Here is a 55,846-nt window from a genome sequence, read left to right as displayed (position 1 = left end):
CGCGTTGGCGCGGCGCTGCCCCCATCCAGCGCGCCATCATGGCCGGCGACGCCGAGACGGGCATGATGGTGATGCGCATGGACGAAGGCCTCGACACCGGCCCTGTGGCAATGGTTGAAAAATGTGCCATTGGACCCGACATGACGTCCGGCGATCTGCAACACCGGCTGATGGTCGCGGGTGCTGCGCTGATCGTGGAAGCACTCGAACGGCTGGAACGGAATACGTTGACATTTACCACACAGGCAGAGGTGGGGGTGACCTACGCCAAGAAAATCGATAAATCGGAGACTCGCATAGATTGGCTGCGGCCTGCCGGCGACGTGCACAACCAGATTCGCGGCCTGTCGCCCTTTCCCGGTACATGGTGCGAGGCCGAAATCGGCAGCCGCATGGAACGGCTGAAACTGCTTCGCTCGACGCTCTCGCAAGGCGCCGGCGAACCGGGAGGAATTCTCGACGATCGGCTGACGGTTGCCTGCGGGTCAGGCGCGATCAGGCTGGTCGAAGTTCAACGTGCGGGCGGAAAGCCCATTGCCGCGCAGGAGCTTCTGCGCGGGGCCAAGCTCGAAAAAGGAATGAAATTGTCATGAGCATGATGTCCATACGCGCGGCGACGCCGCGGGACCGCGAGGCGATCCGCCTTGTCGAAGAACACGCATTCGGCCAGCAGGCGGAGGCCGGACTGGTCGACGCGCTGGTCACCGGTGGTGATGCCGTCGTCGAACTGGTGGCGGACGAAGACGGGCAAGTGGTCGGCCATATCCTCTTTTCACGGCTCTTCGTGCAGAATGGCGGCAAGAGCTTCCCGGCGGTGGCGCTGGCGCCTCTGGCGGTCGAGCCGTCGTTCCACGGCACGGGCATCGGCGGTGCGCTGGTCCGCGAGGCGCATATCCGCCTGAGGGCTGCCGGCGAGACGCTCGCCGTGGTGCTCGGCGATCCGGCCTATTATGGCCGTTTCGGCTACGGCCGTGCCCGTGCCGCCAAATTCGACAGCGACTATCAGGGCGAAGCCCTGCAGGCGCTTGCCTGGGGCGAGGCGCCGGAGACCGGCAGGCTGGTCTACGCCTCGGCCTTCGGCTCAGCCCTCGCCGCCTGATTTCGTCTTGATCCGGGAATGCCGCGTTTTCGCCTCGACATCGAATATGACGGCAGTCTTTATGCCGGCTGGCAACGACAGGCCAACCAGCCTTCGGTGCAGCAGGCAATCGAGCAGGCGATCGAGAAATTCTGCGGCGAGCAGGTTTCGCTTCGCGCCGCCGGCCGCACCGATGCCGGCGTCCACGCGACCGCTCAGGTCGCGCATGTCGATCTGATCAAGGCATGGCCCGGCGACAAGGTGCGCGATGCGGTCAACGCCCATCTGCAGGCGGCCAAGGCGCGCATCGCCATTCTCGAGGCGGCCGTTGTGCCGGATGGGTTCGATGCGCGTTTCTCGGCGATCGGCCGCCACTACCGCTACCGCATCGTCAACCGGCGCGCGCCGGCGGCGCTCGACAAGGGCAAGATCTGGTGGGTACCGAAGCAGCTGGATGCCGGGGCCATGCACGAAGCGGCAAAGGTGCTACTTGGCCGGCATGATTTCACCACCTTCCGCTCGACCCAATGCCAGGCCGCCAGCCCGGTCCGCACGCTCGACCGGCTGGACGTCAGCCGCACCGGCGATTTGATCGAAGTTCACGCTTCGGCGCGGTCCTTCCTGCACAATCAGGTGCGCTCGATGGTCGGTTCGCTCAAGCGCGTCGGCGAAGGCGGCTGGACTATTGCCGACCTGAAGGCGGCGCTCGAGGCGCGCGACCGTGCCGCCTGCGGCCAGGTGGCGCCGCCCGACGGGCTTTTTCTCGTGCGCGTGGATTATCCGGCTGCCGGAAATATCTAGACACCGTCAGGCATGCTGATCCCGAGCAGCGCCTGCAGGCCGAACAGCACGATCAGCGACGCCACGAACATGCCGGCAAAAACAGCGGTGCCGGCAGCCGCACCCTTGCCGATGGCAACGTTGGTCATCCGCCAGGTCAGCACCATCGACAGCGCGAACAACAGCAGCGACACCAGCCCGGAGACTTCGTCGGCGGACGACAGAAAAAGCCGGATCAACGCTGACGGCAGCATCATCCAGGCGATAATCGCCGAGGCCCAGTTGCTGGCCACTACATAATGCACATAACGGCCGCCCACACCGACCCGAGGCGCGACCAGAGCGAGGGCGATGAGCGGCAGCACCCAGGCACCGATGTCAACGGCGGCCAGGCGGATTAATATGCTGAAACGTCCGGCGAACGCATCGGGATCGCCGATCTCGTTGGCAAGGCCCACCCAGCCGACGATCATTGCCGGCGCCGCGACGACGATGGCAAAAAAGGAATTCCAGAAACCGTCTGCCGAAAGGTCGAGCTGGCGAAATCCGTCGGCCTTGCCGAGCATCAGCCGCCAGGCGCCGGCAAGCGAAGCATAGGTTTCGTCCGCTGAAAGCATCACTAGGATATGTCCTGCGCAAACCAATCTTCAACGAAGCGCAGGTAAATCTGCGTCAGCGTCTCAAGGTCGGCAATCGCCACGCGTTCGTCGACCATGTGCATGGTCTTGCCGACCAGGCCGAATTCGACCACCGGACAATAATCCTTGATGAAGCGGGCATCGGAGGTGCCGCCGGAGGTGGAGAGCGCAGGCTTCCTGCCGGTCACCGCCTTGACCGAACCGCCAAGCGTCTCGATCAACCTGTCGTCGCGTGTCAGGAAAACATGGCTCGGCCCGTCGCGCCAGACGATCTCGTAGTCGACCGGTGTCTTCTTGCCGGCGCGGTATTTCTTGCGTTTCGCCGCCCGGTCGAGGCGGTTGTGGATCTCAGCCTGGATCGTCTCGGCAGTCCATGTGTCGTTGAAGCGGATATTGAAGGTAGCCGCCGCCTTCGCCGGGATGACGTTGGTGGCAGGATTGCCGACATCGATGGAGGTCACTTCAAGATTGGTCGGCTGGAAATCCCTTGTTCCGTTGTCGAAGACGGGGTGCAGCAAGGCGTCGACCAGCGTCATCAGGCCGCGCACCGGGTTGTCGGCTAGCTGCGGATAGGCGGCGTGGCCCTGACGGCCGTTGACGACGACCGTGCCCGACAGCGAGCCGCGCCGACCGATCTTGATCATATCGCCAAGCGCGTCGGGATTGGTTGGCTCGCCGACGATCGAGGCATCCCATTTCTCGCCCTTGGCAGCCGCCCATTCGAGCAGCTTCGTCGTGCCGTTGATCGCCGGCCCTTCCTCATCACCGGTTATCAGCAGCGAGACCGATCCCCTCGGGCCGCCCTTCTGCTCAACATGTCGCGCCACCGCCGCCACGAAACAGGCGATGCCGCCCTTCATGTCGACGGCGCCGCGGCCGAACATCTCGCCATTGGCGATCTCTGCGGCAAAGGGCGGGTGCGTCCAGGCTGCTTCGTCGCCCGCCGGTACCACATCGGTATGGCCGGCAAACATCAGGTGCGGGCCATTGCCGGAACGCCGCGCATAAAGGTTCTCGATGTCCGGAGTGCCGGCTTCGGAAAACACCGGGCGCTCGACCGCAAAGCCGAGCGGCTTCAGCATCGCCTCCAGCGCGCTCAGCGCACCGCCTTCGGCGGGCGTCACCGAAGCGCAGCGGATGAGAGCAGCGACGTTTCTGGCCGGATCGGTAGGCAGCGTCATGGCAAAAGCGATAGTCGAAAGCGCAAGGCCTGTCACGGCCAGACGTGAGGGCCAGCCATGCCGCCGACATTATGGTTTTCATGTCGTATAATTGCGGCAAGGCCTCTCGATCAGGACAGGGCTATCGCATGGTCACGCGTGGCAAGACGATCGTAATCGCCGGTGCCGGCAGTATCGGCTGCTATGCCGGCGGCTGCCTGATACTTGCCGGGCGAAAGGTGGTTCTGCTGGCGCGACCGCGCATCGAGAAGGCCCTGCAAAAAGGTGGATTGCGCATCACCGACCCTGACGGCCGCGACCGCTCGATCAAGCCCGACGCATTGTCGGTCACGGCGGACCCGGCAGCCGCATTCTCCGTTGCCGATATCATCGTGGTGACGGTCAAGAGCGGCGCGACGCAAGACATGGCCGGGCTGATTGCCGCCCATGCCCGACCGGACGCGGTGATACTCAGCCTGCAGAACGGCGTCGACAATGCCGATAAATTGCGAGCCCATCTCGCCCCCCGGCCGGTGCTCGCGGGCATGGTGCCGTTCAATGTGGTCCAATCGCCGGAGGGCGAATTGCCGCTTCGCCTGCATCGCGCCAGCGGCGGCAAAGTGATGATCGACGAGAGTCCGACAGGCCTCGATGAACTGCTTGACGTCGAGGGGTTTGCCGTCACCACGCATGGCGACATCAAAGCGGTGTTGTGGGGCAAGCTGCTGCTCAACCTCAACAACGCGCTGGTGGCGCTTTCCGGCCTGCCGCTGGCGGCAGAGCTTGCCGATCGCCGCTGGCGGCTGGTCCTGGCCGGCCAGATCGACGAAGCATTGGCGGCAATGACGGCGACAGGCACCGAACCCGCTCGCATCTGCGGCCTGCGTCCCGCACTGTTGCCGAAAATGCTTCGCCTGCCCGACTGGCTGTTCAAGCTCTTGGCGCGGCGGATGCTTGCGATCGATCCGGACGCGCGTTCGTCGATGTGGGATGACCTGCAGCGCCGCCGGCCGACGGAGATCGGCGAACTGCAAGGCGCGGTCCTGCGCCTGGCCGAAAAGGCCGGCACGCCGGCGGCTTTGCTGAAGCGTGTCACGGCACTGGTCCGCGCGGCCGAGCAGGAGAGGCGCGGATCGCCCTGCTTGACGCCGGAAGCCGTCGCGGCGACTGTCAGATCGTAGCCCGCAGAGGCGCCCAGTAACGGCCCTTGCCGGTGCGCTTGGCTTCGTAGAGCGCATGGTCGGAACAGGTGAGCAGGATTTCCGGATCGCCCCCGTCGGCGGGTGCGAAGGCACTGCCGACGCTCAAGCCGACATGGATGGCAGAACCGACCCCGAGGTCGAAAGGCACCGAAACCTTTTCGATGGCCCGCTTTGCCAGATAGGTGGCCTCGATCTCCGAGGTTGCGGGCAAAAGGATGACAAATTCGTCGCCGCCGATACGGAAGACCACGTCGCCCGGCCGGAAGCCGCGCTTCAATCGTTCGGCGACCTTGCGCAGCAGCACGTCGCCGACCGCGTGGCCAAAACGGTCGTTGACCTGTTTGAAGCCGTCGAGATCCATGCTGAGCACTGCAAACGGCTTGCCACCATTGGCGGCCGGCGCCGCAAGGTCGCGGCACATGTCGCGCAATTTCTCCTGCAGGAAGATGCGGTTTGGCAGGCCGGTCAGCGCGTCCTTGATGGCCAGGTCGCGATTGTCCAGCTCGGCGCGGATCATGCGGGCATTGATCGCGTGGTTCTGAAGCAGCACGATGATGACGCCGGCCACATAGAACGGCGTTTGAATTCCGACGATCGACATTCCGGGCGCCGCAGAAAACAGTGCGCCAACCACGTAAGGCAGGCTTACGGCCAACATGACGAATATGGCGAAGCGCGGGGTCGCCGCGTTGCGTGACGACACCACGCCAACGACACCGGCGACATTCAAGGCGGCCAGTACGGAAAGCGCCATATTCCCACTGGCAACACAGCCATAGCAGCCAAGGCCGAAAACAACCGACCATACGCCACTGGCTGCCATCAGGCCCGCCAGCGGCCCCTTCGAGCCGCGCCTGCGGGCCTGCTCGCATTCCCGCATCAGCAAAACGCGGACGGCGAAAAGCATCAGGTCGGCTGCGATCCAGGCGTAGGGCCACCAATCCCCGGTGGCAAGTGCGGTGCTGACCGCAACCAACAGAACGCTGACGGTACCGAACAGGACTGCGAATTTGCGATCGAAGGTGGTGTCGAGAAGCCGTGCACGGACAGCTTCCGGTTCCAATTTCATCGGCGAAGAGAACCAGGCAAACAGGCGAGCGCCGACGCTCCACGTTTTGCGTGGCTCCGTGGTCGTCAGGGATAGGTCGCTTGCCAGTCGAGCGCTCCGTGCCGGTCGACACAGTCTTCGCCGGCATGCTGGGCCAGGGTGATTAACATTCGCTTAGAGCATCCGGCCCAAACCGGGCTTTCGGAAAATCCGCGGCTCCGCCGCTCTAGAGGACCTGCCGCCGGGTCGCGGGTTTTAACTTGCCGGCCCCGGTCGTTTGCGGACCGCAGGCCGACGCGGCGGACCTGGCTCGGGATCGGTCTTCCCCGCACGTGCCGGCTGCCCATGAGGGGTTTCGATCAGCGTGATCTTCTGCCAGATCTTTCGCGACAGGTTCGAAGCCAGGTTCTCGATGTCGTTGACGCCGTCGATGACCACGGTGTCATTGACCGACTGCGCAAACAGCGCGGCGATCTTGCCGGTGATCGACAGCATTTCGGAGCAGTAGTCGAGATAGCGGGCAAGGTCGGCGGCATTGGTGATGCGGGCTGGCGAATGCGGCGTCGGCTTGAAACTGGCTGAAAGCGCTGCCGGATCCTTGGTCAGCTGGTGCATGTCGATGACATGGATCAGCGAACGCAACCCGTGGAGCTGGCGAAACACCCGCTTGCGCTTGATCCGCTCCTCGGAGCGGATCAGGGCCAGGAAGCCCAGCACGGCGAGGATGATCATGTTGAGTGAGGCTTCGATGCCTTGCACCGACTGGAAGGCGTCGTGGTTTCCCGAAATGCGGCCGAGCGGCAGGATCGTGCCGACGAACAGGAACATCAGCGCTCCGACGGCGAAGGCGGCGATGATGAGGCCGCGCAGCCACCAGATCGGCGCCTCTAGCGCCTTGGCGGCTTTTGCCAGATCGCGCGACAGCGACACGAGCTCGGCGGCGACGCCGTGCAAGCCTGCATCGGGAAAGCGCTCGGCGATGCGCTCTTCCAGCCGTTCGGCGGTTTCGAGGATCAGTTTCGAATCAAGCGAGCGGTAGCGCATGACGAAATGTCCGATCGGCGCTCAGGGTTCGGCCGGTGCATTGGTGCGCTTGCCGTAGCGGTTGGGGCCCGGCTGCCCGGGAAATAGGCAAAGCACGAGAAAAGCGATGATCGAGACAACCGGCACGAACAACACCAGTGCCGCAACACCCGGCTTGTCGAGGTCATGCAACCGCTTCACCGCCAGCACCACGTTCGACCAAAGCGAGGCAATGAAGGCGATGAAGAAAATGAACGACCACATGTTGCTCTCGGTAGTGCCTTCCGGCACCAGCGTGAAACGATAGAGCGGGAAGGCCTGTATGATGGCCACCAGCAGTCCTCCCAGAAAATAGACCGCGCGGCTGACGCGGCCCGAAGTTCTAAAGAAAAGCCAGATGAGGTCTGATCTGTCAGGCAAGCGAATCCCGTTCGTATTCGTGGGGAAAGATCAATCGCGAAGCAATTCGTTGATCGAGGTCTTGGACCGGGTCCTGGCGTCGACCCGCTTGACGATGACGGCGCAGTAGAGGCTGGGGCCGGGCTCGCCGTTCGGCAAGGGCTTGCCCGGCAGGGAGCCGGCGACGACGACGGAATTGGCCGGCACTTCGCCGTAGAAGATCTCGCCGGTGGCACGGTCGACGATTTTGGTCGACTGGCCGATGAAGACGCCCATGCCGAGCACGGAGCCTTCGCGCACGATGCAGCCCTCGACCACTTCCGAGCGCGCGCCGATGAAGCAATTGTCCTCGATGATGGTGGGGCCGGCCTGCATCGGCTCCAGCACGCCGCCGATGCCGACGCCGCCCGACAGATGGACGTTCTTGCCGATCTGGGCGCAGGAGCCGACCGACGCCCAGGTGTCGACCATGGTGCCGCTGTCGACATAGGCGCCGACATTGACGAAGGACGGCATCAGCACGACGCCCGGCGCGACATAGGCGGAGCGGCGCACGATCGACGACGGCACGGCGCGGAAGCCGGCCTTCTCGAAATCGACGGCGCTCCAGCCGTCGAACTTCGAGGGCACCTTGTCCCACCATACCGCCTGACCGGGACCACCCTTGATGATCTCCATCGGATTGAGCCGGAAGGACAGCAGCACCGCTTTCTTCAGCCACTGGTTGACGTGCCATTTGCCGTCGGCCTGGTGCTCGGCGACGCGGGCGACACCCCGGTCGAGCAGGTCGAGCGCCGACTGGATGGCCTCACGCGTCTCGCCGCGGGTTGCGGTCGAAATCGTGTCGCGTTCCTCGAAGGCGTTCTCGATGATCTTCTCGAGACTCGCGAGATCGGGCTTCGACATGAATTCGCTCCATTACCAAGCTGTTAAGGGCCGGCGCCTTAACCTGTTTGAAAGTCGCGCGGACCCTATGTGAAGGCTTGGGGAGGGTCAATCGCGGCAGCGTCACGGGACGGCGCAAGTGAATGATTGGACGGGTAAAGCTGAAATGACTCCTATGGAAAAGGCGGGGTGGACGCCGCTGCCGCATTCGGACGAGGACCTGGAGCGGTCGAAAAGCGTGCCGGACACGCCGCAAACGCGCGCGGAGACGTATCGGCTGGCCTGGAACGACCCCGATTTCATGACGCGGCGCGAGTTGCGCGCGGTCAGGCTGCAGCTCGAACTGCTGAAGCCGGAGATGATCCTGGCCGAGCGCGGCATTCAATCGACCGTCATCCTGTTCGGCGGCGCCCGCATCCCCGAACCCGGCGGTGAGGCCTGGGCGGCCAAGAACGAGACGCAGAAGAAGAACCTCGAGCAAAACAGCAAATATTATGAGGAGGCGCGCAAATTCGCCCGCCTCTGCTCGCAGCAGTCGGCCACCTCGTACTATCGCGAATTCGTCGTGGTGACTGGCGGCGGGCCTGGTGTCATGGAGGCCGGCAATCGCGGCGCCGATGATGTCGGCGCGCCATCGATCGGGCTCAACATCGTGCTGCCGCACGAACAGGCGCCAAACGCTTACGTGACGCCGGAGCTCTGCTTCAATTTCCACTATTTCGCGGTCCGCAAGATGCATTTCGTCATGCGTGCCAAGGCCGTTGCGGTGTTTCCCGGCGGCTTCGGCACGATGGACGAATTCTTCGAGACGCTGACCCTGATCCAGACCGGCCGCATGGAACGCGTGCCGGTCATCCTGTTCGGCAAGGCTTTCTGGGCAAGGGCGATCGACCTCGATTTCCTCGCCGAGCAAGGCACGATCACGCCCGGCGACCAGGACATCATCGATTTCGTCGACACCGCCGACGAGGCCTGGGGGATCGTCAGCCGCTTCTACAAGCTCTGATGCATAGGAAACAAAGGTTTGAACCGCGCCGCCGCGATCAAGCGGTGACTTCGACGATCGCCGTGAGAAAGCTGGCGAGGTCGTCGGTGACGAAGTCCACGTCGTCCTCATTGGCCGGGTCGCGCTCCCAGATTTCCGAGAAGGTCGGCTCGAAATTGCGCGGCACCACCAGCACCGTGGTCATGCCCAGCGATTTCGGCACCGACAGGTTGCGGGCGAGATCTTCGAACATCACCGCATTTTGCCCGGTAACAGCGTGGAGTTCGGCAAATTTCTCGTAGGACTGCCGTGCCGGCTTGGGATTGAGCCCGGCTGCGACAATGTCGAAAATGTCGTCGAAATGCTCGAGGATACCGAGCTGCCGCGCGGTGCGTTCGGCATGCCGGCGATCGCCATTGGTGAAGATGAATTTACGGCCGGGAAGCTGGCGTATGGCCGTGCCAAGGACAGGATCGGGCACCAGCCAGGAATAATCGATGTCGTGCACTTTCTCGAGAAAATCGTCGGGGTCGATGCCGTGGCGCGTCATCAATCCGTTCAGTGTCGTGCCGTATTCCCGGTAGAGCTCCTTTTGCAGCTTGCGTGCTTCCTCGCGCGGCAGCGTCAGCAACTCTCCGACATAGGCGGTCATCTTCACATCGATCTGCGAGAACAGATTCGAATGGTGCGGATAGAGCGTGTTGTCGAGATCGAACACCCAGTCGGTGACATGGGCAAAGCGGGCGGGATCGGGAAGCGCGGTCATACCGTCCTTATGGCACGAAACGATCTTTCTAGCAGGGGGTTTATCCACAACCTATGCGCGCTAAGAGTGGTAAAAAACGCGACACGATTAAAATCTTACGCATCGCCGAAAGGTGACATTCAGCGCTTGCTGACACGAAGACGGACCAGTGGGAGCAAGCGATGAATCGCATATTTCTAAAGTCTGCCGCCATCGCTTTCGCCTCCGTCGCCGCCTCACTTCTGTTGACGCTGATCGTTGTTCCGGCAATGGGGTTTTCGATCAATCGCACCATCTGGCTGACGTCGACCCTATGCCCGCTCGCTCTGGCCTGGGGCGCCGGCGCCTATTCGTTCTGGCAGAGCGAAAGGTTGAAAAACGCGCACCGCGACCTTGCTCGCAATCATGCCCAGCTTGCCGCCGCGCATCGGCGCCTGGCGGAAAAGGCGAGCCGCGACGACATGACCGGCATGCTCAACCGCGAAAGTTTCTTTGGCGCCCTCGACGGCTCCCGGCGCAAATCCGATCGCGGCGCATTGCTGATCATCGATGCCGACCATTTCAAGACCATCAACGACAGTTACGGCCATCTGATCGGCGACGACGCGCTGCTTCTGATCGCAAATGCAATAGAGCGCGGCGTGCGTAGCGGCGACATGCTTGGCCGCATCGGCGGCGAGGAATTCTGCGCCTTCCTGATCGGCGCCACCGAACACGAAGCCAGGCGCGTCGCCGAGCGCATCCGCCGTGAAGTCGAGTGTATCCGTTTCCGCCCCGTCGACGAACGAACGGTTCCGCTGACCGTCAGTATTGGCGGCATCACCTGCGGCGAGGAAATCGACGTGTCGGATCTGATGCGAGCCGCCGATCGGCGGCTCTACGAGGCCAAGCATCGCGGCCGCAATCTGTCGGTCCTCGACAGGGACATTTCCGAAGCGGCGTGAGCCTTGGCGGTCGTTAAGAAGAACTAACCTTTTAGATCTTTGCCGGGTCGAGCGCCGGCTCGCCTTTGCGGCGCGCGACGATCGCCGCAAGATCGGCAGTCTCGAAAGCATCACGCAGGACGTCGAAGGATGGCAGTACGAAATAGGCGCGCTGGAACTTGTCGATCTCGTAGCCGGTGCGCATTACGGTTTCCAGGTCGAAGGGGACATGGTGCGCCTCGCCGCCTTCAACGGCGAACTGAAGCTCCGTGAAGGATGACATCAGCCCGGCGCCGAAAGCCTTCAGCGGCTGGCCCGCCTCGCGCATCAGCCCGTATTCGACGGTGTACCAGTAAAGCCGGGTGATCATCTCGTCGCCGCCGAGCGCAATCACGCTGTCGGCCTTCTTGCCATACATCTGCATGAAGTCGGCAAAGACCGGCTGCGTCAGGATCGGCACGTGACCGAAGAAATCGTGGAACATGTCGGGCTCGACAATGTAGTCGAGCTCCTTTTGGGTTCGCAGCCAGTTGGTGACCGGGAACCGGCGGTTGGCGAGGTGGTCGAAGAACGGCGTGGCGGGAATGAGCCCCGGCACAGCGACGATCTCCCAGCCGGTGAGCTTGCGCAGCTTCTCGCTGACCGCACCGAAGTCCGGGATCTTGTCGAGAAGGCCGAGCGCCGCGACGCCATCGAGGTAGGAGTGGTGGGCCAGCTTCCTGGTCAGCTTCGTCTGGCGGTCGCACAGCGTGCGCCACACCGCCTGTTCTTCGTCGGTATAGTTATAGCCCTGCGCCACGGTGAAATCGGCACGGCAGACCGAATAATCGCCGCGAAGGCCTCGCGCCGCGCATTCGCGGGCATAGTCGGCAACGTTCATCGTCATTGGTTTGCTCTCCCTACAAATCATGATTAGCGGATTGCCGGAAATTCTAGCCGGAGGGCGCGAGGCAAATCAGCTTTGATGGTGGCCCAAATGCGGGCTTGGAGGTAAAAGACTCCACGATCGAGCTTCGGGAGAGTGAAAATGCCTCAGTTTGACGAATTCGAGATCAAGATGCTCGACATCCTGCAGCGCGACGGGCGCAAGCCGGTATCGGAGCTGGCGCAGGAGATCGGCCTGTCGACGACACCTTGCGCGCGGCGCTTCGAGGCTCTTCAGCAGGCGGGCATCATTAAGGGCTTCGCCGCGGTGCTCAGCCGTCGCGCCGTCGGGCTGATGGTCGAGGTGTTCATCCAGGTGCGCTTGACCAGCCACAGCGACGGCTCGCCCGAAAGCTTCATCGCCGCCGTTCAGCGCATGGACGAGGTGTCCTCATGCTGGACCATGACCGGCGACCATGATTTCCTGCTGCATGTGATGGTGCCGTCGGTCGACGAGCTCAATGCCTTCGTCATGCACCGGCTGATGCGGCTCGAAGGCGTGCGCGACGTCCACACCCAGCTTGTGCTGCAGAACATCAAGGGGCCTGGCCATGTCCCGCTTGCACATCTCAGACGATAGGCATTTCTGCGGAAAAGCTGCACACAAACTGCTGAAGCGAGCCAATCTCCGGAGCTAGATCGCCGACTACGACATGCGGACCGCCATTGCATAAGGTCCGCCATGAAAATCGTCCTGATCAACCCGCCGCATACAGCTATCGGCAGCCGTGTGCCGGACGACCACCTGCCGCCGCTCGGTCTGCTGGCACTGGGCGGTCCGCTGATCGACGCGGGACATGAAGTGCGGCTTGTCGACGCCGAATTCGGGCCGATGCCGCTTGCCACGCTGGTCCGGGACGCCTTGAGCGACCATCCCGACTGCATTCTGATCGGCCATTCCGGCTCGACCTCTGCGCATCCGATAGCCCTGCTGATCGCCGGCATGGTCAAGCACATCGATCCGGCGACAATCCTGATCTATGGCGGCGTGTTCCCCACCTATCACTGGCGCGACATACTGGCCGAAACGGATGCCTTCGACTTCATCGTGCGCCGCGAGGGCGAGGCGACAATCGTGGCGCTGGTCGAGGCGCTGGAGAAACGCAAGCCGCTGTCGGACGTGGCGGGCATCGCCTTTCCTGACGATTTGCGGCGGCCCTTCGCCACCAAGCCGGCAAGGACGATCGCCAACCTCGACGACTACCGCGTCGGCTGGGAACTGATCGATCATCGCCGCTATAGCTATTGGGGAGGCAAGCGTGCGGTGGTCATGCAGTTCTCGCGAGGCTGCCCGCATCTGTGCAACTATTGCGGCCAGCGTGGCTTCTGGACGCGCTGGCGGCATCGCGACCCCGTGAAATTCGCGCAAGAGATCGCCTGGCTGTACCGGCAGCATGGCGTCGAGCTGATCAACCTCGCCGACGAGAACCCGACATCCTCCAAAAAAGCCTGGCGCGCCTTTCTCGATGCGATGATCGCCGAGAATGTGCCGGTGCTGATCGTCGGCTCGACCCGCGCCGACGACATCGTCCGCGATGCCGACAGCCTGCATCTCTATCGCAAGGCCGGCGTCATCCGCTGGCTGCTTGGCATGGAAAACACCGACGAGCAGACGCTCCAGTTGATCCGCAAGGGCGGCAGCACCTCATCCGACCGCGAGGCGATACGGCTGCTGCGCCTCAACGGCATCTTGTCGATGGCGACCTGGGTGGCCGGTTTCGAGGACGAAAGCCTCCGTGACCTCTGGCGCGGCTTCCGCCAGCTGATCGCCTATGACCCCGACCAGATCCAGGCGCTCTACGTCACGCCGCACCGCTGGACGCCGTTCTTCAGGATTGCCAGGGATCGCAAGGTGATCCAGCTGGATGCCCGCCTGTGGGACTACAAGCATCAGGTGCTGCAGATGACCCGGCTCAAGCCGTGGATATTGTTCTTCGCCGTCAAGCTGATCGAACTGGCAGTACAGTCGCGGCCAAAGGCTCTGGCGCGTATCCTGTTCCACAAGGATCCGGAGCAACGGCATTCGATGCGCTGGTACACAAAAATGGGCCGCCGCGTCTGGTTCCGCGAAGTCTGGGGCTTTCTGGTCCGCGACCGCCGCCTGAAAAATGGGCCGACGCTGGCCGAATTCTGGGGCGCGCCGCAGGACGAGGAAGAGGAATCGATGGTGGTCGCGCACCCGGCGCGCAGGCTGACACCGCCTGGGATCACGATTTCGCCGCGGCCTGACCGGCTCCGGGCAATCTCTTAACAAACATACGCAACGTATGTGTATTGACATACGGAATGTATGTACCCACTTCAGGCATACGGGACGTATATCAATGACCGCCCCGTAAAGTGGAGCGCAGCGATCCGAAACCCTGAAGTCTTGCGAGCGGCTCTCGCCCTTCCCGGTGAAGCCACATCGCGATGGTCGCGAGGTCTGGCCGGCCTGCCTTGTCCGAATGGAGTGAAACAATGACCAAACGCGATGCGATCTTCCCTGCCGGTCGGCAGGCCCTCTACGAGATCAACCGCTATTCGGCGGCGATCCGCTCAGGCGACTTTCTGTTCGTTTCGGGCCAAGTCGGCAGCCGCGAGGACGGATCGCCCGAGCCAGCCTTCGAAAAGCAGGTCCAGCTTGCCTTCGACAATCTCGCGGCGGTGTTGAAGGCCGCCGGTTGCACGTTCGACGACATCGTTGACGTGACCACTTTCCACACCGACCCGGCCACGCAGTGGGAGGCGATTGACGCCGTTCGACTTAAGGCGATCGGTGAACCGCCCTACCCGAACTGGACCGCGGTGGGGGTGAATTGGCTGGCGGGCTTCGATTTTGAAATAAAGGTCATCGCGCGGCTTCCTCGGCCCGGATGATCGACTGGCGGCGAGCGACGAAGGCGGAGATTGCCTAAATCGATCGTTCACCGCCCGCCTGTCTCGACAAGCGCTGCGATGATGATCTGACGGTCATCCGGGCTATCGCAGCGTTGGACAGACTGGGGCCACTCACGGCACGATCAGCGTGCCGGCGCCGTGTTCGGTGAACAGCTCGAGCAGCACCGCATGCGGCGTCTTGCCGTTCAGGATGACGACGCCTTCGACGCCGCGCTCGATTGCCTCGATGCAGGTCTCGACTTTGGGGATCATGCCGCCCGAGACCGTGCCGTCCTTGATCAGGGCCTTGGCCTCGGCCACGGTCAGTTCGTCGATCAGCTTCTTGTTCTTGTCGAGCACGCCAGGCACGTCGGTGAGGAACAGCAGGCGCGTCGCCTGACAGGCGCCGGCGATGGCGCCGGCAAAAGTGTCGGCGTTGATGTTGTAGGTATGGCCGTCGCGCCCGGGCGCGACCGGCGCCAGCACCGGGATCATTTCGGATCGCGCCAGGAGGTCGAGCAATGTGCGGTCGACCTCTACCGGCTCACCGACGAAGCCCAGATCGAGCACGCGCTCGATGTTGGAATCCGGATCGATCATGGTCTTGCGCGCCTTTTCGGCGAAAACCATGTTGCCGTCCTTGCCACACAGGCCGATCGCCCATTCGCCCTCGGCATTGATCAGTGCGACGATCTCCTTGTTGATCGACCCGGCCAGCACCATCTCGACGATCTCGACGGTCTTCTGGTCGGTGACGCGCAAGCCGCCCTCGAATTTGGATTCGATTCCCATCTTGCTGAGCATGGCACCGATCTGCGGCCCACCGCCATGCACGACGATCGGGTTGACGCCGGACTGCTTGAGCAGCGCGATGTCGCGGGCGAAGGCCTTGCCGAGCGCAATGTCGCCCATCGCGTGGCCGCCATATTTCACCACGACCGTCTTGTTCTCGTAGCGCTGCATATAGGGCAGCGCCCTTGAAAGCAGCGCGGCCTGCATTTCGGCGGTGGCGGCGACGTCCGTCATCGGCGTGGTTCCCAGCTTGGCATGAACGGCGGCGTCTTAGCGGGAATTGCAGCAGGCCGCAAACGGCTTTGCCCTCATCATCGATCAAATCATCTTCTATGCCGGCACCTGCAGCGGCGCCCGCCTCGTCAGCCATCCCGAGATCTTTTCCATCTGCGCGGCGAACGACAAAAGCGTTTCCTCGTCGCCGGGGCGCCCGGCGGCCTGGATGCCGAGCGGCAGGCCGGTATCGGTGACGTAGACCGGCAGCGCGATCGACGGTTGTCCGCTGACGTTCTGGATCGCCGGCCAATGGGTGAACCACAGGCTCTTGTCCATCAGCTGGCCGAATAGCGGCTTGAACTTCAGCAGGCCGGCGAGGCGCAGTCTGTCCAGTACGTTCTCGATGAATTCGTCGGCGCCTTTCGGGTCCATGACGCCGCAGGCGAGCGGCGGGTGCGCAATAACTGGCATCAGCACCGCATCATAGCGCGCAGTCTCGGTGATAAGCCGGCGCGAGGCGGCGTGCAGCCGCTGCAGGCCGGCATAGATCTCGCCGGCCGAGACGATTTCGCCGAAGCGGCTCATCACACGCGTGGCGCGCTCGATGTCGCCTGAGATGGAGCGGCCGACGCGCAACGCTTCGCCGCGCATCGTGCCGGCCACCGCCGCAGCGACGGTTCTGGCAAAATCGGCGATGAAATCGCGATCGATATAGGGCAGATCGATCTCCTCGACGCTGTGCCCGCCGTCGCGCGCAAGCCCAATCGCCGTATCCAGAGCTTTCAGCGTCTCTTCCGATATCGGCAGGCCGAGCGGCGATTTTCGGTAGGCGGCGAGCTTGAGCTTGCCCGGATCGCGCCCGGCTGCGGTGGCGAAACTGCCTTTCGGCGGCGGTGCCGCGTAGGGCGACAGCGGGTCGGGCCCGTGGGTCAGGTCGAGCAGCAGGGCCGTATCGCGCACCGAGCGGGCCACCGCATGGTCGACGACGAAGCCGTACCAGCTTTCGGTGATCAGCGGCGTCAAGGGAACACGGCCGCGCGAGGTTTTCAGCCCGACCAGCCCGGTACAAGCCGCAGGCACCCTGATCGAGCCGCCGCCATCCGACGCATGCGCCATCGGCACGACGCCGGCTGCGACCAGCGCAGCCGCACCGCCCGAGGAACCGCCAGTCGTATGTGCGGTGTCCCATGGGTTGCGGGTGACGCCGAATGCCGCCGATTCGGTCACCAGCCTCAGCCCGTGTTCGGGTGCGGTGCTGGTGGCGATCGGAATGAGCCCCGCGGCCAGATAGCGTTCCGTCATCACCGAGTTGAAATCGGGGGTGAAGGCTGGGATACGGCTGCCGCCATGCGTCGGCACCCCCTTCATGGCGATGCCAAGATCCTTCAGCGCAAAGGGCACTCCGGCAAACGGCAGCTTGCGATCAACGGTTTTCGCCCGCGCCCGCGCCGCCTCATAAAGTGGTTCGGCGATGGCGTTGATCTCCGGGCGGGTGGCCTCGGCCCGGGCGATCGCCGCATCGACAAGATCTTGCGGTGTGATCTCTCCCTTGTGCACGAGTGCGGCCAGGCCGATTGCGTCATGCTCCCACAGAACCCGTTCAATCGACATGGTCGCTCCCCCGCTCATGGCAAGCTAGCGGGCGGCGATTTCCTTGGCAATCGACGCTGGTGTTGCCGGTGCGCAAGACCATTTCAGTCGTTGCAAATACATTGCAATTGCCTAATTTGGCACCCGATGACGCCGCAGGACATCAGCAACCTGATTGTCCGGACTTCGATGAAGGACCGGGCTGCGTTCGATCTGCTCTACCGGCAGACCAGCGCGAAACTTTTCGGCGCCTGCCTTCGTGTATTGAAGGACCGGGGAGACGCAGAAGAGGCGCTTCAGGAGGTCTTCGTCAAGATATGGACCAAGGCGGACCGTTTCGCCGTCTCGGATCTGAGCCCGATTTCCTGGCTGGTGGCCATTGCGCGCAATCATGCGATCGATCGCATCAGGGCGCGGCGAGAGCCTGCCGCCTATATCGATGCCGCGCTCGACGTGGCCGATCCAGCGCCGGGACCGGAGGCCATGGCCGTGACGGGCGGTGAGTCCGAACGCATCTACCATTGTCTCGGTGAATTGGAAAAGGACCGGGCGGCGGCCGTCCGGGGCGCCTATCTGGATGGCAAAAGCTATGCCGAACTGGCGGAGCGCCATGGCGTGCCGCTGAACACGATGCGGACCTGGCTGCGGCGCAGCTTGTTGAAACTGAGAGAATGCCTGGAAAGATGACGCTGGCTGACGACAACGGACCGGAACGTGGGGGCGACGACCTGTTCGCCGCCGAATACGTCCTTGGCGTGCTGGCCGCGGACGAACGCGAGATCGCGTCACGCCGCATCGATGCGGACGCCGCCTTTGCGCGCCTTGTCGACAGCTGGGAGGCGCATCTTTCGCCGATGGCCGCGGCCTATCCGTCGACAGAGCCTCCGATCAGGGTCAAGGAAGCATTGGACCGCCGGCTGTTCGCGGCAGGGCCGCGCGCCGGCCTCTGGTCGAGCCTTGGCTTCTGGCGCGGCCTTGCCGCTGCCGCCGTTGCGGCCCTGGCAATCTATATTGCCCTGCCTTACGTCAATCCACCGGTCGTCGAGCCGCAGGCTCGGCTTGTCGCCTCGCTGGCAGCCGAAGGCAGCGACGTCAAATACCTCGTCGTCTACGACGCCGCCCGTCACGATGTCGGCCTTTCCCACGTCTCCGGCGAGCGGGCCGCCGGCAAGGACTTCGAGCTGTGGATGATCGAAGGCAAGAATGCGCCGGTATCGATGGGCGTCATCCCGGCCGGTGCGACCGCGCATCTGGCCATCCCGCCGGCCGTCCAGGAGAAATTGGCGCAAGGCGCCGTGCTTGCGGTCAGCGTCGAGCCTGCCGGCGGTTCACCGACCGGCCAGCCGACTGGACCGGTGGTCGCAGCGGGCGATCTGAAGAGCATCTGATCACTTTTCGCATTGGGTCTCTTTGGAAAAGAAGAAATGAAGTCCATCATCTTGTGATGAAAGGCTTGCAAAGCTTGTTGGCGGCGAGCGATTTGCGCTGAACAAATTTCAACAAGACAATGTTTTTTCCGAAGGGAGCGAAACTCCCGCATTTCTGCCCCGTATCTCCTTGCGTTCCCCAAAGATGGGAAAGACAACCAGAGGAGTCTGACACCATGCGTAAATTAGCCACCCTTTTGCTTGCCGGTACGATCGTCATTTCCGCGCTCGCCACTGCTGCCTATGCCGAAAATCCGATGGTCGGCGGCGCCGCCATGTATGCGAAGAAGAACATCGTCGAGAATGCCGTCAACTCGAAGGACCACACGACGCTGGTCGCCGCCGTCAAGGCTGGCGGCCTGGTCGACACGCTGCAGAGCGCCGGCCCCTTCACCGTGTTCGCGCCGACCAACGAGGCCTTTGCGGCACTTCCAGCCGGCACGGTCGAGACGCTGCTCAAGCCTGAAAACAAGGACAAGCTGGTCAAGATCCTGACCTGTCACGTCATCGGCGCCAAGGCGACGGCGACCGACGTCGCTAAGATGGTCAAGGCCGACGGCGGCGCGCACAAGGTCAAGACGGTCGGCGGTTGCGAACTGTCGCTCAAGACCGACGGCGGCAAGGTCACCGTGACCGACGAGAACGGCAATATCGCCAATGTGACCATTGCCGATGTCGAGCAGTCGAACGGCGTCATCCACGTCGTCGACAAGGTTCTCCTGCCGAAGATGTAACAAAACGGGCGCGACCAGCGAAGATATCGCTAAGGCCTCCCTGCGCACACTCCGCGCCGTTCACGCCAGACGTGGAAAGGCGCGGAGTTCCCGCTTTGAGGACAGCGATCGTCACCGGCTTTTGATTTCCATGTGGCGGTCGAATTTGGCACAAGCAATGACAGGAGGAATGGCCATGAACCGTCGCGAGCTTCTTTTGAGTGGAGCGGCAGCCATTGGCGTTGTCGCAGGCGCCACCGCGCTGCGCATGGGCGGAGCCCAGGATGCGAGCGCGGCCGAGACCTTCGAGGTCACCAAGACCGAGGCCGAGTGGCGCGCCATCCTGTCCGACGCCGCCTTCAATGTGTTGCGCAAGGAGGGCACCGAATATCCAGGCACCAGTCCGCTGCTCAACGAGCACCGCAAGGGCATCTTCGCTTGCGCCGGCTGCGACCTGCCGGTCTATTCCTCCGAAACGAAGTTCGATTCCGGTACCGGCTGGCCGAGCTTCTGGCAGGAAATCCCCAACGCCATCGGCAAGACCGTGGACAGGTCTCTGGGCATGGCCCGCACCGAGGTCCACTGTCGCCGCTGCGGCGGCCATCTCGGCCATGTCTTCGACGACGGTCCGCCGCCGACCGGCTTGCGGCACTGCATCAACGGCGTCGCCTTGACCTTCAAGCCGGCGACGGCCTGACAAATCCAACCAGCATACGAACCAACTAGCATACGAAAAAACTCCGGGCTTGCGGCCCGGAGTTTTTGCGTGGTCAGAGCTTTCCGGGCTTGGACTGGAGGAACGTCCCCGAAACCGCTGCCACGTTTGCGAATCAGTGTCCGCCACCGCCGCCCTGAGCGACTGGCTTGCGGATCACCAGGGTGAAGAGCCCAAGCGTCGCGAACAAAACCGTCAGCATGAAGAATACGTCCATGAACGACAGCAGCGATGCCTGCTGCTGGACCATGCCTGACAGTTTGGAGATGGCCGCCTTGGAGGCGTCGAGCCCGGCAGTCTGCTCGAAGTTGAGCGTCATGTTCTGCAGCTTCTGCTGCGCCGCGGCACTGCCCCATTGCACGTGCTCGGAGAGCCTGGCGTAGTGGAAGGCATTGCGGTCGATCAGCACCGTGTTGATGACGGCCAGGCCGACGGCGCCGCCGAGATTGCGGGTCAGGTTGAACAGGCCCGACGCGTTCTTCAACCGCTCCGGCGGCAGGGTTCCGAGCGCAATGTTATTGATCGGCACCATGCACAGCATCATCGAACAGCCGCGCAGGATCTGCGGGATCAGCAGCTCATAGAAATCCCAGTCGGCGGTGAGATGCGTCATCCACCAGGTGCCCGTGGCGAAGCCGAAGAAGCCGATCATCATCATGATGCGCGGGTCCATCTTGTTCGACAGGATGCCGGAGATCGGCGCGGTGAAGAACATGGCCAGGCCGCTGACGAACAGCGCCTCGCCGATCATCATCGAATCGTAGCCGCGGATGCGCCCGAGGAACACGGGATAAAGATAGGTCAGACCGTAGAGGCCGATGCCGACGACGAAGGAGAACAGCGAGCCGAAGGCAAAATTGATATTGCTGAAGGCCCTCAGATCGACAATCGGCTCCTCGGCGGTGAACACGCGCCAGAAGAACAGCACTGCGCCGAAGGTCATGATGATGGCGCAGATGAACACCGCCTGATCCTGCAGCCAGTCATTGTTCGGACCTTCCTCCAGCACATATTCCATGCAGCCCAGGAAGGCGGCCATGCCGGCAAGCCCCCACCAGTCGAACTTGCTGAACAGCTTGAGATTGGGTTTGTCGAAGTCGATCAGCGACCAGGCGGCCGTCGTCACCAGAATGCCGGGCACGACGTTGACCAGGAACAGCCAGTGCCAGGACATGGCATGGCTGATAGAGCCGCCGACGGTCGGGCCGATGGTCGGCGCCAGCGTCGCCACCAGGCCGATCATCGGCGAGACGATGGCGCGACGCGACGGCGGGAAGATGGTGAAGGCGGCTGCAAAGACGCTCGGGATCATGCCGCCGCCGATGAAGCCCTGCACGGCGCGGTAGACGATCATCTGGTCGATGTTGGTTGCGGTCGCCGCCAGTGCGCTGGCCGCGGTGAACCCCGCCGCCGAAATCGTGAACAGCACGCGCGTCGACAGCATACGGCTGAGAAAGCCGGACAGCGGGATCATCACCACCTCGGCAATCAGATAGGCCGTCTGCACCCACGGGATCTCGTCGGAACTGGCGCTCAAGCCCGCCTGGATCTCGGCCAGCGAGGCCGAGACGATCTGGATGTCCAAAATCGCCATGAACATGCCGAACACCATCGCCAGGAAGGCGATGACGCGGCGCGTCGAGATGTGGTCGACCGGCGCCCGAATGGCTGGCGCCGGCGCCGATCCTGCAGTCACGGTTGCGGTCGCCATGACGTTGCTCCGATGGTCCCGGTTACTTCGACGCCGAAGGCGCGGTGCGGCTGTCGACGGCGACGACGACACTCAAGCCGGCGCGCAGCCTGCCCGTCTTCAGCACCTCCGCTGGGACGTCGATGCGAACCGGGACGCGCTGCACGACCTTGGTAAAGTTGCCGGTGGCGTTTTCCGGCGGCAGCAGCGAGAACACTGCTCCGGAAGCCGGCGCCAGCGACGACACGGTACCCTCGAAGTCCTGGCCATCGATCGCGTCGACCGACACCCTGACCTTTTCACCAGGCACCAGCCGGGCAAGTTGCGTCTCCTTGAAATTGGCGACTATGTAGAGCTTGTCCATTGGCACGATGACGGCGAGCTTCTGTCCGGGGCTGATCAGGTCGCCCTGCTCGACCGAGCGGTTGCCGACCACGCCGTCATAGGGTGCGCGCAGCACGGTGAAGGACAGATCCCGCACCGCCTTGTCGTGGGCAAGCTGCAGCGAGGCCAGCGTGCTGGCCGATTCCGCCCGCTGCGCCTGGAGCACGCCGATATTGGCCTGGGCCGCCGCGATCTGCGCGTCGGCGCCGGCTAGTGCGGCATTGGCTTGCTCGACCGCCGTCTGGGCATCGTCCAACTGGGCCTGGGTACCGACGCGAGTCTTGAGCAACTGGGCGGCACGGACCTGAACCCGCTTCGCATTGTCGGCCGCGGCCTGGTCGGCGGTCTTCTGTGCCTGCGCCTGCTTGAGCGAAGCGCGCGCCGCCTCGGTCTGGGCATCGATGCGGTCGAGCGTCTTGGTCAACGTGGCGATCTGCGCCGCGGCCTGGGCAACGGCAATCTTGTAGTCGCCGTCATCGACCACCAGCAGCGGGTCGCCGGCCTTCACCTGCTGGTTCTCGGTCACCTTGACCTGATCGACATAGCCCGAGATTTTTGGCGAGATGAACGCCGTGTCGGCCTGAACATAGGCGTCGTCGGTCGTGATCATGAAGCGCCCGTCGGTCCAATAATCATAGCCATACCAGGCGCCGGCGCCCAGCAGGGTCAGGCCGATGATGGGCAGCAACATCGAGCGCATCGAGCGCTTCTTCTTGGCGGGAGCCAGCGGGGTGACGTCGGCGGGGTTGGCAGGGGCTTCCGGCGCTTCGATCGCAGGCTGGACCTTGGCACTGGGGAACGGGCGGACTTCGGCACTGGTGGGCGCGTTCGAGGACATGATATCTCTCTAAATTAACTGGCGCTGAATTTTGTCAGACTGAACCGTTCGGTTCGATCTTGACGTTGACTTAGCGCTTAAAGAGGCCCATATCAAGAGCAATCGAACCGGATGGTTCGAATTATTTTACGAGGTGTGACATTATGGCCGAAGCCCCCAAGGCCGCTCCTTTGCCTGATTCAGGCCTATTGCCCAGCACTGGCAAGGATCAGTGCGACCTGCTGGACAGTCTGCCCCGCGGCCGCCCGGCTGCGGGCCAGGACCCGGTCAAGCGCAGCCAGATCATCGACGGCGCGCGCCGTGTCTTCATCGACAAGGGCTTCGAAGCGGCGTCGATGAACGACATCACCCGCGAGGCAGGCGTGTCCAAGGGCACCATCTATGTCTATTTCGCCAATAAGGAAGAACTGTTTGAAGCGCTGATCGAGGAAGAGCGCGGCACGATCTTCAAGAACATGTACGAAGTGCTCGACCAGATCGGCGATCTTCGCGCGACGCTGGTGAAGTTCGGCATTGTGCTGTCCGTGAAGATCACCTCGGCCAGGGTCATCCTGGCGCAGCGTACGGTCATCGGCGCGTCGGAACGAATCCCGGAGCTTGGCGCGCGGTTTTACGAACGCGGCCCGAAGCGTGGCCATGACAAGGTTGTGGTTTTCCTCAACATGGCTATCGAACGCGGCCTGCTGAAGATCGATGACGTCGAGCTTGCCGCCTATCAGTTCACCGAGCTATGCTTGGCCGGCCTTTTCCGCCAATGCATATTCGCCTATCGCACCAAGGCGCCAAGTGCGGCCGAGATCGAGCATATCGTCAGGTCGGGCGTCGACGTGTTCCTGAAGGCCTACGGCACCGAACAGCTTGCCGCCGAAGAAAGCGCTTCAAAATCCGCCTGACGCGACAGTGCCGTGCGTCCTGCCTGGACGCGTAAAGACCTTATCCGCCGTTGGCGGCGAGCACGATCGCCGCACGCAGTTCCTCGAGGCCCTCGCTCTTTTCTGACGACGTGGCGAGCACGAAGGGAAAGGCCGCCGGGCGTTTCTTGATTTTCGCCAGCGTTTCTTCGATCAGCCGCGGCACCCCGGCAGCCTTGATCTTGTCGGTCTTGGTCAGCACGATCTGATACGACACCGCCGCCTTGTCGAGCAACGACAGCACCTCGTCGTCCTTGGCCTTGATGCCATGACGGGCATCGATCAGCACGTAGACGCGCTTCAGCGTCACCCGGCCCTTGAGATAGTCGAAGACGAGCTTTGTCCACTCGTCGACCTTTTCCTTGGGCGCCGTGGCGTAGCCATAGCCCGGCATGTCGACCAGCGCCATCGGCGGCAGGTCGGCGCCTTCTCCCGAAAATCCGCCCGGCACGAAATAGTTGAGCTCTTGCGTCCGCCCCGGCGTGTTGGAGGTGCGCGCCAGTCCCTTCTGGTTGACCAGCGCATTGATCAGCGACGATTTGCCGACATTGGAGCGGCCGGCAAAGGCGATCTCGGGCGGTCCTTCCGGCGGAAGGAATTTCATCGCCGGCACGCCGCGGATGAAAATCCAGGCTCGCGTGAACAATTCGATGCCGATCGTGGTCTTGTTCAACGCGTTCAAACCGCTGCCTCCAGAAGAAAAATGTTGCTGCCACGAATGGCATCGAGATTGCGGCTGATTTTTTCCACCGGCCAGTGCCACCACGCCAGCGCCAGGAGCCGCCGGATGGTCCTGTCGTCGAAGCGCATCTTTACCACCTTGGCCGGATTGCCGGCGACGATCGCATAGGCTGGCACATCGTGCGTCACCACCGACTTTGCCGCGACGATGGCGCCGTCGCCGATCTTCACGCCGGGCAGCATCACCGCTTCCATGCCGATCCAGACGTCGTTGCCGACGATTGTGTCGCCGCGCAATTCCTTCGACCATGTCGCCGGGTCGAAACCCTCTTCCCAGCCATGACCGAAGATGTTGAACGGATAGGTCGAAAAGCCGGACATGGCGTGATTGGCGCCGTTCATGATGAAGCGCGCGCCCTCGGCAATGGCGCAGAACTTGCCGATGACCAGCCTGTCGCCGATGAACGGATAATGATGCAGCACGCATTTTTCGGCGAATTTGTCGGGCCCGTCCGGATCGTCATAATAGGTAAAGTCGCCGATCTCGATGTTCGGCGCCGTCACCAGCGGTTTCAGAAAGCCGACGCGTGTGTGCAACGGGATCGGATGCTTGATCGATGGATTGGGTCCGGTCATATCGAGGTCCGTCGAGCAACTGCCAGGCAGGTCAAAATAGCGCGATCCGTCCGCGGTACCAATCGCTTAGTCCAGGCTCGCTTGGTCTAGGCGGGCAGCTTGTGCAAAAGCCCCGGACGAACCGGGGCTTTTTGGTTTCGCATTATCGGAGCGCCGGCTATTCTGCCGGCGACGGTTTCTTGCGGAACAGCGCGACCAGATTGTCCCACAATTCGATCTTGGCGCCCTGGCGCTTCATGATCACGCCCTGCTGGAGGATCGACAGCGTGTTGTTCCAGGCCCAGTAGATGACGAGGCCGGCCGGAAAACCCGCCATCATGAAGGTGAAGATCACAGGCATCCAGGTGAAGATCGCAGCTTGCGTCGGGTCGGGCGGCGTCGGGTTCATGCGCATCTGCAGGAACATCGTCACGCCCATGATCAGCGGCCAGACGCCGATCATCAGCATATGCGGCAAGGTGATGGGGACCAGCCCGAACAGGTTGAAGATCGATGTCGGATCCGGCGCCGCCAGATCCTGGATCCAGCCGAAGAACGGCGCGTGCCGCATCTCGATGGTGATGTAGAGCACCTTGTAAAGCGAGAAGAACACCGGGATCTGCAACGCCACCGGCCAGCAGCCGGCAAGCGGATTGATCTTCTCGGTCTTGTAGAGCTCCATCATCGCCTGCTGCTGCTTCATCTTGTCGTCCGCGTATTTCTCGCGGATCTCGAGCATCTTGGGCTGCACCTTCTTCATATTCGCCATCGACGCATAGGACTTGTTGGCGAGCGGGAAGAACAGCGCTTTGACGATGACGGTGGTGGCGAGGATCGCCAGACCGAAATTGCCGAAGAATTTGTAGAGCGTGTCGATCAGCCAGAACATCGGCTTGGTGATGAAATAGAACCACCCCCAGTCGATCAGCAGGTCGAACTGGCGAATATGACGGTCCTTCTCATAGGCGTTGATCGTCGAGACTTCCTTGGCGCCGGCGAATATCTCCGACTCGACGGTCGTCGACTGCCCGGGAGCGATTGTGACCGGATCGGACAGGAAATCGGACTGGTAGCTGTGCGGGTGAGGTCCGCTTTTGAACTCAAAGTAAGAGAATTTGGGTTGAAATTCGCGGCCGCCCGGCGGCACCAGGGTCACCGCCCAGTATTTATCGGTGATGCCGAGCCAGCCGTCGGTCGACTTGCCTGGTTTGTATTCCTTGTTCGATTCGACGCTGGAGTATTTGTATTCTTGCAGGCCCTCGCTTCCGGTAACGCCGATCAGGCCTTCATGCAGCACATAGGTACTGGCGATAGCCGGCTTGTCGAAACGGGTGACGCGGCCATAGTTCGATAACGTCGCCGGCGCCGAGCCGCCGTTCTGGACCGTGTCGGACACGGTGAACATATATTGTCTGTCGACCGAGAAGGTGCGTTTGAAGGTCAGGCCCTTGTCGTTGGTGAAGGTCAGGGTGACCGGCGTCGCCGGGGTCAGCGCCGCATTGCCGTCGGTCTGCCAGACCGTGTCGGGCCCCGGCAGCCTGCCCACATCCGGCGTGCCGGAAAAGCCGATCTCGGCGAAATAGCCGTTCGGCAGGGACGCTGGGTTGAGCAACGCGATCTCGGGCGAGGTCTTGTCGACCGTCTCCCTGTAGTGCTTGAGCCGGAGGTCGTCGAGGCGGGCGCCGGTGAGGTTGATCGAGCCTTCGAGGCTCGGTGTGTCGATCTTCACGCGCGTGGTCGAGGCAAGTGCCTGGTCGCGGCCGGCCGGCGTCACGGCGTCGCCGCCGGGCGCGTTCGGAATGGCGCCCGGTTGCACCGGCGTTTCGCTGGCGCCGGGAGTGGCGCCCTCGGCTGCCTTCTTCTGCTCGGCCACGCGCTGTTCTTCGATGCGGGCGGCTTCGCGCTGCATCTCGCTGCGTGGCATCACATAGAAATATTGCCAAAGCGCCAGGATCAGCACCGACAGTGCGATGGTGATGAAGAAGTTGCGGTTGTTTTCCATCGAAGCCCTTGGCCTATCGTGTTCCACGCAATCTGCGGGAGAGTTCGGCCTTCAACTGGCCGAACGGAGTGGTAAGCACGTCTTCACGCCCGACGATGACATAATCATTGCCGGGCGCCATGTCATCCGCGGCATGCGTGCGCACGGCCTCTCTCAGCCGCCGCCGGACGCGGTTGCGAACGACGGCATTGCCGACCTTCTTGGTGACCGTATAGCCGACGCGCGGCGCCTCGCTGTCACTGCGATCTAGAACCTCGACGAGGAAAAGCCGCCCACGGCGCTTTTCGCCACGGCGGACGGCCAGGAATTCCGCGCGCTTCAGAAGCCGCTTGGGATGGGGGCCCGTTGGCTTGCCGGTTGCGGGCAACGATCTTGTCTCTCGCTTGGTGCTCAGGCGCTGAGACGCTTGCGGCCGCGGTTGCGGCGGGCTGCGACGACGCCGCGGCCACCCTTGGTGGCCATGCGAGCACGGAAACCGTGCCTGCGTTTGCGGACGAGTTTGGACGGCTGGTAAGTACGCTTCATTTGTTTAAATACCGCGGGGTGCGGCCCTTCTTGATTCTGTCACTTTGTAACAGGAGCTTTGCCGGGCCGGTTTTGGCGCGATCGAAACCGCGCCGGGACGAATGGCCCGAGCGTGAGCGGGCTTATAGAAAGAAGGGTTTTGGAAGTCAATCCAGCGTGTCGGGCCGGCGTTGTCCGACTGGCAGGGAAGTCTTGCGGCCCTTTGTACGATTCCGACCAAGGATGAATTTGGCAAAAAAGCCGCAATCGCCTAATCTCACCCGATCAAGCGATCGTGAACACAAGCAGCGGCTAAGACGGGCAGCCGCTAAGACAAGCGGCCGTGAAGACAAGCAGCCGAAGACAGGCAGCCGTGACGACAAGCATGAGTGAAGTCCCTCCCATGGACGATAGCGTCGCCCAGGCGCAGGCCGCCACCCGCAGGGTGCCGCTGGCGCGTGGCCTGTCGACCAAACTTCTGCTGCTCACCATCGTCTTCGTGCTGTTGGCCGAAATTCTCATCTTCGTCCCCTGGATCGCCAGCTACCGGCTGAGTTGGCTGAAGGAGAGGCTGAGCACTGCCGCTGCGGTCTCGATCGTCCTGGTGCAGGGCGAGCCTGCCTCGCTGTCGCGTGCCGCCCAGAACGACGTGCTGATGGCGATCGGCGCCAAGGCGATCGCCGTGCGTGACGGCGGCGTCTCACGCCTTCTGGTCGTGGCCGAAATGCCGCCGCAGGTCGACGACCATATCGATATCGCCAATGTCGGCATGATCAAGGGCATGACCGGCGCGCTGGACACGCTGTTTTTCGGCGGCAAGCGGATGCTGCGCGTTTTCGGGCCGGTCGGCGACAGCGACAAGGAGTTCGAGCTGATCATGCCCGACCACCGCCTGCGCAATGCCATGCTGATCTATTCGCGCAACGTCGCCTTCGTCTCGCTGCTGATCTCGCTGTTCACCGCCATGCTGGTCTATGCCGCGATAGACCTGATCATGATCGGGCCGATCAGGACGATGACACGCTCGATGCTGGCCTTCTCCGAGGCGCCGGACGACCCCGGCCGCATCATTCATCCTGCCGCCCGGGCCGACGAGATCGGCGTCGCCGAACGCGAGCTGTCGCAGATGCAGGAGCGGCTGCAGAAGATGCTGTCCGAGCAGAAGCACCTGGCCGATCTCGGCCTCGCCGTGTCGAAGATCAACCACGACATGCGCAACATCCTCGCCTCGGCGCAGCTGATGTCGGACCGCCTGCGCCAGGTCAAGGACCCGACCGTGCAGGCCTTCGCGCCGAAGCTGCTGCGCGCGCTCGACCGCGCCGTGTCCTACTCGGAGGGCGTGCTTGCCTATGGCCGAACGCAGGAGCCGCCGCCGTCGCGCCGCAGGCTGAGGCTGCGCCAGCTGGTCGAAGACGTCCAGGGCCTGCTCGACATCGACTGCGGCATCGAATTCGTCAATGCCGTCGATCCGGTGCTCGAGGTCGACGCTGATTCCGACCAGCTGTTCCGTGTGCTCACCAACCTTAGCCGCAACGCCGTGCAGGCGATGGCGGCGGACACCGAGAGCGCCGTGGTGCGCCGGCTGACCGTGTCGGCCGAGCGCATCGGCAGCGTCAGCCGCATCACTGTCACCGACACCGGCCCGGGCCTGCCGCCAAAAGCGCGCGAAAACCTGTTCGCGGCATTTCGCGGCTCGGCCCGCAGCGGCGGCACCGGCCTTGGCCTGGCGATCGCCCACGAGTTGATCCGCGCCCATGGCGGCATGGTGGAGCTGGTCGAAAGCATCGGCGGCCGCACCACATTCGCCGTCACCATTCCCGACCAGCCGGTCCGCCTCGACCAGGCTCGCAACGGCCTGCGCCGCCCGGCGTAACGGACCGTTTCGTTACGGAGCCTTCCCATTCGCAAATGGTCGATCCGACACGACCAGCTATCGGCTCGGCCGCCGTGTAACGACTCGTTTCGGTACGGACCGTTTCGATTGGCAAATGACCGATCCGAGACTACGACATATCGGCTCGGCCGCCGTGTGACGTGATCTCGCCTTGGCTGCCCGGCGCATGACGACAAAACGTGACGGCAAAACTTTTGGCCAGGATCGGCTTGCTTTTCGCAAATTCAGTCGCTAGGGAACACGTCACATCGCGGCCGGTCGCCAGGATCGGTTCGCGAGGCTATGCAAAGCATGGCCTGTTGCGCGCCCGTAGCTCAGCTGGATAGAGCACCAGACTACGAATCTGGGGGTCAGGAGTTCGAATCTCTTCGGGCGCGCCAACTTTCCAAATAAAATCAATAGTTTACGGGAGCCGAAAAAGGCCGTTTTAAACCAGCCGCTGGCCGGGGCACGCTGGGGGCAATTGGGTCCGAAGGCCACACTGCCCCTTTGCAATGACGCGAATCTGTGCGAACATTTGCGGTACAAACAACTGCGGTTAGCATCCGCCTCCTTCAATCCGGAAGGAGCCCTGCACAGCTAAGGCCCGAGGCCGGGCACGCTTTTTGGCGTGAGCAAGCCCACTAGTAGCTTCCCCGGTAACAGCTGAACGATTGGACACAGCTCGGTTTGCGAGCTGAATGTATCCCGGCTCAACCGCCCAACCCATCAAGACGCGCGCTTGCGCGAAAGAAGGAGTCTGGCTTTGAGCGGGCATCATCATGATGAGCGCGATCCTGTCGCGCCACTTCAGCATAGCAAGAAAATCATCCGGCCAAAGGAAATGCCCGACGAAACCGGGCTTTCCATTCGCAGCGTTTGGGAGCAGGTCGCCGATGGAACGCTTCCTGCGCCGATCCAGATTGGCCCAAGAGCGGTTGGCTGGTTGGCCGACGAGATCGAAGAGTGGCGACAGAAGAAGCGCCGCGAGCGCGACGCGCGGCTGGCCAAGGGTTTGCCGGCACATAACATTCCGACGTCCGAGTCGCCGCTGAAACGCCCGCGTGGCCGCCCGCGCAAGTCTCCTGCAATCGAGGTGGCTGACGCGGAGGCACATGCGTAGGAACTCGTCGCGTTTGGCGTTCGCGGCGAGTTCCTGTCAAGTATGAGGGACTTTTCTCTCTGAGGGCGGCGAGAGGGCTGAAAGTCTAAACCTGACGGGCCACGTACGTCAAACGGCGGCGATCTCCTCGCGGAGATCAGCCCATGAACCTTCATCGCCACATTTCAGAATTCGATAGCCGCCGGCCGCAATATCTTGCGGTGCAGCCGGCGCTTTTCGCCGAACTGATCGAAACCGCCGTTACCCGCGACGAGCCGTTCTCCGATCCTGACGGATCATGGGGAACACGCATTGTCCGGCCGGCGGGCAAAGGCTGGCGCATCAGCGATGCTCACCGGGACCGGCACACCAAATGGATGCGCCGGACGCCGATCATCTGGCAGCCGGTGAAGCGTGCCGCTGGCGGATGGAGGCGGCGATGAGCGGCCTTCATGATCTCGCCCGGCGGCTCGGCGGTGACGTCCACGGCGGCCATGTCCTCTGCCCCGGTCCCGGCCACAGTGCAAAGGATCGATCCTTGAGCGTCTGGCTCGATCGCGACGGCAAGCTGCATGTCCACAGCTTTGCCGAGGACGATTGGGCGTTATGCATGGACGATGTGCGCCAGCGCGCCGGCCTGCCGGCATTCCAGCCAAACGGCGAACAGGAAAAGCCGCAGCCGCATTTCAAGGATCACGACAATGAGCAGATCAACGAGGCGAGCCGCCGCCAGCGCGCCGCCGCTGCGGCCAGGCTGTTGCAAGAAGCCCTCGATCCGCGCGGAACGCTCGTCGAAACCTATCTCGCCGCACGCGGCCTGCTCCTGCCCGACGAAGTAGCCGGCCGCACCATTCGCTTTCACCCGGCCTGCCCATGGGAAGGCGGCTTGCGTGTTCCGGCAATGATCGCGCGCTTCTCGCCGATCGAGGACGACCTCTACCCGGAGGCACCGCCTTCTGCCATTCACCGGACCCGGATCAAGCCGGACGGCAGCGGCCACGCCGGCAAGAAAATGCTCGGCAGCGTTGCCGGCCAATGCATCAAGCTTTCGCCCGACGAGGATGTTGGCGAAGGCTTGCACCTTGCCGAAGGCGTCGAGACTTCGCTTGCGCTCTGGCAACGTGGCTGGCGGCCGATCTGGGCCGCAGCAACGGCCGGCATCATGCGCGCCTTTCCGGTGCTGGCCGGCGTCGAATGCCTGACTCTTGCCGCCGATCACGACCACACCGGCCTTTCCGCCGCGCAGGAATGCGCCGAGCGCTGGGCCGCCGCCAGCAAGGAGGTCTTTATCAAGTGGCCGCCTGACCTTGGCCGTGACTTCGCCGACGAGGCCACGCCATGAACGACTCCACGATCCATTTCGAGCCCAGCGAGCCGCCAAACGGCAAGGCCGATTACGTCGCCAATCCATTAAACCTGCGCCGCGAACTGCACCGCAACGCGCTGACCAAAGGCCTCGTCAAGTTCAACGAGTTTTCGCATGAGATTGTGCTGGCGCGTCCGATTCCGCGTCCGAACATGAAGGCGCCCAAAACCTTCGAGCCGCGCCCGTGGACCGACGCCGACGATACCGCGCTCGCCGAGCATTTCAACCACCGAGGTTTCAGGCGCACCGGCCGCGCGTTGGTCCGCGACGTGATCGAGCTCGAAGCGCGATCACATCCGTTCCACCCGGTGCGCGACTGTCTGGATGGCCTGACCTGGGACGGCGTGCCGCGCCTGTCGCGCTTCTTCCTCGACCATTGCGGCGTCATTGTTGACGAGGAGGACGAGGCCGACCGGAAAGACGCCTTCCGCTACGTCGAGGCGGTGACGCGCGCCTTTTTCATTTCGGCGGTGGCGCGCATCTATCAGCCCGGCGTCAAGGCTGACTGCATGATCGTGCTGGAAGGCCCGCAAGGCGCCTTGAAATCGCGCCTGCTGCGCGCGCTGGCGATCCGCGACGAGTGGTTTTCCGACAGCCTGCCGCACGATCTCGAAAGCAAGGACGCGCGGGCGCATCTGGCGGGCCGCTGGATCGTCGAAATGAGCGAGATCGCGCAATTCCGGCGCTCCGAGATCGAGATCGTGAAAGCGTTTCTGTCCTGCCAGATAGACCGCTATCGGCCGGCCTATGGCCGCACCGATGTTGCTGTTCCGCGTCAGTGCGTGTTTGCCGGCACGACGAACGCCGAGACCTACTTGCTCGATCCAACCGGCAACCGGCGCTTTTGGCCCATCCGGCTTCGAAAGATCAATCTCGGCGCGATCACGAAGATCGTCGATCAACTATGGGCCGAAGCCGTCGCCGCCTGGCATGCCGGCGAGATCTGGTGGCTCTCGCCCGCAATCGAAAAAATCGCTGAAAGCCAGCAGGAAAGCCGCGTCGAGGGCGACCCGTGGCACGACAAGATCGCCGATTTCGTCCACACGCGATTCGGCGGCGCGTGGTTCACCACCGCCGATGTGCTGGGCCACCTCAATATCGATCCGGGACGCCGCGACAGAGCGCATGAAATGCGCGTCGGCGCGGTGCTTCGGCGCCTGCAATGCGAACGAAAAAAGCAGCGCTTCGGACCCGATCGGAAGCCGCGCTGGGTCTACTGCCGGCCGATGGGGAATAGCGATGTGAACGATGAAACTGAGTGAGCCCTTGTTCCTACCGTTCCCACTGTTCCTACCCCCCATAATAGAGCGTGAAAATGGGGAAAAGGATGAACTCTATAGGCGAAGGCGGGAACGGAAGGAACGGTAGGAACAGGCGAGCCAATCCCGGCGTCAGTCCCGGCGCCGGCAAACATGAAACCGGCGGTCTGCGAGTGACATTCGCGACCGCCGGGAAGTGAAGCATGAACAAATGAAAGGATTGTCCGATGCATAGTCTACAGTCAAAGCAGCCACCCGTCACCCGCCGGCTGGAGCGCACGACCTTCACCACATCGCGACTGCTGGACTTCTGTTCCTACAAGGAACTGCAAGCGCAGACCGGGCACGCCGCCGGCGAATGGCCGCTCGTCATTGTGAAGGAGCTCTTCGACAACGCGCTCGACGCCTGCGAGGAAGCCGGCATCGCACCGGAGATCATGGTCCGCGTCGATGACACCGGCATTTCGATCGCCGACAACGGGCCCGGCCTGCCGGCCAGGACCGTTAAGTCGATTCTGGATTTCTCTTCCCGGACGTCATCCCGCGAAGCCTATGTCTCCCCCACGCGCGGAGCCCAGGGCAACGCATTGAAGACCATTGTCGCGATGCCCTTCGTGCTCTCGGACGCCGAACGCGGCATCGTCGAGATCCAGGCGCAAGGTAAACGCCATCGCATCACCTTTGCCGTCGACCAGATCCGGCAAGCGCCAGCGATCGGCTATGCGGTCGAACCGTCGAGCCGCAAAAAGGGAACCGAATTGATCGTCCACTGGCCGGATTTAGCAGGCTCAATCCTCGACGGGGCCAAGGCGCGTTTTTTACAAATTGTCGACGACTACGCCTGGCTCAATCCTCACCTCACGGTAACCGTCGACTGGTACGGTTCCACCTCCCCGACGACCGCGACGGTGCCCGACTGGACGAAGTGGAAGCCATCCGACCCGACTTCGCCGCATTGGTACACGCCGGATCGCCTTGCCAGGCTGATTGCCGCCTATGCGGTTCATGACGCCGAACGCAAGCGCGATCGCACCGTGCGTGAGTTCGTCTCGGAGTTTCGCGGCCTGTCCGCCACAGCGAAGCAGGGCCTGGTGCTCGAGGCGACCGGGCTGGCACGGACACCGCTTTCCGGTCTGATCACCGGCAATGCCGTCGACTCCGCCGCCTGTGCGGCGCTGCTCGGCGCGATGCGTGGGTATTCCAAGCCGGTCAAGCCGCCCGAGCTCGGCATCATCGGCCGCGGGCACTTCGAAGCCCGTTTCAGGGAAGCCGGCTGCGAGATGGAGAGTTTCGACTACCGCAAGGTCGCCGATCATGACGAGGAAGGTATTCCGTACCTGGTGGAGACTGCTTTTGGATGGCTGGGAGACAATGCCGCCGATGAGCGAAGAATGGTCACCGGCGTCAACTGGTCGCCGGGCATCATTAATCCGTTCCGCCAGCTCGGTAGCTATGGCGGGAGCCTTGATTCGATTCTTCAGCAGCAGCGTGTCGGCCGCGACGAGCCGGTCATCTTTGTTCTCCACGTTGCCTGCCCGCGCGTCGAATATCTGGACCGCGCCAAGAGCGCGGTGGTGGTGGCGTCATGAAGTCGAAAACCCTCATCGATGCCGTCCAGGGCGTCACCGGCAAGTGGGCGAAACAGCGCAAGCAAGAGGAACGGGCCGTCTCGGCGCGGATGAACCGGCGCTATGCCATGATGCGGTATCGCCGGGTCACCATGAAGGAAGCGGCCGAAGCGATATTGCCGGCGGCTTGGAACAAAGCTTCCGGCGATGGTCAGTATCCGGCTTCCGCCCGCCAGGTCTTCTATGCGGCACGCGGCACGCTGCAGGAGATGACCGGCAAAAAGCCGGCCTACAACTACTTCTCGCAGACTCTGCTGCCCGACTACATCGAAATGCACCGGCTCGACTGGGATGTCGTCTATGACGCGCGCGGCAACTATCACGAGCCGCATACGAAAAAGACGGTGCCGCTCGGCACGCTCCAGGTGCGCGACTACCTCGGTGAAATCAGGAGCCACGTTCCCGAAACCGGCATCCCGCGGATCGAGATCAACGCCGAATTCCCGACTGTCGGACCAAAGCACCGCTTCGGGGCGGTCCTGTTTATCGAAAAGGAAGGTTTCGGTCCGCTGCTGGCGTCGGCACGGATTGCCGAACGGTTTGATATAGCCATCATGTCGACCAAGGGCATGTCGGTCACGGCTTCGCGGCAGCTCGTCGAAAATCTCTGTGCGCGCCACGACATCCCGTTGCTCGTGCTGCATGATTTCGATGTGTCCGGCTTCACGATCGCGGGCACGCTGCAAGAATCGACTCGGCGCTATCAGTTCGCGCGCGGTTTCCGAGTCATCGATCTCGGACTCCGGCTGGAAGACGTTGGCGGTCTGGAACCGGAAGATGTGTTTTTCAGCGAGAAAGCCGACTTCAACAGCAAAACTCTGACGCTCTCGCGATATGGCGCCAGCCAGGAAGAGATCGATTTCCTTCTCAATCGGCAGCAGCGTGTCGAGCTTAATTCGATGACCTCGCCCGAGTTCGTGGAATTCCTGGAAACGAAATTCGATGAACACGGCATTGACAAGATCGTGCCTGACGCCGGGACTTTGCGGCTTGCCGCGCTGCGGGCGGCACGCATCGCGAGAATGCAGAAGGCAATCGAGGCGATTCGTACGGCGGACGAAAGGATCGATCTTCCCGAAAACCTGGAAGAACAGGTGCGGCAGGCGCTCGACGACGAACCCGAGCGCACCTGGGACGACGTGCTGGTCGAGATCATGCGCAATCATCGGGAGGCAGCGGAATAAGGGGCAATGATGCAGTTACGTTCGCGATCGTCGGGCAGCGTGACCGCAAGGCTGGACCTGCTTCTTCCGAAGCATTCGCAGGATGTGGCGCCGGCCGGCGAACGGCTTCACTGCGGCGTGTGCTGATCAGGGTCCGGCCATCGTGGGACGCATGGCAACGCGAAGGAGCGTCGGAACGATCCGACCCTACACGCCATTTCGGACAAAAACCCGGAAGGCTTGCTTCCGGAGGACGGTGCCTGCCGAGTTTGCGATGCCGCGATGCGTTAGGTGGCCCGGAGCAAGTCCTCATGCGCTGCTCGGGAGCGATACCACGACGGAACGCGACCGCCGCTCCGCTCGTTGATTTCTTTTGATCGAGCTGCCGTCATGCCATCCGCCTCAATACGCAAAACGGAATACGATCCGGAGAGCCGAATCCTTTCGGTGTGGTTCGTCGCCAGCGGAAAGCGATATGAGTTTGAGGGCGTGCCGCCGGAGACCTTTGCGGCGTTCAAAGCCGCATTCGCCAAGGGCCGCTATTTCAACGACCACATCCGCAACAATTTCCGCTACCGTCTGGTTGCGAGCGATTCGACCATGAATGACTTGATCGGTCTTCAGCCGAATTCCCCGTGCCAACCGACGCGTTGCCGATGTTGCCCTTAAGGTCGCTTTCGGTCCGCGCGCACCTGGCAAAGCCCACCCCCCGAAGTCCCTGCCTGGTGCAAAGGCGCTTCCCCGCCGCCCTGGCTAGGCGAGGACGGTCATGGCGATCACTCCTTATCTTTTTTCTCCGAATCCAACGTCGCTGGCGCGCTGAAGGTTTCAAGCCCGCTCTGCCGCCGGAGACTCAACTAGCGGGACTATTGCTCGACCGGCAACGGGGTGTGCTGCGGCTCGGCGTGATGAAACACCTGTCCAAGATCACGCGCGTCGAACGTCTGGCCGCAGACTGGGCAGTAGACGAAGTGCTTCGATTCGTCCTCCACTGGCCCGTCATGCGGCTTGCCTTGGTAGCCGGTAGCGATGTTGTCGGTTCTGATCCTCGTCATTCATCCGCAACGCAAACCGTCGCGTTTTGGTTTCCGAGCGGAATCACGTTATGTTCACTCTCGCTAATATAAGCTTTGTACCTAGTATTGACTGGGTGCGTAAAATTGTAAGTACCGGCGGCGGCCGCCTCGAGTTCATTCCGCCGATGGAGCCCAAGCTGGTCGCCAAGCCTCCCGAGGGTGAGCACTGGATTCACGAGATCAAGCTCGACGGCTACCGCACCCAGATCGTCATCAACAATCCCGACGATATCCGCGCCTTTACCAAGAGCGGTGCGGACTGGACGAACAAATATACCGGCCTCGTTGAAGCCGCGCGCGAGCTCGAGGTCAAAAACGCGATCTTCGAGGGCGAGGCGGTCGTCACCAACAAGGCTGGGCTTCCCGACTTCGACGCCCTGCAGAGGGCCGTCCACAGCGATCCCTACGCGATGATCCTCGGCGCCTTCGACATCATGCATCTTGACGGCCACGATCTGCGCGACATCGGCTGCAAAGCGCGCAGGGAAATTCTATTTGGCATTATCAGGCCGAACAGCCGCATCCAGTTCAGTGAGGCCATACCTGGCGACCCCAAGGCGATCTTCTATCTTGCCGACCAGGCGGGGCTCGAGGGGATCGTCTCCAAGCGCGCCGACAGCCCGTATCCAAGTGGCCCGACATCGAACTGGCTGAAGACCAAGAGCTTCACGGTCCAGGAATACGAGCTGCTGGGCGTCGAGCGTGAGCCGGGCAAGGCGGCATTCGCCTTGCTGGCGAAGCCCGGTACCGGAAATATGTCGGTTCGGCCTTCATCAGCTTGGGGCGCGACATGAAGGAACGGCTCTGGAAGCGGGTCCAGGAACATGCCGGACCACCTCCGGAGGGCGTCAAAAAGCGACCGGCAACGCAGTGGGTTGGGCCGGGCGTGAAGCTGCGGATCAAGCACCTTCGTGGCGATCACAGCCACATACGCCATGCATCGCTGCTTGGTTTCGGAGACGAAGAGTAGCGCTGTTTGGCCATTGGCTTAGCCGCTCGCGACAGGTGAGGCGCTACGGCGCTACGCGGCTTATCGGCTTATCCCCGGAAAGCGACTTTGTTCAATCGCCACGGCTAACGGCAGTGCCTTCGTCAGCGTCAATCGCGAAATGCGCGAGCGGCTTTGGAAGCGAGCGCAGGAACACGCCGGACCGGCGCCCAAGGCATGAAGAAAAGGCCGGCGACGCAGTGGGTGAAGCAGGGGGATCAAAGCCTGCGTAAAACATCTAAGGGGGGGAGGAAGGCCTTCGGCACGCCTCGTTGCAGGATTTCTGGGAAGAGGATTGATCCGCCGACAGGCTGGACGCCGGGCACGGTCAGTGGCGCACGCCGATTTTCGACAGCGAGCTTGAGCTAATCCGGGAGTCCGCGCCATCCGTTGAGCAAGTTCGAGCGGCCCGACAGCCAGCCGGCCGCCAGGCCTGACCGGCGATCGAGCCTCTGAGCAAAAACGCGCTGGTATCGCTGGCAGGGGCCGTGAAAACGGCAAGCCCCGGCGGATCAAGGCCGCCGGCGAAGACTTAGCAGCCTATGAGCAGCGACTCGCGATTTCATCGGCACGGATCAACGCGCCGATAGAAAACTGCTCTACAGAGCATGCTTCCGATGGGTCGCGGGCGATTCGAAGTAATCCAGCCCTCGGACATCCTGATCGAAGGACTGGAATCAGAACCTATATCCTGCAGCATCGAGGAGGGCGAGGACGAGAATGCATAAGGCCAAGAGTGCAAACAAAGATCCGATGAGCACGATCCGGTAGGCCACCTTGCGACCAAAGTCGTAGCGCACCATCGTCGGATACATTTTTTGGGCAATGAGGTTCGCGCCGACGTTCACCAGCGCTATAAACAAGATAGTCGCGAGCCATCCGCCCCAGTTGTGCATTGTTTTCTCCGTTGACTCAAAACCGCTGTTTAGTCGCGGGTGTCAGGTCGCGATTTCGGTATCATGTCTGGCGGCGGGTCCCGTTCGAGCACCTTCTCAGCGACCAAGCCGGCCAAATACTCAGTCGACAAAAGGCCCTCGCTTAGACCGTCGGTGCTCAAATTCACCCCGAAATGAGCCTCGAGGCTTTCACGGAGCTCATCGATCGACCCGGGCCGATAGTCTTCCTCGTCGTCAGATTGGCGAGCCAAAAAGCGCTCGTGATGAGGAACTACCTCTGGGAGTACCTCACGCTGATTCTCTCTCACACAAATACGTATGCACGCGCGATAGGCTGGCTCTCTTCCAATGCGGGGCTGTCTTTTATGCTTGCAGACGTCGGGCGCCTTTACCACGGTTTCGACGGTTCTCAAGGCCGAGCTAACCGCGTTGGCGATAGGCAACGAAACCGAAAAGGGCTGCTGCACTGACATTGAGCACGGCCCAGAGTTCCCGCGGCAAATGGATCGGTAGAAACGGATTGAAAATCAACGCTGCCGCAAATAGTGCCCAGGCCAGGTTTTGATTTTCACCACCTGATCGCCTCACCATAACCCCGCAGTAGATCCCCGCGAAAAATACCACCACGCGTAGCAGCTGGTAGTAGCCATATGGCCATGGCGCGACCGCCAGCAGCGACGCGATCGCAACACAGATGCATACCAACCGGACCGTTCCGGCCGGCGTCGACAGCATTGTCTTTAGCAATTTCCCCTCCCAAGCCCGTCTAAGCACCAAATCATCATCGCAGCGCTGGCACAAGGACTCGCCGCGCGTGAGACGCTTCCCCTGTAAGGGCAGGGCAGCGGTCAGCCGAAACGCGCGCGAACATTGGCGAGACGGTAAAGACCCTCTTCAGCCATCCATATTTATGCCAGGGGTGCATTGATAATCGTTCGGGTTGGCAGGTTGCGGTGTTACCGCTGCCTTCTGTCTCGCTTCTGCAGTGGTGCAGGCCGGCCTATCGATAATGGAATAGCCTTTCGCACCTATGCAGTTGTTAATATATCTGGTGCGCAGGCCTTGGTTCGCGTCATAGGTGGACGCTGTCGCCGGTATGTTCAGGCCGCCCATCTCATTGCAATAGGTGGCTGTGCCATAGGTGTTGCAAGTAACCGTGCCGGGCGTGTGGACGCCAGGATTAATCTGTGTAGCCATGGCCTGAGGTATCTCCTTCAGGGAAGCGATCTTGCACTGATCGTAGTCAAATTGTCGCTGCGAAGCAGTAGAGCCAGGCTTGAATGCGCTCGGCAACGGGCCGGTCTGGCAACCGGCCAACAACAATATCGTCAATAACTTGATTTTTTTCACGATGAGCCTCCCCCCGATTGGCAAAACTCAATCTTAAAATAGGGGGTCTCGCAAGGGTCGCTGGTAGATTCTCACCGGCAGGACATGCCGAGAGGCGCGCCATGGACGTTGATGCATGCTCACAACGCGGGGCAGGTGGCCCGAATTTGCTGCGGTCACTGCAATATCAAATGCTTCTATAAGCCGCTGGAATTACGGGAGGTGATCGGCAACGTCACCATTGACCAGGTACGGGCGAAGGTCCGCTGCGAAAAATGCAAACGGAAGGAGTCCATGTCGGCCGAACTTTTCCATCCAGCCGGTCAGGAACTGGTGACGATCCGTTTCCGACGCTTGGTCGAAATCAGATGGGGAACGGCGCATCGTGTGGAGGGATGAATAATGCCAATCTGGCGTTCTTTCGCGCCGGCTCGGCCGGTCTACGCCTCGGAAGAGATTGCCGGTGCCCCTGCCGGCCGCCATCAAGGCATGAACTTAAGGTTGCTATCACCAATTTTGCAACGAGGATTCGACAGTCTCGCTCGCCGGCGCTAGGCTGCCCGCTGGGGTTGTTCTTGGGCCATGTGTCGCATCTTTTCCGCTCGCGTCCTGTTGTGTGTTGCATCGGTGCTGCTGGGACCCACGGCGGCCCATGCCGGCTTGCAGTTCCAGGCCGGACAGACGGATGCCGGGCTCCGCTACATCTTCGTGTCAGGTGATTTCGCCTATCAGGACGACCTGTCCGGGTTCGAGGCCCTGGCACGGTCCAATGCCTCAGTAGCGGTCACATTCCAGTCACCCGGTGGCAACATTCAGAAGGCAATGGAGCTTGGTCGCCTCATTCGCAGGCTCGGCCTCAATACCGCTCAGTTCAGGGCTCTCGAATGTGCTTCGGCCTGTTCCCTGGCGTTCCTTGGTGGCACCGTACGCTTCGCCGAGCCGGGTGCCATCGGCGTTCACAAGTCGTCGTTCAGTGGCGAGATTCCGATAAGCGCCAAGGATGCCGTTTCCGTTGTTCAGCAAGTCACCGCCGAGATCTTCACCTATATCGTCGAGATGGGTGTGGACCCCGCTCTGCTTCAGCTTTCCCTGCAATACGACAATGACGATGTGCGTTATCTTTCCAAGAGCGAGATGGCGAAATACAAGGTCGTTACGTTGGATTTTGAAGCAAGCCAGCCGCCGGTCGTAAGCCAGTTGCCATCCCCGCCGCTATCGTTCCAGCCAGCGCCGATCCAGCCGCCCGTTGCCTCATTGCCGCCGGCTTCTGAATATTCGTCACTTTCGATTCCCCGAGCACACTCCGGCCGCATTCGGCATCCCAAGGGCGCGGCCCCCCTGAAGGCACTTGCGGACGGAAAGTCGGCTACGCTCGTTAATCTCCGTAACGGGAGCCCGGTCGCCATCCTTGGTAATGCGGGCCGCTGGTATCGGGTGCAGGCCAACGGCCTGATTGGCTATATGCACGACACTTGGATCTACGTGGACCAGTATGAAAGCGGCCCATTCGGGCAGCGTTACATACAGATCAAAAGCTTCGACAACCTCGCTGATGCGTCGGCCTATGTGCGCTCCGCCTCGATCCCGCTAACGGCCTATCTTGCGACAAACGGATGGTTCGCGGTTACCCTCAAGGACACTTTCGATCAGGCGATCGCTAAGGACCTCGCAGCAGAACTGAAAGCTCGGGGCGCTATTCCTGATGACGCATACATGACCTTTGGCAATACGTATGTGCGCAAAGTCTGCTGCCGTTGAGGGAGTCGCTAGCGCGATTTCCGTGGCCAGATGTTTCTACAACGACGATTTCGCTATCGCCTTTTTCAGACCGCCAAACCGACGGCGGTGTGCTGCGGGCGACATGCCGACGCTGCGGCGGAATAGCCGGCTGAAAAAGCTGGCGTCCTCGTAGCCGATCTCGCCGCTCACCGCGTTTAAAGGAAGGGCGCCAGTCTCCAGATGCTGCTTTGCTTCTTCCAGCGCAAGGTATGAACGTACTTGATCGGCGTATATCCGGTCGCCTTTCGGACGCGCCGGATGAAGCTGCGCGCCGGAAGGCCGCTGAACGGTCCGCCCGCCGCCCTTGCAGCCACGCGCTGGATCGGTCTCTCCTGGTCCTTCAAGAACCCTGTTCTAGCGTTTCGGCAAGTGAATGATGATCGGATCGACTGGATACCATCGTCGAGCACTCCCTTGCTGCGCATACTCTCTTGATCCCTACACGGGTCAAAGCTTGAGTAGTCCTTGATCAGGTCGAGGTACGCAAGGGGGCCGTCTCCTGCCCGTCGGGTTTCAGTCCCAAAGAGGAGAAAGCGGACATTCGCGCGCAACGTGCGCGTTGTCTGCAAGCGCCTTATCTCGGTCGTTGGAGCTCGGTGCGAGGCTGACCGACAATTGCTCTTTTTCAGAAGAGGGCCCGATGGCTGCTTTGCGTACATGGCTTAAACCGCAGGATTTTCGCTGATCGTGTCTACGAGTAACTCGGTAACATCCAAATGGGGTCGTTTCTCGCTTGAACATTGTCAGCAACCTGTCGTAGTTGGGGACGGGGGATGAATGTCGATAGCTGAAGATTTCGATCACTCGATCAACTTGTTGACGCCAGCCAACTTGGCGGCGCTGCTAGGATGGGCGAACAGCCATATCCGCAAGTTCGCTGAAAACGCCCAGCATCAGAAGGTGGATGGCTGGAACGAGACGTTCAGCAAAGATGCAAGCTATCATGCTCTCTCAAAATTGCTGAACCTCCCAGATGGTCGTGAAGCGGCCGAGGCGATCTGCCACCGGGCAAAAATCAAATGTCCTAAGGAAGCAGTCAACGCGAAAGCCAAACAAGCTCTCTTCGGACTTCTTGGCGGTCCAAAGCCACCGGCGAGAGCGTCTTGGGCGCGCATTTTGGCCGAGGGAGGAGCGTCGATCGAAGCAGCGTGGGTCCTATGGTGGGACCACGGATCCGAGATTGACGTGCCAGAGAATGAGTGGGTTGCGGATTATGGCGAGATTGCTGCACTATTCGAACCCTTAACTGCGATCGAAGCCGAACCGGAGGTGTCGCGCGAAGATGCCCTGCCTGAAGGGGACATCAAGCAAACCCGCGACACCCTGCAGAAGGTTCGAAACGACATTTTCGAATGGCTGGACGGTGCCGACGCCGATGCTGCCGACCTCGCGTCCCACTTGAGGCGAGCTGCCGATCGCTTGGATCACCTTGCGGCAGATGACCAGCAAGCCCGAGCCATCAAAGAGAAAAGAGCCGAACTCGCTGGGGTATTGGGGAAGTACCAGTCGGCAATCTCACAGGCGTCTGGCAGCACGACGATCAATATAGCCGAGAGGTTGGTAAGTATCGGCACGATGGGCGACGAATGGTCGATTGCTGCGATCGAGCAGGTGATCGAAGTTGCACCGTCTTATATCGAGGCAGCACAGAGCTGGCGAGCCGCGATGGATCGCCTGTCGGAAACGCATGACTATGCGGGAGTGGGTGCTGCGCACGAGGCCGAAGAGCGGCTGGCCGAGAAACTCGTCCTGCTGCTCGCTGCATCCGCGACCGACCAGCCGCAGATAGAATCTACCGAAACCCCTGACTCGGAAGTAGCTTCGCTGGCACCAGAGGCCGTGGTGCAATCATCGGATATATCTGACGATGCGCCTGAGATTTTGCCATCTGACACGTCCTCGCTCGACGAGGCCGCGCAGTCCGACACCCCGACGATCGTGCAGAGCGAGCCCGCCGTCGTTGAAATAACGGAAGGCGCCGCAATCGAGCCGTTCGTCGATGAGTCCGATTTCATCGACATGGGGGGAGCTTCGAACGCCGGGATCAAAGTCAGAAGGCAGCAGGCTCTGCGCGCATCTACCGATGCGCTGGCAGAACGTCGCTACGGGCTCGCCACGCATATCGCGGCCGTAGCGGAGATCGACGGCGAAACCCCACCATTTGGTTTCAGCTGCGCCCTCCTGAAGGCGCTTGGCGCCGGGCTGGTAGTGGGAACACCGGGAGGATCGCGCGGTGTCGACCTTTTTTCGCATGCTCGCCCCGGAGTGGAAGAGCTGCTCGGCGACGACGTCGATCAGCCGGTTCGACTTGTGGCGTTCGCCGGGGCTCTGCGTCCCGCACTATTCGCGATATCGTCCGGCGCCAATCAAGTCTTACGGCACTTGTCTGGCCTCCAAAGTCTGGGGCCTGCCATTCATGGTCTGGCTGTGTTTGCGGCCAACAATGTTCGAAGCGGCGACATCGTGCCGGCTGAGTTAGCCGTCTTTGGAAACAAGATGGCGCCACGGGTCGAGCTCGAAGCGCTACAGTTGGACACCGAGCAGTTTCTTGCGATTGCTCAGCGCCGAACCATCAAATTTCAACCGGCGACGGCTATTTGGAACAGCGTGCTGCGCAGGGGCCCCGTTCACGATGCACTTCAGGCAATAATTGCGGATGCGCCCAATGCGGCCAGGTTGGTTGACAATGCACTGGATTCAACGCTGTCCGACATCGATAGGCTAATCACCGACCGGGACCGGGAGGCACTTGGTGGGCGCAAGCGTGAGCCGTTGACCGCCAAACCTCGTGCGACGCTGCGCGACTGGCTGAACGATGTCGCCGCGAGGTTGGAAAGCTGGCGAACCCTGTACGGGGCCCTTCAGAAATCTCCGCTCGATCGGTACAATGTGGAAAGTCGGGAAGAACTAAAGACGCGTCTCGAAGCCGCTTCGTCTGAGTTGGCATCTGTCGACACGCACGGCAATCCCGCGCTGAAACTGGCAAGCGATGTTTGTCTTGAAGCGATAGCAAGCGTCCTTGACTTGTTCCAAGGAGTGAATCGCCCCCGGCTCGTCACCGCCGATGAAGAACTTCTTCTCTTCAATCCGCCGATCGCGATCGAAAAGAGAGAGTTTTGGAGCGATCAGGAGCGATCGGCTTTTTTTGTCGCTGCCGAAGAGCTAGCTTCGCGCTCGCCCGATTTTGAGGCAGCCCTGCATTCTGCACTTCAGCGTGGGCGGTTCGCTCAAGTCGACCTGTTGCGTGAAAAGATCGTGGCTGACGACCCCACGCGGGATCAACCGCTGGAGCGAATGATTCGGGGTGAACTGGATCGACAGCTAACGCAGGCACGCTCCCGCCTTGCGAAGGTCCGGAGCCGTCTCAATGAGCTGCTCGGCGCCGACGATCGCCAGATTCTCAGCCGCGATTTGAGCCCCGGCCTGGACGAGCTGGAGATTCACGTCGGGGACAATGCCGTATCCATCGATCTCGCAGATTGGGCTGATGCGCTTTCCCAGATCGAGATCCAGCTCGACAGTGGCTTCCACTCGCTCGTCGGCCCACTGCAACATGAGGTCGATACGCTCGAACGCACCGGGCAGAATGTTTCCGAACTGCGCAAGATGATCGAGCTGCGCGATCTTGCGACACTGAGCGAACATATCGAAGCCTATAAGCATGGTGCGATGCCGCCGACGGCGGCGACCAACCTCCTGGAAGCTTTTAATTCCTATCTTCAAGGTCAGGGCAAGCGTATCGATTTGCCATCGCTGGAGCGTGCGATCGAGGCGCGCGGGCAGCTAGACGGCGTCGACTTCAGCGGCTGGGAAGAAAGCGAGATCGATACGGCACGGTCCTTGCTGAAGGCATGGCGCGAGCTGAAGGAAAATGACGGCAATCAGTCACCGCCGCAGCTTCGGGCGATGTTTCAGGCACTCTTCGGGGCGACCGCAATTGATGTCACCATCAACAAGAATCCGGAGGTACCAGGCCACTACCAACTGAGAACACCTGTCTTCACGACGCGCGAAGAATGCGTCGTTCCGGCCTTCGGAAGCGAAGCGAAGGGTCGGTATGAAGTCGTGCTGGTCGATCGCCGCGGTATCGGATCGGGTGTCGAGCTGGCGACATTGAAAGGAAAGCTGAGCGCGCCCACCTTCTTTGTTATTCGCGGGTCGATGCCGGGCGCAGCGCGCAAGGCGTTCATGCAACGTGTACGGTCGGCCGGTGCGACACCAGCATGCGGCTTGATCGATGAGGCGACGATACTCTTCCTGGTGATGCGCCGTGGCTGGCAACGGTCTGACGTGTTCGGACTGTCGCTCGCTTGTGGTGTCGTCCAGCCCTATTCGGACACAGCGCAGAAGACTTCTCCCGAGATGTTCTTTGGTCGTGGCGGCGAGCTCAGAGAGCTGTGGGATCCTAATGGATCCTGCCTTGTCTACGGCGGCCGGCAGCTCGGCAAAACGGCGCTGTTGCGGCAGATCGAGCTACGGCACGACAGGCCCAACCAGGTCGTCGAATATGGCGACGATGAGGTCGAAGAGTTCACGCGCCAAGGCCTACAAGGGTTCTGGCGCTGGATTGGTAATCGAGCTGAGGCGCGGGGCATACCCATGCCAAGCAAGCGCAGCGCCACTGAGGTTCAACAAGCGATCCGCGATTGGCTTGAAGCGGATGTCACGAGGCGCCTGCTCTTCTTGATAGACGAGGCCGACAAGTTCCTGAGCAGCGAAATGCGTTCGGACTTCAAAATGCTCCTCCAGCTGCGTGAACTGATGCGGGTCACCGACCGGCGCTGTAAATTCATCTTTGCTGGGCTGCACGACGTGCAGCGCCTCGCGCGCACGCCAAATTCCCCTTTGCTGCATTTCGGTACCCCCATTCGGGTCGGTCCGCTGATGGGCAAGGACTTGTTCGAAGCGCGCAATATGGTCGAGCAGCCGATGGCCGCCGCCGGCTACGCCTTCGGGGCTAATGTTGAAGAAGGCCGGGCGCTAATGGGCCGGGCATTATCGGAGCTAGGCTACTATCCTTCCCTGATGCAGACGTTCGGCATGGTGCTCGTAAACCGCATGAACGCCCGTGCTGCGTCCAGTATCGGTGGCGATCCGCCGGAATTGCCGATCCGTATCAGCGGTGATGAGCTCAACGCCGCATTGGAAGACAGCGCTTTTCGCAACAATGTGCGGGATAAGTTCGACAAAACGCTCGACCTCGATCCGCGATATCGCCTGATCGCCTATCTCGTGATGATTGAGACCCAGAAGTCGGCCAATCGAGACGATATGCGTCCCGGCATGTCGATTGCCGCGATCCAAAAGGAGGCAATGTTCTGGTGGCCGCAGGGATTTGTCGAGGATAGTTCAAACTCCGCATTTGAGGGCCTCCTGAAGGAGATGGAGGGCCTGGGCGTTCTGGTCGGGCTCAATGACGGCCGCTATGCGATACGGTCGGCGCGGATCGCGGCGATGCTTGGCTCGGTTACCGAGGTCGAGGACCGCGTACAGGAACTGGCCGATCAGTCTTATGAAGTCGTCGAGGACACCGGAAGCCTTCGGCGAGCCCTAGGAAAAGCATCTTCACCTCTGACCTTCCGCCAAGAAGCTGTGCTGATGGAGCATCGCAACGCGCCCCCGGTCACGGTCGTTCTGACATCTGAGGCGCTCGGCTTGGGGCTAATGCCGGAGGCAATCGCAGAACTAACGCGGACAGACGAGGAGCTCCTCGTCGTACCGTTCAAATCGGTCGATACCATCTCACAGCTCGAACGCGCCATAACGACGGTTGCCAGCCGGACCAAGGAGGCTGGACGCCAAAAAGGTCTGCTTATCGCGTCCGGGCCCTGGCTCGGCAGGGAAGCTGTTGCTGCGGCGTTCGAACATCCCGAAGTCCGGCGCGCAAAGCGCTTATCCAATCGGGGCAAGGAGCAAGGCGTCAGAGTCATTTTATTGCCCAGCATGATCGACTGGCGTGAACTGGGTGATGAGGATCAGGGCGACCGTCTGTGGGGAGCGATGCTCGTTTCGCTTAGTCCGCTTCATGATGCCAGCCTGCGAGCATGGCTCGAGCGTAGGACTGGGAGCCGGACGGTGCCTCCGGGCGCGATCGAAAAGCTCCGGCTTACGACCGGAGGCTTTCCGGACGTCCTCGCGGACCTGGTGGGTGATACCGCCGAGCAAATACTGGCGGCCGCCGAGACTGCACGTGGGACTACGTTGGCCGATCCTGACAAGGCGCTTGCAAGCGTCGGGCTCGGTGCTGTCTGGCTCAGACAGGTTAGTGAGTTCGTTCTGAACCAATGCGATGGCGCGATCTCCGTCGGCGACCAAGAATCCGTCATTGATCTCATGCGCGACGAGGGACTGCGGGAGGGTGATCGTGCCCTGCGGGTTCTTGGATGCCTCGGCTTATTAGATCGCACGATGGATCGCGATCTGCTTTCCGGTTGGCAGCTCAACCCGCTTATAGCGGAGTTGCTCCGTTCTCGGCCATCCGCTTGAACCGGCATGTGGATTTTTGGCGCCTTCCGGGCGGAAGGCGCTTTGTGGAGGCGATCCGGACGGGCGATCGGGAACGACGATCCATCCTGATCCATGAGCCATTCCAGACCGCCCCCTTGGTGTCGGCCATCGCTGACCTTACGTGTCGGGAAGGGTTGGATCACCTCTGTGAGGTCGATGGTGCGTCGCACGAAACCTTGTGTGAGCGACTGAAAGGCACATTTGGAAACGTCGCATCGACGGTAGACGGCTTCGCTTTCGATTTGAAATATGCCGTCTTATTGGCCTGGAATGCGGAATCAAACCCCTCGCTGACGTCCGACATCTTGAGCTTCGCCCAGAGTTGCGCTGTTCGCGGGGACGCGTCGGCGCCGGTCGTGGTGCTGGTCACGCCAGAACATGTCGACGCATGCTCGCGTCCCGTCTGGGAGCTCGTGCAGACCGAAGGTATCCTAGGCCCCCATGACGGGATCGGGTTCGCCGCCGCCGCCGGGCGTGGCATCCAGACATTCGAGCATCGCTTGAAGACAAGCGTTGCCGTTGAGGTGGGCGCTTGGGATTTCGATATCGTCGAGCGCATATTGTCGATGCCCACACATCGAGCAACCAGGCCGGACGAGCACCTGTCCAATTGGAGTGACACCAGAATCGATTTGTGGCGCCGGGCTCGGCCAAATTGGGCCGCGGGCAATCTCGACCGTTGGGGCGGCGAGCCGTGTATCCATCCGCTATTGCTTGCCGCGAACGAGCCTTCGCTGCTCACGAAGCGCGTCTGGCGTGGGCAGGTAGCAATTCTATTCCCGTGGTTGGATGAATATCGGCAAGCAGTGGTTCGAACCTATCGTCGGCAGCTACGGCCTGACGAGCTGTCATACGGTGACGATGTCGATACGTTGGACTGGGGCCCGATCTGCTGGCAGTTGAAACGCGCCGGAATTGCCAGCCGGGTGCTCGACGCTATCCACGCGGGGCGAATTCTGCGGAACAACCTTGCACATGGTCGCCCGGTCGACTGGGCAGACATTCAGAGTTTCGAGGCTGGTATGGCCGGCGCCGGCCTTTCGCGCTGAGCACTATTGAGGCGTGACGGCAGGCCCAGGCGGCTGCAATGTTTGTCCAGCCGTTGATAGCTGGCAAATCCAATCAGCTTTGCCGCCTTGCTCTTGTTACCGGCAGCCGCCTCGATTGCACGTTCGATATAATGTGTGGCGACTTCATCGAGGAGAGCATCAAGCTTGAAAGCGGGGCCAAGCGGGCGCTCAAGTATCTCGCCATTATTGATGCTGGGCTTATCCGAGAATAGAGCGAATCTTGCGTCCTCGGCAGAAAGAACGTCGTTATCCGACCATACAAGGGCGCGTCGCATTGTGTTGTGAAGTTCTCGGACATTTCCCCGCCACTGCTGGTGCATCAGAACCTGACGCGCGTCCGAGCTGAGCGATTTTGGGGCGTACATTGGATCGTCACCTAGCTCTTCATTGATTCGCTCCAGCCCTTGATCAATCAAAAGTCCAAGGTCGCTGCCTCGCTCCCTCAATCCTGGAAGACGGAGCCGGAGAACAGCTAAGCGATAGAACAGGTCTTCGCGAAATTGTCCGCTCACGACCGCTGCTGCGAGATCCCGATGTGTCGCGGCGATCACGCGAACGTTGACCTTGCGAACTTTGTTTTGTCCGATGCGGGTGACCTCTCCTTCTTGCAGAACGCGGAGGAGCGCCACCTGCGCAGAAGGCGAAAGCTCTCCGACCTCGTCTAAGAACAGCGTACTTCCGTCGGCCTCTTCAAAACATCCGGCTTGGTTGCCAATTGCCCCCGTGAACGCGCCTTTGGTGTGGCCGAATAATCGAGACTCAACCAGGGTTTCCGGAATGGCGCCGCAATTCACGATGACCATGGGTTTATCCGCCCGCGGGCTTGCCTGATGAACGGCTTGAGCAAAAAGCTCCTTTCCTGTGCCGGATTCCCCTTCGATGAGGAGCGGGATGTTACGCGGAGCAGCCTTCTTCGCGAGCGCGATCACACGCTTCATGACTTCGCTATCGCCGGTGATCTTCTCGAAGCCGCTGCTCGGTTGCGGGCGGCCTGCGGTCGACTCACTTAGGCGTCGATCTGAATCGTGCAACAAGTCTGGTAGAATCTGTTTGGGCAGATTGAACGGCGTCTCGACCGTATTGACTGCGCCGCGCGAGGACTCAATCAATTCTGCTGGAAAGCGGGATGTCGCAAGCAGGAGCCAGACCGACGCCATTACCGGCGTGCCGGGACTGAGGTGGAACGTCAGGCGAGGCGACTGCGGCTTGCAATCAATAGCTTCTCCAACGACAGCGGAGGCGTGCTCGTAGATCTCGGTAAACGCGTTGGGCTGACTGAGGTTAATTGAGCGCCGATGGATCCGGGCCTTGATTCCGGTCGCACCCAACCAAGCCTGATAGCGAAGCACCCATTCCTCTGGCCAACTGCACAGCAGCCAAACTTCGTCGAACGACCTCTGCCGGAGTGCGCCCATGATCGGGCCCTCCGTCTTGTTCTTCTCAGCTTCGAGGTCGGCCGTGCCAATCCAGGCGAATAACAATCTCATGCGAGGGCCATAGCATATATTACGATTCCATAACCAACATTATTGGCTTGCCAGAATGATGTAGGTGAAAACGGCAGATTTCTGCCATTCCGAGCAATTGGCACGATCCCTGCATATCCTTCTTCGACGAAACAATGAGGAGGATTGAATGAAGCGTTCGAAGAAGTTGTTGCTGGTTTATGCGGAGATCCGCCGCGCCGTCGGGAGCCTGGTCAGCGCCGGCGAGGTGCTCGAGATCGCGGAGCGGCTGATCGACCTCGCCAATTATCGCGATGTAATCGATCGCTGCGGTACGATGGATTTCTCGACGTCGGGCTCGATCGCGCTCGATCATGCTTTCGACGATGGCGGCTGGGCGCTGCTCCACGATTGCTACGCGAGCGGCCTCTTGGGGGATGACGATCCGGTCGACTATTCTTGGCGCCCCGGTCGCCGCGCGGCGCCATTGATGGAGCGTTACGCATGAGCAGCATTCGCCACAGCGGGGTCCTCGCGGCACGCGAGCATCTTCTGTCGGGAGAACCCATGACCCGGCTCGAGGCCATCGTTCTGTTTGGTGTGCCCGATCTGACCAAGCTGATCAGCGATCTTCGTCGCGATGGCTTCATCGTTCACACGCGTCAGATTGCGTACATCGCTGCCGTCGCACGGGTGAACCGCCACGCCGTCCTTCAGCCGCCGGCAAATCTGCCGGTCAAGGAGATCATGCTCACGGACTATTGGGTGAGCAAATGAGGCGGCGGTTCACCCGCCGACAGCGCCGGATCACGGCCATGGTCGCGGGCGGTCGCTGCAGAAGGTGCGGCGATCCGCTTTCCCCCGATTTTCACGTCGATCACCGCCGGGCCTTTGCGAGGCGCGGCACCACCATCCTTGCCAATGCTGACGCCCTTTGTGGCCCCTGCAATCTCTCGAAAGGAACCAAATCAATGCTGAAACTCCGTCCTTGGCAGCGCGAGGCGCACGATCAGGCCGTCAACTGGCTGACGAAGGCTCGCCTCGACCGCCATTTCCTCATCAACGCGGCGCCCGGCGCCGGCAAGACATTGGCCACCTGCGCAATCGCGGCGACGTTGTTTGAGCAGGACGAGATCGACCGCGTCGTCGTGATCGCGCCGCGCACCGAGGTCGTCAATCAGTGGGCCGCCGATTTCGCCCGCGTGACTGGACGGCACATGAACAAGGCAACGGGCGCGGATCGCGAGCTGCACACGCTCGGTCTGGACCTGTGCGCGAGTTGGAGCGCGGTCGCCGGTTTGCAGGATGCATTCCAGGCGATCTGCCGCGACAAGCGCGTCCTCGTCGTGTGCGATGAGCATCATCACGCTGCGGTGGCGGCTGCCTGGGGCGATGGCGCTGACAGTGCCTTTGCCGACGCGCGCTATGTGATCGTCTTGACGGGCACGCCGATCCGCTCGGACGGCGCTCAGTCGGTGTGGCTGGCCTATGACGACCGTGGCGCGATCGATCATCCGGCGGAAGGGACCTACACGCTCACCTATGGCGCGGCGGTCGATCTTGGTTACTGCCGGCCGGTCACCTTCCACCGCCACGAGGGCCGTTTTACGGTCGATTTGGAAGGGGGCGAGGCGGTCCACATTTCGAGCCGCGACAAGGCGGAGATCACTGGCAAGCTGGCCCGGATCCCCGCCCTCCAGCGCGCCCTCGACTTTTACCGTCTCGCCTGCGCTCCCCAGTACGAGCCGGGTAGCCGCATTCCGCTCGCCACGGGATATCAGGCGTCGATGGTCGAGTGGGCGAGCGCGAAGCTCAACGATCTGCGCGAGCGCATGCCACGGGCCGGCGGTCTGGTGATCGCGCCGTCGATCGAGATGGCCGAGTTCTTCGCGGAGCTGATCGAGCGCTTCGAAGGCGAACGGCCGATCATCGTCCATAGCCAGATGACGGGCGCCGAAAATCGCATTGCGGCTTTCCGCAATACGGACCGGCGCTGGATCGTGTCCGTCGCGATGATCTCCGAAGGCGTCGATATCCGGCGCTTGCGGGTCTTGGTCTATCTGCCCAACGCCCTGACCGAGCTGGCCTTCCGCCAGGCGATCGGTCGGGTCGTGCGCACGGATGGCCCAGACGACGATACGCGCGCCTATGTGGTGATGCCGAGCTTCGAGACGCTGGAAGCCTATGCCCGCCGCGTCGAAGAGGAGATGTCGCCTGGCGCGCGTCGCGATACGATGCCGCGGTCGAAGCGGTGCGTCATGTGCGCGGAGGAGAATCCGCTCGGCGGGACCGAGTGCAGGTCGTGCGGCCATGAGTTCCCGCAGCGCGCGACGAACTTCCGCGCTTGCTCCGAGTGCGGTGGCCTCAACCCCGCCGGCGCGCAGGACTGCCAGCACTGCGGCGAGAGTCTGAGACACGCCTTCACGCTCACGCTCGACGAGGCCCTCCGCACCGGCGCGATCGTCCGCGGGATGGAGATCGACGAGGATGAGGTCCAGGCGGGCGAGAAGATCGCGCCCAAGGTGCGGGACATGGTGCTTAAGAGCGGGGATACCGCACTGCTCAGGGTGACCCAGCTCCTGCCCGAGGAGAGCTGGCACCGCCTGCGCACCATCCTGGACGACGCTGCCTAGCCCGCGCTTCCCCTCCAAATATTCTCTGTCCAACTTGCTTAATCAGGAGCCACGCATGAGCTTTGTCTTCTACGATACCGAAACCACCGGGACTTCGACCAACTTCGACCAGATCCTGCAGTTCGCCGCCATCAAAACGGACGCCGATCTGCGGGAGATCGACCGGATCGAGATGCGGTGCCGCCTCCTCCCGCACGTCGTGCCGCATCCCGCCGCTCTCAAGGTCACTGGCATGTCGATCGCGCGCGTGACCGACGCGACGTTGCCCTGCCACTATGAGATGGTGCGGGCGGTGCGGTCGAAACTCCTCGAATGGTCGCCGGCCATCTTCATCGGCTATAATTCGATGAACTTCGACGAGCAGCTGCTGCGGCAGGCGCTGTTCCGTACCCTGCACGAGCCCTATCTGACGAACACCAGCGGCAATTGCCGTGCCGACGTCCTGCCCCTCGTCCAGGCGGCTTCGCAGTTCGCCCCCGAATGCATCCGCGTCCCCAGGGGTGAGAACGGAAAAGCTGTCTTCAAGCTCGATCAGCTGGCGCCGCTGAACGGCTTCTCGCAAGAGAACGCCCATGATGCGCTCGCCGACGTGGAGGCGACCATCCACATCGCTCGATGCGTTCGGGATCGCGCGCCCGATTGCTGGCGGCGGTTCATCCAGTTCTCTAGCAAGGCGGGCGTCAACGGGTTCATCGCGCAGGAGAGCGCCTTCGTGGTGACGGAGTTCTATTTCAACCGACCTTATCATTTCGTGGTGGCGCCGCTCGGGCGCGATCCGGACAACCCCGCGGCGCATCTATGCTTCGATCTCAAGCATGACCTAGATTGGGTCGCTTCGCTCGGCGACTGCGATCTGGTAGCATGGGTGAACGCCAGCCCCAAGCCAGTGCGCAAGGTCAAGACGAACGCGGCACCCTCGCTCGCGCCAGTTGGTGCCGTGCCGAGCAGCTTCCTGGGGGACCTTTCGGTAGCCCAGATCATACACGCGGCGGCGAGGCTCCAGCAGGATCAGCTGCTTCGCCGCAGGCTGATCACCGCCGCCGCTTTGGGGCGCGCTGAGTTCGAAACCTCACCGTACGTCGAAGAGCAGATCTACGCCAGCTTCATCCCCAACGGGGACAAGCCGCGGATGAACGCCTTCCACAGCGCTCCCTGGCAAGATCGCGTCTCGATCGTCGCCGAGCTCGAGGATGCGCGCCTGCGCAATCATGGGTATCGGTTGATCTACGAGCGCCACCCCGAACTGCTCGACGAGCGCCTTCGCAACTTCTTTCATCAACATGACCGCGCGAAGCTGCTGGATACGTCCGACAAGCTGAAATGGAACAGCCTTCCGATGGCCTACGCCGAGATCGACGAGGTGCGGGCAGGCTGTACCGATCAGCAATCGTCCATTCTTGATGAGTACCGTCACTATCTCGAAAGGCGGATCGCGGCTGGAGGCTAGGCTTCAGCTGATAGCCGGGTCACCGCGACCTCGGTCAGAACCCCAGCTGATGCGGTCTGGGCGCACGATCTCCCAGCCAGATTTTCCGATCCCGTGCGCTAGGATCGGGCGCCTCGGCACCAACGTAACTTCCTGTCATCGTTCGGCCAGGGCGAACCTGGCGTCCTCGACGTCGATCCGCCGTGACTTGTACCACGGATTGGCCGGTTCCCGACAGTCCGGACTTCCCCAATGTCGGTCGTCCACGTCCGAGCGACGATCAGATGACGAATGGCGGCTTTCAGGTGCTGAGGCTTGAGGGCCCCATTTCCGAGATGCTGAAGGGTTTCGGGTGCCGTCAGGCGTACGAAAGTCTCTCATGCAGGAACCCGCGGGCCGCACGCGGTGAGCTATGGGGATTTGTGTTTCGGGGTGTGCCAGCGCCTGGGGCGAACTTCCGCATAGGATGCGGTGGGCATGTCGTGGAAGCGGCTTCTGGGCCAGGTCGCAGAGCCTGTATCGTTGATTCCGACGGGATTGGTGTGCGTGACGACCGGCGCCACGGCAACGTGCACATAA

At 61.8% G+C, this 55,846-nt stretch carries 53 protein-coding genes, 1 tRNA gene and 1 pseudogene (1 of these 55 cut by a window edge); 32 read left to right on the top strand and 23 right to left on the bottom strand.

What is annotated here, in order from left to right; all coding sequences use genetic code 11:
- The 3 genes in view from fmt to truA are tightly spaced (at most 18 nt apart) and all read left to right on the top strand, a layout consistent with a single transcriptional unit that may run on beyond the window.
- On the top strand, positions 1 to 593 hold the 3' portion of the coding sequence (gene fmt / locus NKI85_RS16015; protein ID WP_352777004.1) for a methionyl-tRNA formyltransferase. Its footprint begins 337 nt before the window's first position; only the last 593 of its 930 coding nucleotides appear in the window; the start codon falls outside the window, past its left edge; its stop codon occupies positions 591 to 593.
- Positions 590 to 1,099, top strand: a complete 510-nt coding sequence (locus tag NKI85_RS16010; RefSeq protein WP_352525894.1) for a GNAT family N-acetyltransferase — start codon at positions 590 to 592, stop codon at positions 1,097 to 1,099. The genes fmt and NKI85_RS16010 overlap by 4 nt, the downstream gene beginning before the upstream one ends.
- Before the next feature lie 18 nt (positions 1,100 to 1,117).
- Entirely contained in the window at positions 1,118 to 1,879 is a 762-nt protein-coding gene (gene truA, locus NKI85_RS16005; protein WP_352525896.1) for a tRNA pseudouridine(38-40) synthase TruA, read from the top strand.
- Here the strand turns inward: truA and NKI85_RS16000 are convergent.
- A complete protein-coding gene (locus NKI85_RS16000; RefSeq protein WP_352525974.1) occupies positions 1,876 to 2,475 on the bottom strand; it encodes a transporter in 600 nt (199 codons plus the stop codon). The genes truA and NKI85_RS16000 overlap by 4 nt on opposite strands.
- Positions 2,476 to 2,477: 2 nt before the next feature.
- Positions 2,478 to 3,677, bottom strand: a complete 1,200-nt coding sequence (gene dapE, locus NKI85_RS15995) for a succinyl-diaminopimelate desuccinylase (protein ID WP_352525898.1) — start codon at positions 3,675 to 3,677, stop codon at positions 2,478 to 2,480.
- Between the two features lie 128 nt (positions 3,678 to 3,805).
- On the opposite strand from dapE, the gene NKI85_RS15990 reads away from it, so the two are divergent.
- The gene (locus NKI85_RS15990) at positions 3,806 to 4,837 is read left to right on the top strand and encodes a 2-dehydropantoate 2-reductase (RefSeq protein ID WP_352525899.1); all 1,032 of its coding nucleotides are present in this window, start codon (positions 3,806 to 3,808) and stop codon (positions 4,835 to 4,837) included.
- On the opposite strand, the gene NKI85_RS15985 is transcribed toward NKI85_RS15990, so the two are convergent.
- The 4 genes from NKI85_RS15985 to dapD form a co-directional block, all read right to left on the bottom strand.
- Positions 4,827 to 5,927 (bottom strand): GGDEF domain-containing protein, encoded by a 1,101-nt coding sequence (locus NKI85_RS15985; RefSeq protein WP_352525900.1) that lies wholly within the window; start codon positions 5,925 to 5,927, stop codon positions 4,827 to 4,829. The genes NKI85_RS15990 and NKI85_RS15985 overlap by 11 nt on opposite strands.
- A gap of 234 nt (positions 5,928 to 6,161) precedes the next feature.
- Positions 6,162 to 6,950 (bottom strand): hypothetical protein, encoded by a 789-nt coding sequence (locus tag NKI85_RS15980; RefSeq protein WP_352525902.1) that lies wholly within the window; start codon positions 6,948 to 6,950, stop codon positions 6,162 to 6,164.
- A 21-nt stretch (positions 6,951 to 6,971) separates the two neighbouring features.
- Positions 6,972 to 7,349, bottom strand: a complete 378-nt coding sequence (locus NKI85_RS15975; RefSeq protein WP_352525904.1) for a DUF805 domain-containing protein — start codon at positions 7,347 to 7,349, stop codon at positions 6,972 to 6,974.
- A gap of 30 nt (positions 7,350 to 7,379) precedes the next feature.
- The gene (gene dapD, locus NKI85_RS15970) at positions 7,380 to 8,234 is read right to left on the bottom strand and encodes a 2,3,4,5-tetrahydropyridine-2,6-dicarboxylate N-succinyltransferase (RefSeq protein WP_352525906.1); all 855 of its coding nucleotides are present in this window, start codon (positions 8,232 to 8,234) and stop codon (positions 7,380 to 7,382) included.
- Positions 8,235 to 8,379: 145 nt separating this feature from the next.
- On the opposite strand from dapD, the gene NKI85_RS15965 reads away from it, so the two are divergent.
- Complete coding sequence (locus tag NKI85_RS15965) at positions 8,380 to 9,219, top strand: LOG family protein (RefSeq protein ID WP_023718198.1); 840 nt, start codon at positions 8,380 to 8,382, stop codon at positions 9,217 to 9,219.
- A 37-nt stretch (positions 9,220 to 9,256) separates the two neighbouring features.
- Here the strand turns inward: NKI85_RS15965 and NKI85_RS15960 are convergent, their stop codons facing one another.
- Entirely contained in the window at positions 9,257 to 9,964 is a 708-nt protein-coding gene (locus tag NKI85_RS15960; protein ID WP_352525907.1) for a pyrimidine 5'-nucleotidase, read from the bottom strand.
- Positions 9,965 to 10,125: 161 nt separating this feature from the next.
- Here NKI85_RS15960 and NKI85_RS15955 point away from each other — a divergent pair, with 161 nt between their 5' ends.
- A complete protein-coding gene (locus tag NKI85_RS15955; RefSeq protein ID WP_352525909.1) occupies positions 10,126 to 10,887 on the top strand; it encodes a GGDEF domain-containing protein in 762 nt (253 codons plus the stop codon).
- A gap of 31 nt (positions 10,888 to 10,918) precedes the next feature.
- Here the strand turns inward: NKI85_RS15955 and phhA are convergent, their stop codons facing one another.
- Positions 10,919 to 11,752 carry a phenylalanine 4-monooxygenase gene (gene phhA / locus NKI85_RS15950; RefSeq protein WP_352525911.1) on the bottom strand — a complete coding sequence of 278 codons (834 nt, stop codon included), beginning with the start codon at positions 11,750 to 11,752 and terminating at the stop codon, positions 10,919 to 10,921.
- A 141-nt stretch (positions 11,753 to 11,893) separates the two neighbouring features.
- Between phhA and NKI85_RS15945 the strand changes: the two genes are divergently transcribed.
- From NKI85_RS15945 to NKI85_RS15935, 3 genes are all read left to right on the top strand, one after another.
- Positions 11,894 to 12,370, top strand: a complete 477-nt coding sequence (locus NKI85_RS15945; RefSeq protein ID WP_352525913.1) for an Lrp/AsnC family transcriptional regulator — start codon at positions 11,894 to 11,896, stop codon at positions 12,368 to 12,370.
- Positions 12,371 to 12,472: 102 nt separating this feature from the next.
- Positions 12,473 to 14,041, top strand: a complete 1,569-nt coding sequence (gene bchE, locus NKI85_RS15940; protein ID WP_352525915.1) for a magnesium-protoporphyrin IX monomethyl ester anaerobic oxidative cyclase — start codon at positions 12,473 to 12,475, stop codon at positions 14,039 to 14,041.
- A 209-nt stretch (positions 14,042 to 14,250) separates the two neighbouring features.
- On the top strand, positions 14,251 to 14,649 hold the full coding sequence (locus NKI85_RS15935; protein ID WP_352525918.1) for a RidA family protein: 399 nt from the start codon (positions 14,251 to 14,253) through the stop codon (positions 14,647 to 14,649).
- Positions 14,650 to 14,781: 132 nt separating this feature from the next.
- Here NKI85_RS15935 and argB read toward each other — a convergent pair whose 3' ends face one another.
- Positions 14,782 to 15,675 (bottom strand): acetylglutamate kinase, encoded by an 894-nt coding sequence (gene argB, locus NKI85_RS15930; protein ID WP_352525921.1) that lies wholly within the window; start codon positions 15,673 to 15,675, stop codon positions 14,782 to 14,784.
- A 96-nt stretch (positions 15,676 to 15,771) separates the two neighbouring features.
- Positions 15,772 to 17,268 carry an amidase gene (locus NKI85_RS15925; protein ID WP_352525924.1) on the bottom strand — a complete coding sequence of 499 codons (1,497 nt, stop codon included), beginning with the start codon at positions 17,266 to 17,268 and terminating at the stop codon, positions 15,772 to 15,774.
- Between the two features lie 126 nt (positions 17,269 to 17,394).
- Here NKI85_RS15925 and NKI85_RS15920 point away from each other — a divergent pair, with 126 nt between their 5' ends.
- The 4 genes from NKI85_RS15920 (at position 17,395) to msrB (ending at position 20,084) form a co-directional block, all read left to right on the top strand.
- A complete protein-coding gene (locus NKI85_RS15920) occupies positions 17,395 to 17,934 on the top strand; it encodes a sigma-70 family RNA polymerase sigma factor (protein WP_352525926.1) in 540 nt (179 codons plus the stop codon).
- Complete coding sequence (locus tag NKI85_RS15915; RefSeq protein WP_352525976.1) at positions 17,931 to 18,635, top strand: anti-sigma factor; 705 nt, start codon at positions 17,931 to 17,933, stop codon at positions 18,633 to 18,635. The genes NKI85_RS15920 and NKI85_RS15915 overlap by 4 nt, the downstream gene beginning before the upstream one ends.
- A gap of 215 nt (positions 18,636 to 18,850) precedes the next feature.
- Positions 18,851 to 19,408, top strand: a complete 558-nt coding sequence (locus NKI85_RS15910) for a fasciclin domain-containing protein (RefSeq protein ID WP_352525928.1) — start codon at positions 18,851 to 18,853, stop codon at positions 19,406 to 19,408.
- Between the two features lie 175 nt (positions 19,409 to 19,583).
- Entirely contained in the window at positions 19,584 to 20,084 is a 501-nt protein-coding gene (gene msrB, locus NKI85_RS15905; protein ID WP_352525930.1) for a peptide-methionine (R)-S-oxide reductase MsrB, read from the top strand.
- 133 nt (positions 20,085 to 20,217) lie between these two features.
- On the opposite strand, the gene NKI85_RS15900 is transcribed toward msrB, so the two are convergent.
- Positions 20,218 to 21,813, bottom strand: a complete 1,596-nt coding sequence (locus NKI85_RS15900) for a DHA2 family efflux MFS transporter permease subunit (RefSeq protein WP_352525932.1) — start codon at positions 21,811 to 21,813, stop codon at positions 20,218 to 20,220.
- Between the two features lie 22 nt (positions 21,814 to 21,835).
- Positions 21,836 to 23,014 (bottom strand): HlyD family secretion protein, encoded by a 1,179-nt coding sequence (locus NKI85_RS15895; protein WP_352525934.1) that lies wholly within the window; start codon positions 23,012 to 23,014, stop codon positions 21,836 to 21,838.
- A gap of 143 nt (positions 23,015 to 23,157) precedes the next feature.
- On the opposite strand from NKI85_RS15895, the gene NKI85_RS15890 reads away from it, so the two are divergent.
- On the top strand, positions 23,158 to 23,907 hold the full coding sequence (locus NKI85_RS15890; RefSeq protein ID WP_352525936.1) for a TetR/AcrR family transcriptional regulator: 750 nt from the start codon (positions 23,158 to 23,160) through the stop codon (positions 23,905 to 23,907).
- 40 nt (positions 23,908 to 23,947) lie between these two features.
- Here NKI85_RS15890 and yihA read toward each other — a convergent pair whose 3' ends face one another.
- The 5 genes from yihA to rpmH form a co-directional block, all read right to left on the bottom strand.
- Complete coding sequence (yihA, locus tag NKI85_RS15885) at positions 23,948 to 24,607, bottom strand: ribosome biogenesis GTP-binding protein YihA/YsxC (RefSeq protein ID WP_352464742.1); 660 nt, start codon at positions 24,605 to 24,607, stop codon at positions 23,948 to 23,950.
- Positions 24,604 to 25,242 (bottom strand): CatB-related O-acetyltransferase, encoded by a 639-nt coding sequence (locus tag NKI85_RS15880; protein ID WP_352525938.1) that lies wholly within the window; start codon positions 25,240 to 25,242, stop codon positions 24,604 to 24,606. The genes yihA and NKI85_RS15880 overlap by 4 nt, the downstream gene beginning before the upstream one ends.
- Positions 25,243 to 25,399: 157 nt before the next feature.
- Positions 25,400 to 27,223, bottom strand: a complete 1,824-nt coding sequence (gene yidC, locus NKI85_RS15875; protein ID WP_352525940.1) for a membrane protein insertase YidC — start codon at positions 27,221 to 27,223, stop codon at positions 25,400 to 25,402.
- Positions 27,224 to 27,236: 13 nt separating this feature from the next.
- Positions 27,237 to 27,590, bottom strand: a complete 354-nt coding sequence (gene rnpA, locus NKI85_RS15870) for a ribonuclease P protein component (protein WP_352525942.1) — start codon at positions 27,588 to 27,590, stop codon at positions 27,237 to 27,239.
- A gap of 23 nt (positions 27,591 to 27,613) precedes the next feature.
- Entirely contained in the window at positions 27,614 to 27,748 is a 135-nt protein-coding gene (gene rpmH, locus NKI85_RS15865) for a 50S ribosomal protein L34 (RefSeq protein ID WP_008833937.1), read from the bottom strand.
- Between the two features lie 364 nt (positions 27,749 to 28,112).
- Here rpmH and NKI85_RS15860 point away from each other — a divergent pair, with 364 nt between their 5' ends.
- From NKI85_RS15860 to NKI85_RS15820, 9 genes are all read left to right on the top strand, one after another.
- Complete coding sequence (locus NKI85_RS15860) at positions 28,113 to 29,600, top strand: ATP-binding protein (protein ID WP_352525944.1); 1,488 nt, start codon at positions 28,113 to 28,115, stop codon at positions 29,598 to 29,600.
- Positions 29,601 to 29,924: 324 nt separating this feature from the next.
- Positions 29,925 to 30,001 (top strand) — tRNA-Arg (locus NKI85_RS15855).
- Between the two features lie 341 nt (positions 30,002 to 30,342).
- Entirely contained in the window at positions 30,343 to 30,723 is a 381-nt protein-coding gene (locus NKI85_RS15850; protein ID WP_352776958.1) for a helix-turn-helix transcriptional regulator, read from the top strand.
- A gap of 143 nt (positions 30,724 to 30,866) precedes the next feature.
- Positions 30,867 to 31,145, top strand: coding sequence for a hypothetical protein (locus tag NKI85_RS15845; protein WP_352776957.1), 279 nt, complete (start codon positions 30,867 to 30,869; stop codon positions 31,143 to 31,145).
- Complete coding sequence (locus NKI85_RS15840; RefSeq protein WP_352776956.1) at positions 31,142 to 32,044, top strand: DUF7146 domain-containing protein; 903 nt, start codon at positions 31,142 to 31,144, stop codon at positions 32,042 to 32,044. Before NKI85_RS15845 ends, NKI85_RS15840 begins: the two co-directional genes overlap by 4 nt.
- Positions 32,041 to 33,330, top strand: coding sequence for a virulence-associated E family protein (locus NKI85_RS15835; RefSeq protein WP_352776955.1), 1,290 nt, complete (start codon positions 32,041 to 32,043; stop codon positions 33,328 to 33,330). Before NKI85_RS15840 ends, NKI85_RS15835 begins: the two co-directional genes overlap by 4 nt.
- Positions 33,331 to 33,554: 224 nt before the next feature.
- Positions 33,555 to 34,916, top strand: a complete 1,362-nt coding sequence (locus tag NKI85_RS15830) for an ATP-binding protein (protein WP_352776954.1) — start codon at positions 33,555 to 33,557, stop codon at positions 34,914 to 34,916.
- On the top strand, positions 34,913 to 36,139 hold the full coding sequence (locus tag NKI85_RS15825; RefSeq protein ID WP_352776953.1) for a toprim domain-containing protein: 1,227 nt from the start codon (positions 34,913 to 34,915) through the stop codon (positions 36,137 to 36,139). Before NKI85_RS15830 ends, NKI85_RS15825 begins: the two co-directional genes overlap by 4 nt.
- A 369-nt stretch (positions 36,140 to 36,508) precedes the next feature.
- Entirely contained in the window at positions 36,509 to 36,787 is a 279-nt protein-coding gene (locus NKI85_RS15820) for a KTSC domain-containing protein (RefSeq protein WP_352776952.1), read from the top strand.
- Positions 36,788 to 36,984: 197 nt separating this feature from the next.
- Here the strand turns inward: NKI85_RS15820 and NKI85_RS15815 are convergent, their stop codons facing one another.
- Entirely contained in the window at positions 36,985 to 37,173 is a 189-nt protein-coding gene (locus NKI85_RS15815) for a hypothetical protein (RefSeq protein WP_352483426.1), read from the bottom strand.
- Between the two features lie 95 nt (positions 37,174 to 37,268).
- On the opposite strand from NKI85_RS15815, the gene NKI85_RS15810 reads away from it, so the two are divergent.
- Complete coding sequence (locus NKI85_RS15810) at positions 37,269 to 37,988, top strand: ATP-dependent DNA ligase (RefSeq protein WP_352776951.1); 720 nt, start codon at positions 37,269 to 37,271, stop codon at positions 37,986 to 37,988.
- An 871-nt stretch (positions 37,989 to 38,859) separates the two neighbouring features.
- Here NKI85_RS15810 and NKI85_RS15805 read toward each other — a convergent pair.
- The 3 genes from NKI85_RS15805 to NKI85_RS15795 form a co-directional block, all read right to left on the bottom strand.
- Positions 38,860 to 39,078 (bottom strand): hypothetical protein, encoded by a 219-nt coding sequence (locus tag NKI85_RS15805; RefSeq protein WP_352776950.1) that lies wholly within the window; start codon positions 39,076 to 39,078, stop codon positions 38,860 to 38,862.
- A 420-nt stretch (positions 39,079 to 39,498) separates the two neighbouring features.
- A complete protein-coding gene (locus NKI85_RS15800; RefSeq protein ID WP_352776949.1) occupies positions 39,499 to 39,825 on the bottom strand; it encodes a DUF6804 family protein in 327 nt (108 codons plus the stop codon).
- Between the two features lie 147 nt (positions 39,826 to 39,972).
- Positions 39,973 to 40,428 (bottom strand): hypothetical protein, encoded by a 456-nt coding sequence (locus tag NKI85_RS15795; RefSeq protein WP_352776948.1) that lies wholly within the window; start codon positions 40,426 to 40,428, stop codon positions 39,973 to 39,975.
- A 561-nt stretch (positions 40,429 to 40,989) separates the two neighbouring features.
- Here NKI85_RS15795 and NKI85_RS15790 point away from each other — a divergent pair.
- Positions 40,990 to 42,165, top strand: coding sequence for a hypothetical protein (locus NKI85_RS15790; protein ID WP_352776947.1), 1,176 nt, complete (start codon positions 40,990 to 40,992; stop codon positions 42,163 to 42,165).
- Between the two features lie 36 nt (positions 42,166 to 42,201).
- On the opposite strand, the gene NKI85_RS15785 is transcribed toward NKI85_RS15790, so the two are convergent.
- Positions 42,202 to 42,366, bottom strand: coding sequence for an AraC family transcriptional regulator (locus tag NKI85_RS15785; RefSeq protein ID WP_352777001.1), 165 nt, complete (start codon positions 42,364 to 42,366; stop codon positions 42,202 to 42,204).
- Between the two features lie 597 nt (positions 42,367 to 42,963).
- Between NKI85_RS15785 and NKI85_RS15780 the strand changes: the two genes are divergently transcribed.
- The gene (locus NKI85_RS15780) at positions 42,964 to 48,672 is read left to right on the top strand and encodes an ATP-binding protein (RefSeq protein ID WP_352776946.1); all 5,709 of its coding nucleotides are present in this window, start codon (positions 42,964 to 42,966) and stop codon (positions 48,670 to 48,672) included.
- Positions 48,669 to 49,742 carry a hypothetical protein gene (locus tag NKI85_RS15775; protein ID WP_352776945.1) on the top strand — a complete coding sequence of 358 codons (1,074 nt, stop codon included), beginning with the start codon at positions 48,669 to 48,671 and terminating at the stop codon, positions 49,740 to 49,742. Before NKI85_RS15780 ends, NKI85_RS15775 begins: the two co-directional genes overlap by 4 nt.
- On the opposite strand, the gene NKI85_RS15770 is transcribed toward NKI85_RS15775, so the two are convergent.
- Positions 49,697 to 51,250, bottom strand: a complete 1,554-nt coding sequence (locus NKI85_RS15770; RefSeq protein ID WP_352776944.1) for a sigma-54 interaction domain-containing protein — start codon at positions 51,248 to 51,250, stop codon at positions 49,697 to 49,699. The two genes, NKI85_RS15775 and NKI85_RS15770, sit on opposite strands and share 46 nt — an antisense overlap.
- Before the next feature lie 148 nt (positions 51,251 to 51,398).
- Here NKI85_RS15770 and NKI85_RS15765 point away from each other — a divergent pair, with 148 nt between their 5' ends.
- The 5 genes and pseudogenes from NKI85_RS15765 (at position 51,399) to NKI85_RS15745 (ending at position 55,288) form a co-directional block, all read left to right on the top strand.
- Positions 51,399 to 51,716 carry a hypothetical protein gene (locus tag NKI85_RS15765; RefSeq protein ID WP_352776943.1) on the top strand — a complete coding sequence of 106 codons (318 nt, stop codon included), beginning with the start codon at positions 51,399 to 51,401 and terminating at the stop codon, positions 51,714 to 51,716.
- On the top strand, positions 51,713 to 51,985 hold the full coding sequence (locus tag NKI85_RS15760; RefSeq protein WP_352776942.1) for a helix-turn-helix domain-containing protein: 273 nt from the start codon (positions 51,713 to 51,715) through the stop codon (positions 51,983 to 51,985). Before NKI85_RS15765 ends, NKI85_RS15760 begins: the two co-directional genes overlap by 4 nt.
- Positions 51,982 to 52,161: pseudogene (locus tag NKI85_RS15755) on the top strand (HNH endonuclease); the annotation flags it as partial. The gene NKI85_RS15760 and the pseudogene NKI85_RS15755, both read left to right, overlap by 4 nt.
- An 18-nt stretch (positions 52,162 to 52,179) precedes the next feature.
- Entirely contained in the window at positions 52,180 to 53,841 is a 1,662-nt protein-coding gene (locus NKI85_RS15750; RefSeq protein ID WP_352776998.1) for a DEAD/DEAH box helicase, read from the top strand.
- Between the two features lie 55 nt (positions 53,842 to 53,896).
- Entirely contained in the window at positions 53,897 to 55,288 is a 1,392-nt protein-coding gene (locus tag NKI85_RS15745; protein ID WP_352776941.1) for an exonuclease domain-containing protein, read from the top strand.
- Positions 55,289 to 55,846: the final 558 nt, after the last annotated feature.

This window comes from Mesorhizobium sp. M0571 (assembly GCF_040320985.1).
GTDB lineage: Bacteria > Pseudomonadota > Alphaproteobacteria > Rhizobiales > Rhizobiaceae > Mesorhizobium.
The sequence above is the reverse complement of the archived record's forward strand: the minus strand, read 5'-3'. Positions and strand labels throughout refer to the sequence as shown.

What these genes read in the sequence shown, in the direction of transcription:
- NKI85_RS16010 (WP_352525894.1), top strand. Translation starts at nt 590, where the DNA reads ATGAGCATGATGTCCATACGCGCGGCGACGCCGCGGGACCGCGAGGCG.
- truA (WP_352525896.1), top strand. Translation starts at nt 1,118, where the DNA reads ATGCCGCGTTTTCGCCTCGACATCGAATATGACGGCAGTCTTTATGCC.
- NKI85_RS16000 (WP_352525974.1), bottom strand. Translation starts at nt 2,475, where the DNA reads ATGCTTTCAGCGGACGAAACCTATGCTTCGCTTGCCGGCGCCTGGCGG.
- dapE (WP_352525898.1), bottom strand. Translation starts at nt 3,677, where the DNA reads ATGACGCTGCCTACCGATCCGGCCAGAAACGTCGCTGCTCTCATCCGC.
- NKI85_RS15990 (WP_352525899.1), top strand. Translation starts at nt 3,806, where the DNA reads ATGGTCACGCGTGGCAAGACGATCGTAATCGCCGGTGCCGGCAGTATC.
- NKI85_RS15985 (WP_352525900.1), bottom strand. Translation starts at nt 5,927, where the DNA reads ATGAAATTGGAACCGGAAGCTGTCCGTGCACGGCTTCTCGACACCACC.
- NKI85_RS15980 (WP_352525902.1), bottom strand. Translation starts at nt 6,950, where the DNA reads ATGCGCTACCGCTCGCTTGATTCGAAACTGATCCTCGAAACCGCCGAA.
- dapD (WP_352525906.1), bottom strand. Translation starts at nt 8,234, where the DNA reads ATGTCGAAGCCCGATCTCGCGAGTCTCGAGAAGATCATCGAGAACGCC.
- NKI85_RS15965 (WP_023718198.1), top strand. Translation starts at nt 8,380, where the DNA reads ATGACTCCTATGGAAAAGGCGGGGTGGACGCCGCTGCCGCATTCGGAC.
- NKI85_RS15960 (WP_352525907.1), bottom strand. Translation starts at nt 9,964, where the DNA reads ATGACCGCGCTTCCCGATCCCGCCCGCTTTGCCCATGTCACCGACTGG.
- NKI85_RS15955 (WP_352525909.1), top strand. Translation starts at nt 10,126, where the DNA reads ATGAATCGCATATTTCTAAAGTCTGCCGCCATCGCTTTCGCCTCCGTC.
- phhA (WP_352525911.1), bottom strand. Translation starts at nt 11,752, where the DNA reads ATGACGATGAACGTTGCCGACTATGCCCGCGAATGCGCGGCGCGAGGC.
- NKI85_RS15945 (WP_352525913.1), top strand. Translation starts at nt 11,894, where the DNA reads ATGCCTCAGTTTGACGAATTCGAGATCAAGATGCTCGACATCCTGCAG.
- bchE (WP_352525915.1), top strand. Translation starts at nt 12,473, where the DNA reads ATGAAAATCGTCCTGATCAACCCGCCGCATACAGCTATCGGCAGCCGT.
- NKI85_RS15935 (WP_352525918.1), top strand. Translation starts at nt 14,251, where the DNA reads ATGACCAAACGCGATGCGATCTTCCCTGCCGGTCGGCAGGCCCTCTAC.
- argB (WP_352525921.1), bottom strand. Translation starts at nt 15,675, where the DNA reads ATGACGGACGTCGCCGCCACCGCCGAAATGCAGGCCGCGCTGCTTTCA.
- NKI85_RS15925 (WP_352525924.1), bottom strand. Translation starts at nt 17,268, where the DNA reads ATGTCGATTGAACGGGTTCTGTGGGAGCATGACGCAATCGGCCTGGCC.
- NKI85_RS15920 (WP_352525926.1), top strand. Translation starts at nt 17,395, where the DNA reads ATGACGCCGCAGGACATCAGCAACCTGATTGTCCGGACTTCGATGAAG.
- NKI85_RS15915 (WP_352525976.1), top strand. Translation starts at nt 17,931, where the DNA reads ATGACGCTGGCTGACGACAACGGACCGGAACGTGGGGGCGACGACCTG.
- NKI85_RS15910 (WP_352525928.1), top strand. Translation starts at nt 18,851, where the DNA reads ATGCGTAAATTAGCCACCCTTTTGCTTGCCGGTACGATCGTCATTTCC.
- msrB (WP_352525930.1), top strand. Translation starts at nt 19,584, where the DNA reads ATGAACCGTCGCGAGCTTCTTTTGAGTGGAGCGGCAGCCATTGGCGTT.
- NKI85_RS15900 (WP_352525932.1), bottom strand. Translation starts at nt 21,813, where the DNA reads ATGGCGACCGCAACCGTGACTGCAGGATCGGCGCCGGCGCCAGCCATT.
- NKI85_RS15895 (WP_352525934.1), bottom strand. Translation starts at nt 23,014, where the DNA reads ATGTCCTCGAACGCGCCCACCAGTGCCGAAGTCCGCCCGTTCCCCAGT.
- NKI85_RS15890 (WP_352525936.1), top strand. Translation starts at nt 23,158, where the DNA reads ATGGCCGAAGCCCCCAAGGCCGCTCCTTTGCCTGATTCAGGCCTATTG.
- NKI85_RS15880 (WP_352525938.1), bottom strand. Translation starts at nt 25,242, where the DNA reads ATGACCGGACCCAATCCATCGATCAAGCATCCGATCCCGTTGCACACA.
- yidC (WP_352525940.1), bottom strand. Translation starts at nt 27,223, where the DNA reads ATGGAAAACAACCGCAACTTCTTCATCACCATCGCACTGTCGGTGCTG.
- rpmH (WP_008833937.1), bottom strand. Translation starts at nt 27,748, where the DNA reads ATGAAGCGTACTTACCAGCCGTCCAAACTCGTCCGCAAACGCAGGCAC.
- NKI85_RS15860 (WP_352525944.1), top strand. Translation starts at nt 28,113, where the DNA reads ATGAGTGAAGTCCCTCCCATGGACGATAGCGTCGCCCAGGCGCAGGCC.
- NKI85_RS15845 (WP_352776957.1), top strand. Translation starts at nt 30,867, where the DNA reads ATGAACCTTCATCGCCACATTTCAGAATTCGATAGCCGCCGGCCGCAA.
- NKI85_RS15840 (WP_352776956.1), top strand. Translation starts at nt 31,142, where the DNA reads ATGAGCGGCCTTCATGATCTCGCCCGGCGGCTCGGCGGTGACGTCCAC.
- NKI85_RS15835 (WP_352776955.1), top strand. Translation starts at nt 32,041, where the DNA reads ATGAACGACTCCACGATCCATTTCGAGCCCAGCGAGCCGCCAAACGGC.
- NKI85_RS15830 (WP_352776954.1), top strand. Translation starts at nt 33,555, where the DNA reads ATGCATAGTCTACAGTCAAAGCAGCCACCCGTCACCCGCCGGCTGGAG.
- NKI85_RS15825 (WP_352776953.1), top strand. Translation starts at nt 34,913, where the DNA reads ATGAAGTCGAAAACCCTCATCGATGCCGTCCAGGGCGTCACCGGCAAG.
- NKI85_RS15820 (WP_352776952.1), top strand. Translation starts at nt 36,509, where the DNA reads ATGCCATCCGCCTCAATACGCAAAACGGAATACGATCCGGAGAGCCGA.
- NKI85_RS15815 (WP_352483426.1), bottom strand. Translation starts at nt 37,173, where the DNA reads ATGACGAGGATCAGAACCGACAACATCGCTACCGGCTACCAAGGCAAG.
- NKI85_RS15805 (WP_352776950.1), bottom strand. Translation starts at nt 39,078, where the DNA reads ATGCACAACTGGGGCGGATGGCTCGCGACTATCTTGTTTATAGCGCTG.
- NKI85_RS15790 (WP_352776947.1), top strand. Translation starts at nt 40,990, where the DNA reads ATGTGTCGCATCTTTTCCGCTCGCGTCCTGTTGTGTGTTGCATCGGTG.
- NKI85_RS15780 (WP_352776946.1), top strand. Translation starts at nt 42,964, where the DNA reads ATGTCGATAGCTGAAGATTTCGATCACTCGATCAACTTGTTGACGCCA.
- NKI85_RS15770 (WP_352776944.1), bottom strand. Translation starts at nt 51,250, where the DNA reads ATGAGATTGTTATTCGCCTGGATTGGCACGGCCGACCTCGAAGCTGAG.
- NKI85_RS15765 (WP_352776943.1), top strand. Translation starts at nt 51,399, where the DNA reads ATGAAGCGTTCGAAGAAGTTGTTGCTGGTTTATGCGGAGATCCGCCGC.
- NKI85_RS15760 (WP_352776942.1), top strand. Translation starts at nt 51,713, where the DNA reads ATGAGCAGCATTCGCCACAGCGGGGTCCTCGCGGCACGCGAGCATCTT.
- NKI85_RS15750 (WP_352776998.1), top strand. Translation starts at nt 52,180, where the DNA reads ATGCTGAAACTCCGTCCTTGGCAGCGCGAGGCGCACGATCAGGCCGTC.
- NKI85_RS15745 (WP_352776941.1), top strand. Translation starts at nt 53,897, where the DNA reads ATGAGCTTTGTCTTCTACGATACCGAAACCACCGGGACTTCGACCAAC.